This is a genomic window from Prescottella sp. R16 (genome assembly GCF_030656875.1).
In the GTDB taxonomy this organism is placed as follows: Bacteria; Actinomycetota; Actinomycetes; order Mycobacteriales; family Mycobacteriaceae; genus Prescottella.
In genome coordinates, this window is the sequence record NZ_CP130943.1 from 2,755,019 (window position 1) to 2,812,689 (window position 57,671).

Annotated in this window: 55 protein-coding genes, 1 tRNA gene and 1 other RNA gene (2 of these 57 running past the window's edge); 26 read left to right on the plus strand and 31 right to left on the minus strand. The window is 69.5% G+C overall.

The features are described 5' to 3' along the window. The 6 genes from Q5696_RS12910 to Q5696_RS12935 form a co-directional block, all read left to right on the plus strand. Positions 1 to 846: the 3' portion of a leucyl aminopeptidase gene (locus Q5696_RS12910; RefSeq protein ID WP_305091744.1), read on the plus strand. It extends 681 nt beyond the left edge of the window; only the last 846 of its 1,527 coding nucleotides appear in the window; its start codon lies beyond the left edge, outside the window; the stop codon is at positions 844 to 846. A gap of 275 nt (positions 847 to 1,121) precedes the next feature. After that, positions 1,122 to 2,855: a 2-oxoglutarate dehydrogenase, E2 component, dihydrolipoamide succinyltransferase gene (gene sucB, locus Q5696_RS12915; RefSeq protein WP_305091745.1), complete on the plus strand. Its 1,734-nt coding sequence runs from the start codon at positions 1,122 to 1,124 to the stop codon at positions 2,853 to 2,855. 83 nt (positions 2,856 to 2,938) lie between these two features. Next, complete coding sequence (locus Q5696_RS12920) at positions 2,939 to 3,829, plus strand: TIGR01777 family oxidoreductase (RefSeq protein WP_305091746.1); 891 nt, start codon at positions 2,939 to 2,941, stop codon at positions 3,827 to 3,829. Between the two features lie 35 nt (positions 3,830 to 3,864). Next, positions 3,865 to 4,644 (plus strand): lipoyl(octanoyl) transferase LipB, encoded by a 780-nt coding sequence (lipB, locus tag Q5696_RS12925; protein ID WP_305091747.1) that lies wholly within the window; start codon positions 3,865 to 3,867, stop codon positions 4,642 to 4,644. 52 nt (positions 4,645 to 4,696) lie between these two features. Beyond that, positions 4,697 to 5,710, plus strand: coding sequence for a lipoyl synthase (lipA, locus tag Q5696_RS12930; protein ID WP_305091748.1), 1,014 nt, complete (start codon positions 4,697 to 4,699; stop codon positions 5,708 to 5,710). 97 nt (positions 5,711 to 5,807) lie between these two features. Next, entirely contained in the window at positions 5,808 to 6,563 is a 756-nt protein-coding gene (locus Q5696_RS12935) for a DUF4191 domain-containing protein (protein ID WP_305091749.1), read from the plus strand. Between the two features lie 84 nt (positions 6,564 to 6,647). Here Q5696_RS12935 and Q5696_RS12940 read toward each other — a convergent pair whose 3' ends face one another. After that, positions 6,648 to 7,124 (minus strand): RDD family protein, encoded by a 477-nt coding sequence (locus tag Q5696_RS12940; protein ID WP_305091750.1) that lies wholly within the window; start codon positions 7,122 to 7,124, stop codon positions 6,648 to 6,650. Between the two features lie 235 nt (positions 7,125 to 7,359). Here Q5696_RS12940 and glnA (Q5696_RS12945) point away from each other — a divergent pair, with 235 nt between their 5' ends. Continuing rightward, a complete protein-coding gene (gene glnA, locus Q5696_RS12945; RefSeq protein ID WP_305091751.1) occupies positions 7,360 to 8,796 on the plus strand; it encodes a type I glutamate--ammonia ligase in 1,437 nt (478 codons plus the stop codon). 69 nt (positions 8,797 to 8,865) lie between these two features. On the opposite strand, the gene Q5696_RS12950 is transcribed toward glnA (Q5696_RS12945), so the two are convergent. The 3 genes from Q5696_RS12950 to Q5696_RS12960 form a co-directional block, all read right to left on the minus strand. Further along, the gene (locus tag Q5696_RS12950; protein WP_305091752.1) at positions 8,866 to 9,852 is read right to left on the minus strand and encodes an NADPH:quinone reductase; all 987 of its coding nucleotides are present in this window, start codon (positions 9,850 to 9,852) and stop codon (positions 8,866 to 8,868) included. A gap of 95 nt (positions 9,853 to 9,947) precedes the next feature. Beyond that, positions 9,948 to 10,451 (minus strand): C40 family peptidase, encoded by a 504-nt coding sequence (locus Q5696_RS12955; RefSeq protein WP_305091753.1) that lies wholly within the window; start codon positions 10,449 to 10,451, stop codon positions 9,948 to 9,950. A gap of 368 nt (positions 10,452 to 10,819) precedes the next feature. Further along, complete coding sequence (locus tag Q5696_RS12960; protein ID WP_305091754.1) at positions 10,820 to 11,941, minus strand: endonuclease/exonuclease/phosphatase family protein; 1,122 nt, start codon at positions 11,939 to 11,941, stop codon at positions 10,820 to 10,822. Between the two features lie 160 nt (positions 11,942 to 12,101). Between Q5696_RS12960 and Q5696_RS12965 the strand changes: the two genes are divergently transcribed. Further along, complete coding sequence (locus tag Q5696_RS12965; RefSeq protein WP_370654927.1) at positions 12,102 to 12,788, plus strand: GntR family transcriptional regulator; 687 nt, start codon at positions 12,102 to 12,104, stop codon at positions 12,786 to 12,788. A gap of 3 nt (positions 12,789 to 12,791) precedes the next feature. On the opposite strand, the gene Q5696_RS12970 is transcribed toward Q5696_RS12965, so the two are convergent. The 3 genes from Q5696_RS12970 to Q5696_RS12980 form a co-directional block, all read right to left on the minus strand. Continuing rightward, positions 12,792 to 15,863, minus strand: a complete 3,072-nt coding sequence (locus tag Q5696_RS12970; protein ID WP_305091756.1) for a bifunctional [glutamine synthetase] adenylyltransferase/[glutamine synthetase]-adenylyl-L-tyrosine phosphorylase — start codon at positions 15,861 to 15,863, stop codon at positions 12,792 to 12,794. Further along, positions 15,803 to 17,143 (minus strand): type I glutamate--ammonia ligase, encoded by a 1,341-nt coding sequence (gene glnA / locus Q5696_RS12975; protein ID WP_305091757.1) that lies wholly within the window; start codon positions 17,141 to 17,143, stop codon positions 15,803 to 15,805. Before glnA (Q5696_RS12975) ends, Q5696_RS12970 begins: the two co-directional genes overlap by 61 nt. Positions 17,144 to 17,211: 68 nt before the next feature. Next, a complete protein-coding gene (locus tag Q5696_RS12980) occupies positions 17,212 to 18,789 on the minus strand; it encodes an alpha/beta hydrolase (RefSeq protein ID WP_305091758.1) in 1,578 nt (525 codons plus the stop codon). Positions 18,790 to 18,936: 147 nt separating this feature from the next. Between Q5696_RS12980 and panB the strand changes: the two genes are divergently transcribed. The 4 genes from panB (at position 18,937) to Q5696_RS13000 (ending at position 22,222) form a co-directional block, all read left to right on the plus strand. Beyond that, the gene (gene panB / locus Q5696_RS12985; RefSeq protein ID WP_305091759.1) at positions 18,937 to 19,782 is read left to right on the plus strand and encodes a 3-methyl-2-oxobutanoate hydroxymethyltransferase; all 846 of its coding nucleotides are present in this window, start codon (positions 18,937 to 18,939) and stop codon (positions 19,780 to 19,782) included. Positions 19,783 to 19,861: 79 nt separating this feature from the next. Further along, the gene (locus Q5696_RS12990) at positions 19,862 to 20,314 is read left to right on the plus strand and encodes a hypothetical protein (protein WP_305091760.1); all 453 of its coding nucleotides are present in this window, start codon (positions 19,862 to 19,864) and stop codon (positions 20,312 to 20,314) included. A 2-nt stretch (positions 20,315 to 20,316) separates the two neighbouring features. Next, the gene (gene pip / locus Q5696_RS12995; protein ID WP_370654782.1) at positions 20,317 to 21,273 is read left to right on the plus strand and encodes a prolyl aminopeptidase; all 957 of its coding nucleotides are present in this window, start codon (positions 20,317 to 20,319) and stop codon (positions 21,271 to 21,273) included. 55 nt (positions 21,274 to 21,328) lie between these two features. After that, a complete protein-coding gene (locus tag Q5696_RS13000) occupies positions 21,329 to 22,222 on the plus strand; it encodes a CHAD domain-containing protein (RefSeq protein WP_305091761.1) in 894 nt (297 codons plus the stop codon). Positions 22,223 to 22,238: 16 nt separating this feature from the next. On the opposite strand, the gene Q5696_RS13005 is transcribed toward Q5696_RS13000, so the two are convergent. Then, positions 22,239 to 22,421 (minus strand): hypothetical protein, encoded by a 183-nt coding sequence (locus tag Q5696_RS13005; RefSeq protein ID WP_305091762.1) that lies wholly within the window; start codon positions 22,419 to 22,421, stop codon positions 22,239 to 22,241. A gap of 409 nt (positions 22,422 to 22,830) precedes the next feature. Continuing rightward, positions 22,831 to 23,246, minus strand: an RNA gene (rnpB, locus tag Q5696_RS13010) — RNase P RNA component class A. 77 nt (positions 23,247 to 23,323) lie between these two features. Here rnpB and Q5696_RS13015 point away from each other — a divergent pair. Beyond that, positions 23,324 to 23,851 carry a DUF1697 domain-containing protein gene (locus Q5696_RS13015; RefSeq protein ID WP_305091763.1) on the plus strand — a complete coding sequence of 176 codons (528 nt, stop codon included), beginning with the start codon at positions 23,324 to 23,326 and terminating at the stop codon, positions 23,849 to 23,851. A 70-nt stretch (positions 23,852 to 23,921) separates the two neighbouring features. Here the strand turns inward: Q5696_RS13015 and Q5696_RS13020 are convergent, their stop codons facing one another. The 5 genes from Q5696_RS13020 to cobC form a co-directional block, all read right to left on the minus strand. Continuing rightward, positions 23,922 to 25,304, minus strand: coding sequence for a dicarboxylate/amino acid:cation symporter (locus Q5696_RS13020; protein ID WP_305091764.1), 1,383 nt, complete (start codon positions 25,302 to 25,304; stop codon positions 23,922 to 23,924). A gap of 284 nt (positions 25,305 to 25,588) precedes the next feature. Further along, entirely contained in the window at positions 25,589 to 26,716 is a 1,128-nt protein-coding gene (locus Q5696_RS13025) for a bifunctional RNase H/acid phosphatase (RefSeq protein ID WP_305091765.1), read from the minus strand. Beyond that, on the minus strand, positions 26,713 to 27,450 hold the full coding sequence (locus tag Q5696_RS13030) for a zinc ribbon domain-containing protein (protein WP_305091766.1): 738 nt from the start codon (positions 27,448 to 27,450) through the stop codon (positions 26,713 to 26,715). The genes Q5696_RS13025 and Q5696_RS13030 overlap by 4 nt, the downstream gene beginning before the upstream one ends. 80 nt (positions 27,451 to 27,530) lie before the next feature. Continuing rightward, the gene (locus tag Q5696_RS13035; RefSeq protein ID WP_305091767.1) at positions 27,531 to 28,676 is read right to left on the minus strand and encodes a Nif3-like dinuclear metal center hexameric protein; all 1,146 of its coding nucleotides are present in this window, start codon (positions 28,674 to 28,676) and stop codon (positions 27,531 to 27,533) included. Continuing rightward, positions 28,673 to 29,707, minus strand: a complete 1,035-nt coding sequence (gene cobC / locus Q5696_RS13040; protein ID WP_370654783.1) for an Rv2231c family histidinol phosphate aminotransferase CobC — start codon at positions 29,705 to 29,707, stop codon at positions 28,673 to 28,675. The genes Q5696_RS13035 and cobC overlap by 4 nt, the downstream gene beginning before the upstream one ends. 43 nt (positions 29,708 to 29,750) lie before the next feature. On the opposite strand from cobC, the gene Q5696_RS13045 reads away from it, so the two are divergent. Continuing rightward, on the plus strand, positions 29,751 to 30,434 hold the full coding sequence (locus Q5696_RS13045) for an HAD hydrolase-like protein (protein ID WP_370654784.1): 684 nt from the start codon (positions 29,751 to 29,753) through the stop codon (positions 30,432 to 30,434). A gap of 28 nt (positions 30,435 to 30,462) precedes the next feature. Further along, a complete protein-coding gene (locus Q5696_RS13050) occupies positions 30,463 to 31,434 on the plus strand; it encodes an SURF1 family cytochrome oxidase biogenesis protein (RefSeq protein ID WP_305091770.1) in 972 nt (323 codons plus the stop codon). Here the strand turns inward: Q5696_RS13050 and Q5696_RS13055 are convergent. From Q5696_RS13055 to Q5696_RS13085, 7 genes are read right to left on the minus strand one after another with little or no spacing between them, the layout of a single operon-like run. Continuing rightward, the gene (locus Q5696_RS13055) at positions 31,419 to 32,408 is read right to left on the minus strand and encodes a cobalamin biosynthesis protein (protein WP_370654928.1); all 990 of its coding nucleotides are present in this window, start codon (positions 32,406 to 32,408) and stop codon (positions 31,419 to 31,421) included. The genes Q5696_RS13050 and Q5696_RS13055 overlap by 16 nt on opposite strands. Positions 32,409 to 32,437: 29 nt before the next feature. Then, on the minus strand, positions 32,438 to 33,991 hold the full coding sequence (locus tag Q5696_RS13060) for a polyamine aminopropyltransferase (protein ID WP_305091772.1): 1,554 nt from the start codon (positions 33,989 to 33,991) through the stop codon (positions 32,438 to 32,440). Continuing rightward, positions 33,988 to 34,458 (minus strand): DUF350 domain-containing protein, encoded by a 471-nt coding sequence (locus Q5696_RS13065; protein WP_305091773.1) that lies wholly within the window; start codon positions 34,456 to 34,458, stop codon positions 33,988 to 33,990. Before Q5696_RS13065 ends, Q5696_RS13060 begins: the two co-directional genes overlap by 4 nt. A gap of 32 nt (positions 34,459 to 34,490) precedes the next feature. Next, positions 34,491 to 34,898, minus strand: a complete 408-nt coding sequence (locus Q5696_RS13070; RefSeq protein WP_370654785.1) for a DUF4247 domain-containing protein — start codon at positions 34,896 to 34,898, stop codon at positions 34,491 to 34,493. After that, a complete protein-coding gene (locus Q5696_RS13075) occupies positions 34,886 to 35,389 on the minus strand; it encodes a DUF2617 family protein (RefSeq protein WP_305091774.1) in 504 nt (167 codons plus the stop codon). The genes Q5696_RS13070 and Q5696_RS13075 overlap by 13 nt, the downstream gene beginning before the upstream one ends. After that, the gene (locus Q5696_RS13080) at positions 35,386 to 35,985 is read right to left on the minus strand and encodes a DUF4178 domain-containing protein (protein WP_305091775.1); all 600 of its coding nucleotides are present in this window, start codon (positions 35,983 to 35,985) and stop codon (positions 35,386 to 35,388) included. The genes Q5696_RS13075 and Q5696_RS13080 overlap by 4 nt, the downstream gene beginning before the upstream one ends. A 46-nt stretch (positions 35,986 to 36,031) precedes the next feature. Further along, entirely contained in the window at positions 36,032 to 36,556 is a 525-nt protein-coding gene (locus tag Q5696_RS13085; RefSeq protein WP_305091776.1) for a protein-tyrosine phosphatase family protein, read from the minus strand. Between the two features lie 166 nt (positions 36,557 to 36,722). Here Q5696_RS13085 and Q5696_RS13090 point away from each other — a divergent pair, with 166 nt between their 5' ends. After that, positions 36,723 to 36,989, plus strand: a complete 267-nt coding sequence (locus Q5696_RS13090) for a type II toxin-antitoxin system Phd/YefM family antitoxin (protein ID WP_305091777.1) — start codon at positions 36,723 to 36,725, stop codon at positions 36,987 to 36,989. On the opposite strand, the gene Q5696_RS13095 is transcribed toward Q5696_RS13090, so the two are convergent. From Q5696_RS13095 to Q5696_RS13110, 4 genes are all read right to left on the minus strand, one after another. After that, positions 36,986 to 38,278 carry a threonine/serine exporter family protein gene (locus Q5696_RS13095; RefSeq protein ID WP_305091778.1) on the minus strand — a complete coding sequence of 431 codons (1,293 nt, stop codon included), beginning with the start codon at positions 38,276 to 38,278 and terminating at the stop codon, positions 36,986 to 36,988. The genes Q5696_RS13090 and Q5696_RS13095 overlap by 4 nt on opposite strands. An 18-nt stretch (positions 38,279 to 38,296) precedes the next feature. Beyond that, positions 38,297 to 38,368 (minus strand) — tRNA-Val (locus Q5696_RS13100). Between the two features lie 32 nt (positions 38,369 to 38,400). After that, positions 38,401 to 38,865, minus strand: a complete 465-nt coding sequence (locus Q5696_RS13105; RefSeq protein WP_305091779.1) for a peroxiredoxin — start codon at positions 38,863 to 38,865, stop codon at positions 38,401 to 38,403. 30 nt (positions 38,866 to 38,895) lie between these two features. Then, positions 38,896 to 39,318: a DUF3052 domain-containing protein gene (locus tag Q5696_RS13110; RefSeq protein WP_305095279.1), complete on the minus strand. Its 423-nt coding sequence runs from the start codon at positions 39,316 to 39,318 to the stop codon at positions 38,896 to 38,898. Between the two features lie 392 nt (positions 39,319 to 39,710). Between Q5696_RS13110 and aceE the strand changes: the two genes are divergently transcribed. The 7 genes from aceE (at position 39,711) to Q5696_RS13145 (ending at position 49,233) form a co-directional block, all read left to right on the plus strand. After that, positions 39,711 to 42,560: a pyruvate dehydrogenase (acetyl-transferring), homodimeric type gene (gene aceE, locus Q5696_RS13115; RefSeq protein ID WP_305091780.1), complete on the plus strand. Its 2,850-nt coding sequence runs from the start codon at positions 39,711 to 39,713 to the stop codon at positions 42,558 to 42,560. Between the two features lie 117 nt (positions 42,561 to 42,677). Beyond that, complete coding sequence (locus tag Q5696_RS13120; protein ID WP_370654786.1) at positions 42,678 to 44,039, plus strand: PucR family transcriptional regulator; 1,362 nt, start codon at positions 42,678 to 42,680, stop codon at positions 44,037 to 44,039. 128 nt (positions 44,040 to 44,167) lie between these two features. After that, entirely contained in the window at positions 44,168 to 45,076 is a 909-nt protein-coding gene (locus Q5696_RS13125) for an ACP S-malonyltransferase (RefSeq protein WP_305091781.1), read from the plus strand. 23 nt (positions 45,077 to 45,099) lie between these two features. Next, the gene (gene acpM, locus Q5696_RS13130) at positions 45,100 to 45,411 is read left to right on the plus strand and encodes a meromycolate extension acyl carrier protein AcpM (protein ID WP_305091782.1); all 312 of its coding nucleotides are present in this window, start codon (positions 45,100 to 45,102) and stop codon (positions 45,409 to 45,411) included. A 7-nt stretch (positions 45,412 to 45,418) separates the two neighbouring features. Next, positions 45,419 to 46,666 (plus strand): KasA/KasB family beta-ketoacyl-ACP synthase, encoded by a 1,248-nt coding sequence (locus Q5696_RS13135; RefSeq protein WP_305091783.1) that lies wholly within the window; start codon positions 45,419 to 45,421, stop codon positions 46,664 to 46,666. Positions 46,667 to 46,763: 97 nt separating this feature from the next. After that, positions 46,764 to 48,197: an acyl-CoA carboxylase subunit beta gene (locus tag Q5696_RS13140; protein ID WP_305091784.1), complete on the plus strand. Its 1,434-nt coding sequence runs from the start codon at positions 46,764 to 46,766 to the stop codon at positions 48,195 to 48,197. A gap of 142 nt (positions 48,198 to 48,339) precedes the next feature. After that, positions 48,340 to 49,233 (plus strand): tyrosine-protein phosphatase, encoded by an 894-nt coding sequence (locus Q5696_RS13145; protein WP_305091785.1) that lies wholly within the window; start codon positions 48,340 to 48,342, stop codon positions 49,231 to 49,233. A gap of 48 nt (positions 49,234 to 49,281) precedes the next feature. Here Q5696_RS13145 and Q5696_RS13150 read toward each other — a convergent pair whose 3' ends face one another. The 6 genes from Q5696_RS13150 to Q5696_RS13175 all read right to left on the minus strand — a co-directional run bounded on the left by Q5696_RS13150 (position 49,282) and on the right by Q5696_RS13175 (position 54,530). After that, complete coding sequence (locus Q5696_RS13150) at positions 49,282 to 49,791, minus strand: DUF3145 domain-containing protein (RefSeq protein WP_305091786.1); 510 nt, start codon at positions 49,789 to 49,791, stop codon at positions 49,282 to 49,284. Positions 49,792 to 49,948: 157 nt separating this feature from the next. After that, a complete protein-coding gene (locus tag Q5696_RS13155; protein WP_305091787.1) occupies positions 49,949 to 50,767 on the minus strand; it encodes a serine hydrolase domain-containing protein in 819 nt (272 codons plus the stop codon). Positions 50,768 to 50,801: 34 nt separating this feature from the next. Beyond that, a complete protein-coding gene (locus Q5696_RS13160) occupies positions 50,802 to 51,929 on the minus strand; it encodes an NDMA-dependent alcohol dehydrogenase (RefSeq protein ID WP_305091788.1) in 1,128 nt (375 codons plus the stop codon). A 310-nt stretch (positions 51,930 to 52,239) separates the two neighbouring features. After that, positions 52,240 to 52,509: a hypothetical protein gene (locus Q5696_RS13165; RefSeq protein ID WP_305091789.1), complete on the minus strand. Its 270-nt coding sequence runs from the start codon at positions 52,507 to 52,509 to the stop codon at positions 52,240 to 52,242. A gap of 30 nt (positions 52,510 to 52,539) precedes the next feature. Next, a complete protein-coding gene (locus tag Q5696_RS13170) occupies positions 52,540 to 53,184 on the minus strand; it encodes a response regulator transcription factor (protein WP_514131070.1) in 645 nt (214 codons plus the stop codon). A gap of 11 nt (positions 53,185 to 53,195) precedes the next feature. Then, positions 53,196 to 54,530 carry a sensor histidine kinase gene (locus Q5696_RS13175; protein WP_305091790.1) on the minus strand — a complete coding sequence of 445 codons (1,335 nt, stop codon included), beginning with the start codon at positions 54,528 to 54,530 and terminating at the stop codon, positions 53,196 to 53,198. Between the two features lie 132 nt (positions 54,531 to 54,662). Between Q5696_RS13175 and Q5696_RS13180 the strand changes: the two genes are divergently transcribed. The 3 genes in view from Q5696_RS13180 to Q5696_RS13190 are tightly spaced (each overlapping or abutting the next) and all read left to right on the plus strand, a layout consistent with a single transcriptional unit that may run on beyond the window. Continuing rightward, on the plus strand, positions 54,663 to 55,550 hold the full coding sequence (locus Q5696_RS13180; RefSeq protein ID WP_305091791.1) for an ABC transporter ATP-binding protein: 888 nt from the start codon (positions 54,663 to 54,665) through the stop codon (positions 55,548 to 55,550). Then, complete coding sequence (locus Q5696_RS13185) at positions 55,547 to 57,085, plus strand: hypothetical protein (protein ID WP_305091792.1); 1,539 nt, start codon at positions 55,547 to 55,549, stop codon at positions 57,083 to 57,085. The genes Q5696_RS13180 and Q5696_RS13185 overlap by 4 nt, the downstream gene beginning before the upstream one ends. Then, positions 57,072 to 57,671, plus strand: partial view of a hypothetical protein gene (locus tag Q5696_RS13190; protein ID WP_305091793.1) — the 5' portion only. Its footprint extends 42 nt past the window's final position; 600 of the gene's 642 nt are visible here — the first part of the coding sequence; it begins with the start codon at positions 57,072 to 57,074; its stop codon lies off the right edge, out of view. The genes Q5696_RS13185 and Q5696_RS13190 overlap by 14 nt, the downstream gene beginning before the upstream one ends.

The window sequence follows — 57,671 nt, forward strand, 5'->3', positions numbered from 1 at the left end:
AAAGCACTCGCGAAGGCCGGGTTCGGCGGCATCCTCGGTGTCGGACAGGGCTCGTCGCGTCCGCCGCGTCTGGTGCAGATGACCTACACGGCAGCCAAGCGTCGTGGTGTGAAGAAGGTCGCGCTCGTCGGTAAGGGTGTCACGTTCGACACCGGCGGCATCTCCATCAAGCCGGCCGCCGGCATGGAGAACATGACCTCCGACATGGGCGGCGCCGCCGCCGTCGTCGCGACCGTCGTACTCGCCGCGAAACTGCGTCTGCCCGTCGACGTCACCGCGTGGGTGCCGATGGCCGAGAACATGCCGTCGGCGACCGCGCAGCGTCCCGGTGACGTCCTCACCCAGTACGGCGGCACCACCGTCGAGGTCGTCAACACCGATGCCGAGGGCCGTCTCCTCCTCGCCGACGCCATCGCCCGCGCCTGCGAGGACCACCCCGACTACCTCATCGACACCGCCACCCTCACCGGCGCCCAGATGGTGGCCCTCGGCAACCGCACCGCCGGCATCATGGGCACCGACGAGTTCCGTGACCGGGTCGCCGCGATCTCGCAGGAGATCGGTGAGAACGGCTGGCCGATGCCGATGCCGGCCGAATTGCGTGCCGACCTCAACTCCCGCGTCGCCGACCTCGCGAACGTCACCCCGCACCGCTGGGGCGGCATGCTCGCCGCCGCGATCTTCCTGAAGGAGTTCGTCACCGACGACGTGCAGTGGGCGCACGTCGACGTGGCCGGTCCGGCGTTCAACACGGGCGGCCCGTTCGGCTACACCGGCAAGGGCGGCACCGGCGTCCCGGTCCGCACCATGATCTCCGTCATCGAGGACATCGCCGTCAACGGATAAGTGCTGTGCGCCTTTTTGGTAGTTGCTGCTACCGAAAAGGCGCACAGGCCGTCAAGGCCTTCCCGGGGACCTCGCACGACACGCCCAGGACATCAATGGAAGGATGGTGCGGGTGCGCCGCACGACGCGTCCGAAGCGCAGCACACCGCCTGTGTGAGGTGTTTCGGATCCGTCGTACAGCGTCACCGGAACCATGCTTGCCGAGCACTATGGTTTGCGACCACAAGTCGCTATAACTCAACAACCCGAACACAACCGTCGAGGAGTCGAAAGAAATGGCCTTCTCCGTCCAGATGCCAGCCCTGGGTGAATCCGTCACCGAGGGAACTGTCACGCGGTGGCTCAAGCAGGAAGGGGACACGGTCGCCGTCGACGAGCCGCTGCTCGAGGTCTCCACCGACAAAGTCGACACCGAGATCCCGTCCCCCGCTGCCGGTGTGCTGACGAAGATCGTGGCGCAGGAGGACGACGTCGTCGAGATCGGCGGCGAGCTGGCCGTGATCGGCGAGGCCGGCGAGGCTCCCGCCCCCGCCGCTGCTCCGGCTCCCGCCGCCGAGCCCGCACCTGCGCCTGCCGCCGAGGCTGCTCCGGCTCCGGCTGCTGCTCCGGCTCCGGCTGAGGCACCCGCCGCCGGTGCCGCGTCCGGCACCCCGGTCACGATGCCCGAGCTCGGCGAGTCCGTCACCGAGGGCACCGTCACCCGCTGGCTCAAGGCCGTCGGCGACGAGGTCGCCGTCGACGAGCCTCTGCTCGAGGTTTCCACCGACAAGGTCGACACCGAGATCCCGTCGCCCGTCGCCGGTGTGCTGCTCGAGATCAGCGCGCAGGAGGACGACGTCATCGAGATCGGCGGCCGGCTGGCCGTCATCGGCTCCGGCGCTCCCGCTGCTGCACCTGCAGCTCCGGCTCCGGCTCCGGCTCCGGCTCCCGAGCCCACTCCGGCTCCGGCTGCTCCGGCTCCGGCTGCTCCGGCTCCGGCAGCGTCCACTCCGGCCGCCCCGGCTCCGGCTGCTCCGGCTCCGGCAGCGTCCACTCCGGCCGCTCCCGCCGCCGCACCGTCCGGTGACGCCACCCCGTACGTGACCCCGCTGGTGCGCAAGCTCGCCACCGAGAACAACGTCGACCTGTCGACCGTCACGGGCACCGGTGTCGGTGGCCGCATCCGCAAGCAGGACGTGCTCGCTGCCGCCGAGGCCGCGAAGGCTCCCGCGGCCGCACCTGCTGCCGCCGCTGCGGCTCCCGCGGCCCCGGTCGCGACCGCCGGTGTGCGTCCCGAACTGGCGAACCTGCGCGGCACGACGCAGAAGGCCAACCGGATCCGTCAGATCACGGCGACCAAGACCCGCGAGTCCCTGCAGACCACGGCGCAGCTGACCCAGACCTTCGAGGTCGACGTCACCCGCATCGCGGCCCTGCGGGCGCAGGCCAAGGCCGACTTCGCCGAGCGTGAGGGCGTCAACCTGACGTTCCTGCCGTTCTTCGCGAAGGCCGTCGTCGAGGCGCTCAAGGTTCACCCGAACGTGAACGCGTCCTACAACGAGAGCACCAAGGAGATCACGTACCACGCTGCCGAGCACCTGGGCATCGCGGTCGACACCGAGCAGGGTCTACTCTCCCCCGTGATCCACAACGCCGGTGACCTGTCGCTGGCCGGACTGGCCCGCGCGATCGCCGACATCGCCAAGCGTGCCCGTACCGGTGGGCTCAAGCCGGACGAGCTGTCCGGTGGCACGTTCACCGTCACCAACATCGGCAGCCAGGGCGCCCTGTTCGACACCCCGATCCTGGTGCCGCCGCAGGCCGCGATGCTGGGCACGGGCGCGATCGTCAAGCGTCCGGTCGTGGTGCAGGACGAGAACGGCAACGAGTCCATCGGTGTCCGGTCGATGTGCTACCTGCCGCTCACCTACGATCACCGTCTGGTCGACGGCGCTGACGCGGGCCGCTTCCTGACCACGATCAAGCAGCGTCTCGAGGACGCCGCGTTCGAGGCCGACCTGGGCCTGTAGGGTCCCGTGTTCCATCCGCCGAGGGGCACCTTCTCCGTCCGGGGAGGGTGCCCTTCGGCGTTTCCGTCTCCGGGAGGAAAAACGTGCGCGTGTTCGTCGCCGGCTCGTCCGGCCTGATCGGTTCCGCGCTCGTGACGTCGCTGCGCGGCGGCGGCCACGACGTGACCCGTCTCGTCCGCCGCCGCGCGTCCGGGCCCGGCGAACTCGCCTGGGATCCCGAGCGCGGCACACTCGATGCCGTGTCGCTGCGGGGCGCCGACGCCGTCGTGAACCTGTGCGGTGCCGGTATCGGTGACAAACGCTGGTCCGGCGCCTACAAGCAGACGCTGCGAGACAGCCGGATCACCCCCACCGACGTCCTGGCGCGGGCCGTCGTCGACGCGGGTGTCCCCACGCTCGTCAACGCGAGCGCTGTCGGCTGGTACGGCGACACCGGGGACCGGGTCGTCGACGAACATGCCGCGCCGGGCGGCGGGTTCCTGGCCCGGTTGTGCCGGGACTGGGAGGCGGCGACCGCGACCGCGGCGGACGCCGGGGTGCGCACGGTGACGGTGCGGACCGCGACCGTCCTGTCCCCACACGGGGGGATGCTCGGGAAACTGTGCCGCCTGTACGCGCTCGGACTCGGTGGCCGACTCGGTAGCGGACGTCAGTACCTGTCGTGGATTTCGCTGGCCGACGAGGTCTCGGCCCTCGAATTCGTCCTCGCCCGCGACGACATCCGGGGGCCGGTGAACCTGTGCGCCCCGGAACCGGTCACCAACGCCCGGTTCACTGCCGCACTGGGCCGGGCACTGCACCGGCCCGCACCGTGGCGGATACCGGGCGTCGTGGTGTCGGCGCTGATCGGCGAGTTCGCCGACGAGGCCGTCCTGTGCGGCCAGCGTGCCGTCCCCGGGGTGCTCGCACAGGCCGGGTTCACGTTCCGTCGTCCCACGATCGACACGGCCCTCGCGGATGCGCTCGGGCGGTGACGAACCGTGTGGTCGGCGGGCGTAACGTCGTGCCCATGAGAAGCACCACCGCGTCCGCTCGATCCAGTTCTCAGCCGGTGTCCGTCGAACGTCTCGGCCGGATCGACTACATGGCGGCATGGGATCGGCAGAAGGTTCTGGCGACACGCCGAGCCGACGACGAGGGCCCCGACACGCTGCTGCTGCTCGAGCATCCGGCCGTCTACACCGCGGGCCGGCGCACCGCCCCCGAGGACCGTCCGGTGGACGGCACCCCGGTCATCGACGTCGACCGCGGCGGCAAGATCACCTGGCACGGTCCCGGCCAGCTCGTCGGGTACCCGATCGTCGGGCTCGCCGAACCCGTCGACGTCGTCGCCTACGTCCGGCGGCTCGAGGAAGCGCTCATCGAGGTGTGCACGGGCCTGGGTGTCGCATGTGGGCGCGTCGAGGGGCGTTCCGGGGTGTGGCTGCCGGCCGCGTCCGTCGACGGCCGATGGCTGCCCGAACGCAAGGTCGCCGCGATCGGGGTGCGGGTCCAGCGGGGCGTCACGATGCACGGGTTCGCCCTCAACTGCAATGCCGTCCTCGACGGGTTCGACAACATCGTTCCGTGCGGTATCCGCGACGCCGGTGTGACGACCCTGTCGCGGGAGCTCGGGCGGGACGTCACCGTCGACGATGTCATCGACGCGGTCACCACCGCCGTCCTCGCAGCCCTCGACGGGCAGCTTCCGGTGACGGTGCGTGATATCGAGCGCGTCGCAGCCCCCGAACAGGTTACCGGCGAGTTCGACCGTCGGACACCGGAGTTCACCACCGTCCGATTCGGCTGAGACACACCGGCCGGACCCGACAACGGGTTCGGTCACGCGTACCATCGCACAGGTGAGTGTCGCCCCAGAAGGACGGAAGCTGCTCCGCATCGAAGCTCGAAACGCGGAGACTCCGATCGAACGCAAGCCCAACTGGATCCGGACCCGCGCCAAGATGGGTCCGGAGTACACCGAGCTCAAGGGGCTGGTGAAGAACGAAGGCCTGCACACGGTGTGTGAGGAGGCGGGCTGCCCCAACATCTACGAATGCTGGGAAGACCGCGAGGCCACGTTCCTCATCGGTGGTGAACAGTGCACCCGACGCTGCGATTTCTGCCAGATCGACACCGGTAAGCCCACCGCCCTCGACCGGGACGAGCCGCGACGCGTCGCCGAATCCGTCCGGTCGATGGGCCTGCGGTATTCGACGATCACCGGTGTCGCCCGCGACGATCTGCCCGACGGCGGCGCGTGGCTGTACGCGGAAACCGTCCGGCAGATCCACGCCCTCAACCCGGGCACCGGCGTCGAGAACCTGATCCCAGACTTCAACGGCACCCCCGACCTGCTGGCCGAGGTGTTCGAGTCCCGCCCCGAGGTCCTCGCCCACAACCTGGAAACGGTGCCGCGGATCTTCAAGCGCATCCGGCCGGCGTTCCGCTACGAACGGTCCCTCGGTGTCCTCACCGCGGCCCGCGACTTCGGCCTGGTCACCAAGTCGAACCTCATCCTCGGCATGGGCGAGACCCCCGACGAGGTACAGCAGGCCATGGTCGACCTCCACGAGGCCGGCTGCGACATCATCACCATCACCCAGTACCTGCGCCCGTCACCGCGACACCACCCGGTCGAACGCTGGGTCAAGCCGGAGGAGTTCGTCGAACACTCCCAGGCTGCCGAGGAGATCGGATTCGCCGGCGTCATGGCCGGGCCCCTGGTCCGCTCCTCGTACCGGGCCGGACGCCTGTACGCGCAGGCCATGGCCCACCACGGCCGTCCCCTCCCCGACGGGCAGGCGCACCTCGCCGAGGGCGGCACCGCCGCACAGGAAGCCAGTTCGGTCCTCGACCGTCTCGCTCGCGCCTGACCGGGACGTCGTCCCTCACCGTGATCTCACGGTGACAGAGGTTCGTCACCTCACCGTGAACGCGATCGGGCACGGTGAGGGACGTATCCTGTGAGGTATGGCGAACGGCAGTAAGTCCGGAAAAGCGGGCAAACCCAGCAAGGAAGCGAAGGCGGCGGCGAAGGCGGCCCGCAAGCAGGCGTCGAAGGAACGTCGCACTCAGCTCTGGCAGGCGTTCCAGATGCAGCGCAAGGAAGACAAACTGCTGCTGCCACTGCTCATCGGGGCACTGGTCGTCAGCACCCTGGTGTTCTTCCTGATCGGCCTGATCTTCGGTATCCAGTGGTTCCTGCTGCCGATCGGTCTGCTCGTCGGCGTCATGCTCGCCTTCATCATCTTCGGCAAGCGTGTCCAGAAGACGGTGTACGGCAAAGCCGAAGGACAGGCCGGTGCCGCCGCCTGGGCCCTCGACAACATGCAGGGCGCGTGGCGCGTCAAGACCGCCGTCGCCGGCACCACCCAACTCGACGTGGTCCACCGCGTCGTCGGCCGCCCCGGCGTCATCCTCGTCGCCGAAGGCTCCCCGCAGCGCGTCAAGGGACTACTCGCGCAGGAGAAGAAGAAGACCGCCCGCCTCGTCGGCGACACCCCCATCTACGACTTCACCGTCGGCAACGGCGACGGCCTCGTCCCCCTGTCCCAGCTGGTCAAGCAGCTGAACAAGCTGCCCCGCAACATCGACACCAAGCGCATGGACTCCATCGAGGCCCGGCTCGCTGCCCTCGGCAACCGCGCCGGCGCCGCCATGCCGAAGGGCCCCCTGCCCCCCGGCGCCAAGATGAAGGGCATGCAGCGCACGATTCGTCGCCGCTGACGCTCTCTCCCGGCCCATCAGCTGAAGGGACCCTTTGTGCGCTACGAGCGCACAAAGGGTCCCTTCAGCTGTGAGGAGGAAGTGTCAGCGCACCCGCACGAGTGCGGTGCCGGTGGCGCGGTCGTGCATGCCGCGGCCGTCGACGTCGGTGATGACGGCGGGGACGATGAACACCATGAGGGCTTGGCGGCCGAGGGCGCGGAGGATGCCGACCTTGGTGGGGGCGTCGATCCGGGCGACCTGCAGGCCCATCATGTACTGGCCGGGGGTAAAGGAGAACAGGGTGACGCAGACGACGCCGACGACGAACCACAGCATCATGGTGTAGGTGCCGAGGCGGGGGTTCTCGAGGGGTGCGGATCCGATGAGGAGCAGGACGACGCCGGCGGAGGTGAGCCAGTCGATGGCGAGGGCTGCGACGCGGCGGCCGGTGGTGGCGAGGGATCCGGGGCCGTCGGCCGGCAGTCCGAGCAGTTCGCCGCGGTGGGCCTGGGGTTCGGTCTGATCCTTGGGCAGTGCCGCGGAGGGGCCGGAGAGCCAGGAGCCGATCATGCGTGCCATGCCGTCCAGGATAGGCGTCGACGTGCGGGAACCGTCCGGCCGGCAGGGAAGGGTGCGGCTCGTCACACCGCGGGCGTGGATCTGATCACAATTCACGCTGCGTCCATCGGTGAACACCGACGCGTAACACCGGTGAAACATAGGCTTGATTAGCGGGCAACACCGGCTCTCTACCGTCTTGCCTCGACGACACCGCCGCAACCCGACCGGCAGGTAACCGACTGAAGGAGCACACGTGGCTTTCTCCACGGCCGAAGAGGTCATCAAGTACATCGCCGACCAGGACATCGAGTACGTCGACATTCGCTTCAGTGACCTGCCCGGCGTCCAGCAGCACTTCTCGATCCCGGCGTCCGCCTTCAACCAGGACGTGTTCGACGACGGGCTCGCGTTCGACGGTTCCTCGGTGCGCGGCTTCCAGTCGATCCACGAGTCGGACATGATTCTGCTGCCCGATGTCTCGACGGCGCGGATCGACCAGTTCCGCAAGGCGCGCACGCTGAACATCGACTTCTTCGTCCACGATCCGTTCACGCGTGAGGCGTACAGCCGTGATCCGCGTAACGTCGCCCGCAAGGCGGAGGAGTACCTGAAGTCGACGGGTATCGCCGACACCGCGTTCTTCGGTGCCGAGGCCGAGTTCTACATCTTCGATTCGGTCCGCTACGACTCCGCCATGAACGGCGCCTTCTACGAGCTGGACTCGGTGTCCGGTGCCTGGAACACCGGCAACGAGGTCAACGCCGACGGCAGCCCGAACCTCGGCTACAAGGTGCGGGAGAAGGGCGGCTACTTCCCGGTCGCGCCGTACGACCACTACGTCGACCTGCGTGACGCGATCTCCACGAACCTGGCCAACGCCGGTTTCGAACTCGAGCGCGGCCACCACGAGGTGGGTACCGGCGGCCAGCAGGAGATCAACTACAAGTTCAACACGCTGCTCGCGGCGGCCGACGATCTGCAGCTGTTCAAGTACATCGTGAAGAACACGTGCTGGCAGTTCGGCAAGTCGGCGACGTTCATGCCGAAGCCGCTGTTCGGTGACAACGGTTCGGGCATGCACGTGCACCAGTCGCTGTGGAAGGACGGTAAGCCGCTGTTCCACGACGAGTCCGGTTACGCGGGCCTGTCGGACATCGCCCGCTGGTACATCGGCGGCATCCTGCACCATGCGCCGTCGCTGCTGGCGTTCACGAACCCGACGATCAACTCGTACCACCGCCTGGTGCCGGGCTACGAGGCCCCCATCAACCTGGTGTACAGCCAGCGCAACCGGTCGGCCGCGGTCCGTATCCCGATCACGGGCAACAACCCGAAGGCCAAGCGCATCGAGTTCCGCGCCCCCGACTCGTCGGGCAACCCGTACCTGAACTTCGCGGCACAGATGATGGCCGGCCTGGACGGCATCAAGAACAAGATCGAGCCGATGGCGCCGGTCGACAAGGACCTGTACGAGCTGCCCCCGGAGGAGGCCCTCGGTATCCCGCAGGCGCCGACCAGCCTGTCCGCGGTCATCGACCGGCTCGAGCAGGATCACGACTACCTCACCGAGGGCGGCGTGTTCACGTCCGATCTGATCGAAACCTGGATCTCGCTCAAGCGTGAGCAGGAGATCGCACCGGTCAACCTGCGTCCGCACCCCTACGAGTTCAACCTGTACTACGACTGCTGAGTCTCAGCACGATCCGGCGGGCCCGTCCACACCTCGTGTGTGGGCGGGCCCGTCCGTGTCGGGTCCGGGTCACACCATCACCACGATCCTTCCGGTCACGGTTCCCGATGCCATGGCCCGGTGGGCTGCGACTGCGTCGGACAGGCGATAGGTTGCGCCGATCCGGGGGCGCAGGATACCGGCGGCCGACAGCCGGGACACGCCGGTGGCGGCGTCGGCCAGGTCGGCGACGGACGCGTTGCTGATCGCGAATCCGTGCAGGCTCACGTCTCGGGTGTACATGTCGCCGACGGGCAGCACGGGTGCGGCACCGGAACCGAGTCCGGCGGTGACGAGGATCCGGCCGCCGCGCCGCATCAGGGGCAGGGTCGCGGCGAAGTCGTGGTGGCCGCTGTTGTCCCACCACACGTCGACGCCGTCGGGGGCGGCGTCGCGGATGCGGTCGTGCAGGTCGGCGCGGTGGTAGTCGAGGACGACGTCGGCGCCGCACGACCGGCACCAGGCGTCGCCGGACGGCGAGCAGGTCGCGATCACGCGGGCGCCGATCGTGGCCGCGAGCTGCACGGCGGCGCTGCCGACGCCGCCGCCCGCTCCCCCGACGACGACCGTCTCACCCGGCCGCACGGCACCCTCTCGGACGAGGCCGAGCCACGCGGTCGCGCCGGTGTGTGCGACCGCGACGGCGTCCTCGGCGGTGACGGCGTCCGGCAGCGGGTAGATGCGGTCGGCGGCGACCACCGCGTACTCGGCGAAGGCGCCCTGCCGGCCGTCGTGCCCGAGGCTGTTCGTCCACACCCGGTCCCCCACGGTCACCGAGCCGACGCCCTGGCCTGCCACGGCGACGGTGCCGACGAGATCGCGTCCGATGACGAACGGAAACGGGGTGCGGGTGCGGTAGGTACCCGAGCGGACGAACAGGTCGACGTGGTCGACGGCGGTCACGTCGGTGCGCACCAGGACGTCGGTGGGCCCGGGCTGCGGCACCGGGAGGTCTCCGATCTCGATAGGGCCGCCCGTCTCCCGGACGAACGCGGCCCGCATGGTCCCGGGAAACATCACCCCGTCTCCTCTCCGTAGGCCCCCGAGTGTGCCGGGAACGCGGAAGAGCCCGCCACTCGAAAGTGAGTGACGGGCTCGGGAAGGACGGGTGATCAGTAGCGGCTGGCACCTGCGAACGGCATCGAGTCGAGCGGCGACACCTTCACGACATCACCTTCGGTGGGGGCGTGGACGACGCGGCCGCCGCCGAGGTAGACGCCGACGTGCTCGGCGCCGTAGAAGGCGACGACGTCGCCGGGCTGCAGATTGCCCTTCGACACCGGGGTGCCGCCGCCGACCTGGTCGTAGCTGGTGCGCGGGACGTTGATGCCGGCCTGCTTGTAGGCCCACTGGACCAGTCCGGAGCAGTCGAACGAGCTGGGGCCGGTGGCACCCCACACGTACGGGGAGCCGACCTTGGACTGGGCGGCGTTCGCGACGGACTGTCCGTGCGACGCGACCTGGGTGGGTGCGATGTCGACGCTGCCGAAGGTGAACGGCTGCGCCATCGCGGGTACTGCGGGGATCATGAGGGCGCCGACCGTGACGGCTCCGAGCAGCAGCCCGCGGGCGGTGCGGGTCGGGCGGGTCGTCTTCTGGATGCGGTGGTTGGCCATTCGAGGTCCTCCGGGGGGTGTTGCGTGGTGGTCCGACATCATGTGGTATCGGTGTTCGGGCACCACCCAGAGTTCCGTCGTTATCGATCGGAAACATCCGTAGAACTACCCATGGGGGTACGTGAAACGGAATGCACGTATACGTGGCCGGGCAGGAACGGGGATACCTACACGCACACGAAAAACTCTCCTACCAGCTGAAACAGCAACCACGGGGGCGGACGGTGACGACCACTCGGTTCGTGACCATCGCCACCGTCACCCCGCCGCCGAGTCACGATCGGACCCCGATATCGGCGTCCACGACCGTTCGTGTCACAGCCCCGCAGCGATGATTGCGAGGCTGTGACCTTCCGGGCGTGTCGGGGTCAGGACGCCGATCCGGCGAGTGAGCCGAGCGAACCGAAGCCACCGGAGGCGGGAGCGCACCGGTAGACGGCGAGTACCGCCTTGTGGTCGGTGGGCCACGGTGTCGGGGACGCCACGAAGTTGTCCCGGCTGGTCTCGGTGACCCGTTCGCTGCGCACGATCGTCTCGCGCGGGCCGACGATGCCCGCGGACCGCAGTTCCAGTCGGGTGCCCGGTCCGGCGAAGACGTAGTCGATGCGGTCGCGTTCGTCGGACTCCGGCGCCCACGTCAGCTCCGATACCGCGACGTTCGGGTTGTCGGACGGCCACGTGAAACCCGGATGCGTCACCGGGTTCGGGTACGTCGCCCGGTAGGCGTCGACGAATCCGGCGTCCTCGAGCAGTCGCGTGGACTGCCACGGCACGACGGCACCGTGGTGGTCGAACAGCTCGCGGGTGTCGGCAGCCCAGTCGAGGTGGGACGGCTCGTTGAAGTCGCCACCCATGACCACCTGCCGACCCTTCTCCTGTTCGGCGGCCGCGTCCGCGAGGAACGCCTCGATCACCGCGGGACGTCCGGACGCCGCGTTGACCCGCAGCACGGTCTCGACGTCGGTGACCGGACCGGTGGGGATCTTGTTCCAGCCGAACTCCGCGAACTCTCCGCTCGGGATCCCGGCCCCGTAACCGCGGGGCAGGTACGTGGCGTACCAGCGGTACTCGAGGTGCGCGGCGTAGGTCGCGATCTCGAGGTCGTCGACGGCGACGACCGCCTTGACCATGTAGTCGAGCTTTCCGGTTTCCAGGATGGGGAACGCCGAGAGGATCCCCGTGTCCGACGAGGTTGCCGCCTCGAAGTGCAGGCCCTGGGCCGCCAGTCGGGTGGCGAGTTCGGTCGTGGTGTCCCCGGCTTCCGACAACAGTACGAGTTCGGCGCGGGTCGACCGGATCAGGTCGACGATCCGGTCGCCGCCGTTCGGAATCTTGGCGCCGCCGTGCCACGTGTTCAACGACAGCACCCGGATTTCGCGTCCGGGGCGGGCGCCGGCCGGTGCCGCGGTGGCGAGTGCACCGGCGCCGAGCGCGACCGTTCCTGCGGCCAGCGCCTTCATCGCCTGTCGCCGTGTCAGTACGTTCGTCACAGTTGTTCTCCTTTTGTCCCCTGCTCGGCCGATGCCATCAGGAGAAACTGAACGAACTGGCAATACGAGCCAAAAGGCACACAAACGTATCCGTACGTATGCGTGCGTGAGCGATGGCATAATCGGGAGGCTCCACGACAGAACCGACAGAGGGGACATGATGACGCGCGAGGACGACCCGGCGGATCTGGGTGTGCTGCTGCCTTCCGGCGCGTCCGGCCGATCCGATCAGACGTCGAAGCAGTACCTGCGGCTGCGCGCCGACATCCTCGACGGCACGTTCCCGCGCGGCGCCGCCCTGCACGAGACCCAGCTCAGCGAGACGTACGGCGCGTCACGCACCCCCATCCGGGAAGCCCTCAACTGGCTCGCACACGACGGCCTGCTCGAACGCGCGTCCCGCGGATTCCGGGTGCGGTCCGGCACCCCCGAGGACGTCATCGAGATCTACGCGGCCCGCGTCGCCCTCGAGGCGGAGGCCGCCGGATCCGCGGCGCTCCGGCACACCGAACTCGACATGGCCCGGCTAGAGCGGCTCCACGCCTCGTGCTGTCACACCGACGACGAGAGCACCGCCCAGGTCGACAACTTCCGTTTCCACGAGGCGCTGTGGCAGGCCGCCCACAACACCACCATCCTCACGCTGCTGGTGCGCCTGACCACCCAGCTGCGCATCTACGACAGCGGCCCGCCGTCCAACTACGGGGAACCGGAACTCCTCAACGCCGAGCACGAGCAGATCCTCGCCGCGCTGCGGGCCCGCGACGAGAAAGCGGCCCGCGAACACATGCGCAGTCACCTCGAGCGCAGCCGCGAACAGCGGATCCGCCTGTTCGCGGGCGGCTGAGCGTCACTCGCCGCCGAACACCCGCTGCACGACAGCCTTCGCCCGCCGGGTGACGCGCAGATAGTTGTCGAGGAACTCGTTCGCGTCACCGCCGGGCCAGCCGGCGACCTGGGCGACCGCGCCGAGTACCTTGCCCGGCCCGGGCAGCTGGTCGCTGGGCTTGCCGCGCACCAGGACCAGGGCGTTGCGGGCCTGGGTGGCGGTCAGCCAGGCGTCGCGCAGCAGTTCGACGTCGGTTTCGCTGAGCAGTTCGGCCGCGCCGATCGCGTCGAGCGTCTCGAGTGTCGACGTGTTGTGCAGCGACGGGACGTCGTGGGCGTGCCGCAACTGGATCAGCTGCACGGTCCATTCGATGTCCGCGAGCCCGCCCCGTCCGAGTTTGGTGTGGGTGGACGGGTCGGCGCCGCGCGGCAGCCGCTCCGAGTCGACGCGGGCCTTGATCCGCCGGATCTCGAGAACCGCCTGCTCCGACACGCCACCGGCCGGATAGCGGGTCTTGTCGATCATGTGCAGGAATCGCAGGCCCAGGTCGGCGTCACCGGCGACGGCGTGCGCCCGCAGCAGTGCCTGCACTTCCCATGCCTGCGCCCACTGCGCGTAGTACGCCTCGTACGACGCCAGGGTCCGCACGAGCGGGCCGCTGCGGCCCTCGGGCCGCAGCCCGATGTCGACCTCGAGCGGCGGGTCGGTGCTCGGCGCCCCGAGCAGGGACCGCACCCGGTCGCCGATCGTGTTGGCCCACTTGACGGCCCGCGTCTCGTCGGCACCCTCGCGCGGTTCGCACACGAACAGGACGTCGGCGTCGGAGCCGTACCCGAGTTCGCCACCGCCGAGGCGGCCCATGCCGATCACCGCGAACGTCGCGGGCGCCGGCTCCGCGGATTCGACCTCGCTCGCCCGGATCACCGCCGCCAGTGCGGCATTGAGGACGGCCGACCACACCGACGACAGCGCCCGGCACACCTGGGGGACGTCGAGCATGCCGAGGACGTCGGCGCTCGCGACGCGCGCCAGTTCGTAGCGGCGCAACGAGCGGGCGGCGGCGACGGCACGCACCGGGTCGACGTGGCGGGCCGACGACGACAGGATGCCGCGGGCGACGTCCGTCGGCTGCGGTTCGAGGAGCCGGGGGCCGGACGGGCCGTCGGCGAACAGCCGGATGACGTCGGGCGCCTTGATCAGCAGGTCCGGCAGGTAGGCCGACGAGCCGAGAACCGTCATGAGTCGCTGCGCCACCGACGCCTCGTCCCGCAGCAGCCGCAGGAACCAGGTGGCGTCGACGAGGGCGTCGGACAGCCGCCGGTAGGCGAGCAGGCCGGCGTCGGGATCCGGTGTGTCCCCGAGCCATTCGAGCAACGTGGGTAGCAGGAGCGCCTGGATGCGGCCCTTGCGGGACGCACCGGCGGTCAGTGCGGTGAGATGCCCGAGTGCGTTCTCCGGCGCCGAGTAGCCGAGTGCCGCGAGCTGCCGGACGGCGGCGTCCGGGCTGAGCCGCAACGCGTCCTTGTCGAGCCGGGCGACCGACTCGAGCAGGGGCCGGTAGAACAGTTTGGCGTGCAGGCGGCGGACCCGGTGGGCGTTGCGTTTGATCTCGGCGCGTAGCACTCCGAGGGCGTCGTTGCGGCCGTCGGGACGCATGTGGGCGGCGCGCGCGAGCCAGCGCAACGATTCCTCGTCGTCGGCGGGCGGCAGCGTGTGGGTGCGCCGGAGTTTCTGCAACTGCAGCCGATGTTCGAGCAGCCGCAGGAACTCGTACGACGCCGTCAGGTTCGCGGCGTCGTCACGGCCGATGTAGCCGCCGGCGGTGAGCGCGGTCAGCGCGTCGATCGTGCTCGCGACCCGCAGCGATGTGTCGACCCTTCCGTGCACCAATTGCAGGAGCTGGACGGCGAATTCGACGTCGCGCAGGCCGCCGCGGCCGAGTTTGAGTTCCCGTTCCCGCAGTTCCGGCGGCACCGAGTCCTCGACCCGGCGGCGCATGGCCTGCACCTCGGGGACGAAGTCGTCACGTTCGGACGCCACCCACACCATCGGTGCGACGGCCTCGGTGTACTGCCGGCCGAGGTCGAGGTCGCCGGTCATCGGCCGGGCCTTGAGCAGGGCCTGGAATTCCCACGTCTTGGCCCACCGCTGGTAGTACGCGATGTGCGAGTCGAGGGTGCGGACCAGTTCTCCGCGCTTGCCTTCGGGCCGCAGGGCGGCGTCGACGTCGAAGAACGCCGACGAACCGATCCGCATCATCTCCCCGGCGATCCGGCTCGAGATCGCGTCGGCCGGTTCGGCGACGAACACGACGTCGACGTCGCTGACGTAGTTCAGTTCCCGCGCACCGCATTTGCCCATCGCGATGACGGCGATCCGGGCGGGGCACGGCCTGTCGGGGCACACCGTCGCGACCGCCACCGCGAGAGCGGCGGTGAGGGCGGCGTCGGCCATGTCGGAGAGGTGCCGCCCGACCGTCACGTAGGGCACGACGGGTTCGTTCTCGACGGTGGCGGCCAGGTCGGCCGCGGCCAGGATCATCATCTGGTCGCGGTAGCAGGTACGCAGCGCCGCAACGGCGTCCGGACCGGTGACCGCAGCCCGGTGGAGCAGTTCCGACGCGTGCGGCCCGGTCTCGGGGGCGGCGTCGACGCACGCGAGCAGGGTCCGCGTCATCTCCGCCTTGGTGGGCAGCCGCATGTCGCCGGCGAGCAGCCGCCACGACTCCGGGACGGCCACCAGGTGGTCACCGAACGCAGTGGACGCACCGATCAGCCCGAACAGCCTGCCCCGCAAACCCTTGTCGACGCGCAGCGCGGCATCGAGCTCGTCCCACGACTCCCCCATCGCCTCCTGCAGACGCGCCAGGGTGCGCAGCGCGAGATCGGCGTTGGCGGCCCGCGACAGCGCCCACAACAGTTCGACACCCTCGAGGTTCGACCAGCCGAGCGCGGCGAGCTCGGCCGGGGCCGTGGGTTCGATCAGACCGAGCCGTCCCGCACCGGGAACGGCCGAACGTGCGTGCGGTGGCCTCACAGTCCGAGGTAGGCCTTCAACTCGAACGGCGTCACCTGATTGCGGTAGTCCTCCCATTCGCGCCGCTTGTTGCGGAGGAAGAAGTCGAAGACATGCTCGCCGAGCGCCTCCGCGACCAGCTCCGAGCGCTCCATCTCCCGCAGCGCCTCGGCCAGGCTGCCCGGCAGTGGCCGGTAGCCCATCGTGCGCCGCTCGGCGTCGGTGAGCGACCACACGTCGTCCTCCGCCTCCGGCGGCAGCTCGTACCCCTTCTCGATGCCGCGCAGGCCGGCCGCGAGCAGCACCGCGAACGTCAGGTACGGGTTGCACGCCGAATCGGGGCTGCGGATCTCGACGCGACGCGACGACGCCTTGTTCGGCGTGTACATCGGAAGCCGGATCAGCGCGGACCGGTTGGCGGCACCCCACGTCGCCGCGGTCGGTGCCTCACCGCCGTGGATGAGCCGCTTGTACGAGTTCACCCACTGGTTGGTGACGGCACTGATCTCGTTGGCGTGCTCGAGGATGCCGGCGATGAACGCCTTCCCGGTCGCCGACAGCTGCATCGGGTCGTCCGGGTTGTGGAACGCGTTGGTGTCGCCCTCGAACAGGCTCATGTGGGTGTGCATCGCCGAACCGGCATGCTCGCTGAACGGTTTCGGCATGAACGACGCGCGCACCCCCTCCCGCAACGCCACCTCCTTGACGAGGTACCGGAACGTCATCACGTTGTCGGCCATCGACAGGGCGTCCGCGTACCGCAGATCGATCTCCTGCTGGCCGGGCGCGGTCTCGTGGTGGGAGAACTCCACCGAGATCCCCATCGACTCGAGGGCGTCGATCGCGTGCCGCCGGAAGTTCGGGGCACTGTCGTGCACGGCCTGATCGAAGTAGCCGCCGTTGTCCGCGGGAATCGGCGGGGTGCCGTCCATGGGCCCGTTCTCGAGCAGGAAGAACTCGATCTCCGGATGCACGTAGCACGAGAACCCGAGATCACCGGCCTTGCCGAGCTGACGTCGCAGCACGTGCCGCGGATCCGCCCACGACGGCGTGCCGTCGGGCATCGCGATGTCGCAGAACATGCGGGCCGAATGCTGGGCACCGTCGTTGTGCGCCCACGGCAGGATCTGGAACGTCGATGCGTCCGGCTTGGCCACCGTGTCGGCCTCCGACACCCGGGAGAATCCCTCGATCGCCGAACCGTCGAATCCGATGCCCTCCTCGAACGCGCCCTCGAGTTCCGCGGGCGCGATCGCCACCGATTTGAGGTAGCCGAGCACATCGGTGAACCACAACCGGACGAACCGAATATCGCGCTCTTCGAGGGTGCGGAGCACGAATTCCTTTTGGCGATCCATACGCGCGAGCGTAGGCACACCGCGTTAAATCTGTGTTACTTCGTGAAATTCGTCTCGGGTCGATCCGCTCAACAGGTGAGATCCGGCGCCGGCGGTGTCAGGTCGACGAGATACTCCGTCACCGCCTCGTCGACGCAGTCGTGGCCGTCGAACGTCGCGGTGTGCTGCGCCCCCCGGAACGTGACGAGCGCGCCCCCGAGCTGCTTCGCCAGATCGACCCCGGCCTGGTACGGCGTCGCCGGATCCTGCGTCGTCGACACCACCACGACCGGCGGCAGCCCGTCGGCCGAGACCGTGTGCGGCGCACCGGTGTTCGGGACCGGCCAGAACGCGCACACGTCGAGCGGGGCGTTGCCCGTGCCGCGTCCGTCGTCGAGGAACGGTGCCGCCTGCCGGTAGCGCATGTCGGCCTCCCCCACGACGACCCGGTCGGTCACCGGCGGATCGTCCACACACCGGATCGCGTTGAACGCGTCGTCGAGGTTCGAGTAGCTGCCGTCGTCGAGGCGTCCCGCATACAGGTCGGCGAGCAGCAGCAGCGTGTCGCCGCGGCCGGACGCCAACTGGTTCAGCCCGCCGCGCAGCGAACTCCACAGGTTCGGCGAGTACAGCGCCTGCTGCACCCCGGTGATCGCGTCGCCGTAGCTCAGGCCCCGAGGATCCGTCGTCGCGGCCGGACGGTCGACGAGCGGGTCGACGAGCGCCCGGAACCGTGCGTTCGCGGCCGCCGGATCCGTCCCCACCGGACAGTCCGTGCTGCGCGCGCACTCGGCGGCGAACGCGTCGAACGCGGCCTGGAAACCGCCGCCCTGCAGCACCACCTCCTCGACCGGGTCCTGCTCCGGATCGAGGGCGCCGTCGAGGACCATCGCCCGCACGTTCCCCGGGAACGTCTCCGCGTACTCGGTGCCGATCCGGGTGCCGTACGACATACCCAGGTAGCTGAGCTTCGGGTCGCCGAGCACCGACCGGATCACGTCCAGGTCCCGCACCACCTCACGCGTTCCGACGTGCGCGAGCAGCGGCAGCCCCGACCGTTCGGCGCACAGCGCCGCATACGCACGGTTGCGGTCCTCGCTGTGTGCGATCCCCGCCGGGCTCATGTCGACCTCGGGGTCGGCGCGACGGTCGTCGGCCTCCTGCGGGGTCAGACACCGCACCTGCGGCGTCGACGCCCCCACCCCGCGCGGATCGAACCCGATCACGTCGAACCGGTCCGCGATGTCGGTGCCGTCCGCGATCGACGCGAGCGCCAGCCCCGACGCCCCCGGCCCGCCCGGATTGACCAGCAGCGACCCGATCCGTGCGCCCCGCGCCCTCGACCGTGAGATCGCCAGTTCGACGGTGTCGCCTCCGGGGTTCGCGTAGTCGAGGGGAACGGTCACCCGCGCGCAGTCGAGGTCGGGGCCCAGATCCTCGCCGTCGGTCGCGAAGTCGTCGCACGATCCCCAGTCGATCTGCTGCGTGTAGAACGCGTCCAGGCCCGCCGGGATCTCCCCCGCACCCGCGGCCGGCGGCTCTCCCACCGGCGTGCCGGCCACGTTCTGCGACGTGTCGGTCCCGCACCCGGCCACCAGCACGGTCACCGCCGCGATCGCCGTGACCAGGACGGTGCGCGGGCGCAGCGGGCGCAGTCGAAGAGCCATGCCGACGATCGTGCCACGGGCACACGGTGTGACGAACCGCACCGACAGCGCCCTTCGCGGCACCCGGGTCCGGTGGCAGACTGTGGGCGTCAGCACCCCCAACCCGGGGACCCGCAGCGCGGGCCTCGAGGCCAGAAAGGGACAACGATGTCCGACAACGCTGTCTACGGCGGTTCCGCCCCCACTTCCGACGCCCCCAAGCGCAAGACCCGGATCCATCACCTGCAGGCGATGAAGACCGAGGGCGTCCGATGGGCGGAACTGACCGCATACGACTACTCCAGCGCCCGCCTCTTCGAGGAGGCCGGCATTCCTGTGCTGCTCGTCGGCGATTCCGCCGCGAACGTGGTGTACGGCTACGACACCACCGTTCCGGTCACGATCGACGAGATGCTGCCGCTGGTCCGTGGCGTGGTCCGCGGCGCCCCGAACGCCCTGGTGATCGCCGATCTGCCGTTCGGCAGCTACGAGGCGTCGCCGCAGCAGGCACTCGAGACGGCCTTCCGGTTCATGAAGGAAGGCCAGGCGCACGCCGTGAAGCTCGAGGGCGGTGAGCGGGTGGCCCCGCAGATCGCAGCCCTGACCGCCGCCGGCATCCCGGTGCAGGCGCACATCGGTTTCACCCCGCAGTCCGTCAACGGCCTGGGCGGCTTCCGGGTCCAGGGCCGCGGTGACGGTGCCGAGCAGCTCGTCGCCGACGCCATCGCCGTGCAGGAGGCCGGCGCCTTCTCCGTCGTCATGGAGATGGTGCCCGCAGACATCGCCGGCCAGGTGACCCGCAAGCTCACCATCCCCACCGTCGGCATCGGCGCCGGCAACGAATGCGACGCCCAGGTACTGGTGTGGCAGGACATGGCCGGCTACACCAGCGGCAAGACCGCCAAGTTCGTCAAACGGTTCGGAGAGGTGGGTGCATCGCTGCGCGACGCCGCCGCCGCGTACGCCGCCGAGGTCCGCTCCGGCGCCTTCCCCGGCCCCGAACACAGTTTCTAGGCAGCGGAGCCTACTGTGCGCCTTTCCGGTGGTACCCACCACCGGAAAGGCGCACAGCACCTATTTCGAGGAGCATCAGATGACCGGACGCCGTCTCGCGGGCACGATCGCGACCACCGCTGCCCTGGCTGCAGTGGTCACCGGATGTTCGACCGGTGGTGACACTCCGGCACCCGGCACCGCCGCACATGCCACCGCATCCCGGGAACAGCCGACGTCCGCGTCCGCACCGGCGTCGGCGCCGTCTCCGGGGAACACGCTCGGGGTGTCCGACGATCAGGTCGCGCAGTTGTGCAGCGACATCGACGGCCAGCTGCAGAGCTGGCGCACGTACACGCCGACAATCGGCAAGGGCGGGCTCAACACGGCGGTGATCGGGTGGGCGACGTCGAACGGGGTGGATCTGTTGAAGCTTGCGGGTGACCGCGGACAGATCGACACGATCACCTCGGCGCAGTGCCCACAGGTGCGCGACGGCGCCCTGTACGCGCTCGAGATTCCGTCGCTGGCGTCGGCGCTGATCGGGTTCTGAGCGTGCGGACGCTGTATCCGCCGGTGTCACCGCACGAGACGGGGTTCCTGCCGGTCGGTGACGATCAGCGGATCTACTGGGAGGTGAGCGGGAATCCGTCGGGCAAGCCGGTGGTGTTCCTGCACGGCGGTCCCGGTGGCGGCACCGATCCGGCGCATCGCCGGTTCTTCGATCCGGACGCGTACCGGATCGTGTTGTTCGATCAGCGTGGGTGCGGCCGGTCGACACCGCACGTCGCCGACGGCGCGGACCTGTCGGTGAACACCACCGACCACCTCGTCGCCGACATCGAGGCGCTCCGAACGCTTCTCGGGGTGGAGCGCTGGCAGGTGTTCGGCGGCTCGTGGGGGTCGACGCTGGCGCTCGCGTACGCGCAGCGGTTCCCCGACCGGGTCACCGAACTGGTGCTGCGCGGCATCTTCCTGCTGCGCCGCAGCGAGGTCGACTGGTACTACAACGGCGGGGCCGGGCGCCTGTTCCCGGAGCGGTGGGAGCAGTTCCTCGCCCCCGTCCCGCCGGTGGAGCGCACCGGCGATCTCGTCGAGGCCTACCACCGGCTGCTGCACGCCGACGATCCCGACGTCGCGTTGCGGGCGGCGATCGCGTGGTCGGCCTGGGAGGGCGCGACGAGCACTCTGTTGCCGCACCCGGAGCGGGTCGAGGAGACCTCCGACCCGCGATTCGCGTTGGCGTTCGCGCGGATCGAGAACCACTACTTCCGGAACGCCGGTTTCCTCGACGAGGGTCAGCTGCTGCGGGACGCCCCCGCACTGGCGTCGATTCCGGGGGTGATCGTGCAGGGCCGCTACGACGTGGTCTGCCCGGCGACGAGCGCGTGGGAGTTGCATCGGGCGTGGCCGGGGTCGCAGCTGCACATCGTCGACGATGCGGGTCATGCGGCGGCGGAGCCGGGGATCACGCATCACCTGATCGAGGCGACGGACCGCTTCCGCGAGTGACGATTCCGGTCGCGCCGGTCGACGGGGTGACCACGCCGCTGGTAGACCTGGAGTCGTGGCAGCACGGACGACGGTCGCCGCGGTGCTCGTGCCGGCGACGCGCGGACACTACGAGCGGCTGCTGTCGCTCGTGGCCGAGGTGCGGGCCGACGCCCCCGACGCGGTGCATCGTATGCGGGTGGCGACTCGGCGGCTGCGCAGTCTGCTCGGCACCTTCTCCGACGCTTTCCCGCCGGCCGCAACGGTGACGGTGCGCGCCGAGTTGCGCTGGCTCGGCGGGGTTCTCGGGGCCGCCCGTGACGCGGAGGTCCTGGCGGAGCGGTTCGGGGATCTGATCGACGCGCAGCCGACGGATCTGCTGCTCGGGTCGGTGCACCAGCGTCTGGTGGGCACGCAGGAGGATCTGTACCGGGCGGCGCACGCCCGTGTCGTCGACGTGCTCGACGGGCCCCGGTTCGCGGCGCTGTGCGCGCTGCTCGACGAGGTCACCTCCGGCGGTCACGCCGTTCCCACCGAGACGACGGTGCGGGGCGGTCTGGACGCGGCCTACCGGAAGCTCGAGAGGGCCCGCCGGACGGCCCGGAAGACGACCCGGCGGACGGCCTCGGACTCATCGGGCGCCGATGCGGCGTGGCATCGGGTTCGCAAGCGTGCCAAGAGGTTGCGCTACGCGGCGGAGACGGTGGCTGCGCGGGACGCATCCGCGGCGGCCCTGGCGGCGGCCGCGGAGTCCGTGCAGACACTGCTCGGGGAACGCCAGGACGGAGTGCTGGCCCGTGCCCGGATCCTCGACGCCGCCCGGCAGGCCCGGGACGACGACGAGGACACCTTCGCGTACGGCGTCCTGTACGCCGTCGAGCGCGAGCACGCGGACCGAGCCCCGGACGAACTCGCCGACCGGTTGCGGTCGGTCCGGAAGGCCTACCGGGGTCTCGATTTTCGCGGCTGACACCGTTTCCGATCGGTCAGTTGTTCCAGTCCTCGTCGGCGTCGTCGGCCGCTTTGGTGCGCTCCGCCGCGATCTGCAACGCCCGTTCGGCGCTCGCGCGGTCGGGGTAGGGGCCCATCCGGGTGAACACGTCCGACTTCTTGCCCTGCGACACGGAGCCGTCGGACAGGTCGAAATACCACTGATCGTCGTCGCTCATGCCCCTCAGTGTGCCCCGTGCCGGGTCGCATCGGGGGACATCCGCACCGGCGACACGCCCGTTTTGCGAATATCGAACGCTACCGGTACGTACATCTGTGACAAAGCGCTCGAGACTGCTACTCTCTGCGCGTACGGCGCGCTCGCGTCGACGCATTCGCGTCACCGAAGCAGCGGTGCACCCTGTCAGTCATGTACCGACGCGCCCGCGTCACAGATCGGAGTCTCGCATGTCCTACATCATCTTCGATGCCCTGCTCCCGCACCTCGGCAAGACCGGAGCCGAGTACTGGGCCAAGCTCCTCATGATCAACCCGATCGGCGGCTTCTTCCCGCAGTAGGACGCGAACCCTGTAGAGACCACGAACGGCCCCCGGAGATTTCTCCGGGGGCCGTCGTCGTGGACGGGGCGGACGAGTCGGCGTGTAAGCCGGATCCTGTCCCCGGCACCGAAGCGCCGGGTGGCGACCATCCATCTGGGCACACCGTCGCCGGGTACCTCGAGCGGTTCACCCGCAGGCTCGGGCGAGCAGCCCTCGAACACCTGCGCAGCCGCACCGTCACCGGTGCGGCCTTCAACCTTGCTCCGGGCGGGGTTTACCGAGCCACCCCAGTCACCTGGGGTGCTGGTGCGCTCTTACCGCACCTTTTCACCCTTACCGGCGCTTGCACGCCGGCGGTCTGTTCTCTGTGGCACTGTCCCGCGAGTCACCTCGGGTTGCCGTTAGCAACCGCCCTGCTCTGTGGAGTCCGGACTTTCCTCGGCGTCGGGCCTGGTATCTCGATCGATACCGGTTCCCGCTGCCGCGGCCGCCCGGCCAACTCGTCCGCACCGGAAACAATACTGGGTGTGTGCTCCGGTTCCGAACCCGCGGTGTCGGTACCGGACACTATCGTCGGCGCATGACCCGTTACGTGGCACTGTTGCGCGGCATCAACGTCGGCGGTATCCGGATCGCGATGGCCGATCTGCGGCGCGTGTTCACCGATCTCGGTTTCGGTGACGTGAAGACGGTCCTGGCGACCGGCAACGTACTGTTCGACGCCGATACGGCCGACACGGCCGCGTTGAAGTCGACGATCGAGTCCGCCCTGCGGTCGGAGTTCGGCTACGAGGCGTGGGTGATCGTCCTCGATGTCGGCACGGTGCGACGCATCGTCGAGGCGTACCCGTTCGATCCGGACCGGGACGGTCGGCACCCGTACGTGCTGTTCACCACCGATCCCGGCGTGGCGGCCGGTCTGCTCGCGGGCCAGCCGGACCTCGACCCGGAGATCGAGCGCGTGCAGGGCGGCGAGAACGTCGTGTACTGGGAGGTCGAACGCGGGCGGACCCTCGACAGCCCGTTCGGGAAGAGCACGGGAAAACCGAAGCTGAAGGCCTTCACCACGACCCGCAATCTGCGCACCCTGGTGAAGCTGCTGGCCTGATTCCGGCGCCGGGCACGACGAACGGCCCGAACTCGGTACCCACCGGGTTCGGGCCGTTCGGACGCTCCGCTCAGCGGGCGGCGGCGAGGTCCTCGTCGGCGAACGGATCACCCTGGCGCGGTGCGTTGTACAGCGTCTCGTCGAGAATCTTCTCGCGCTTGGCGACGATCGTCGGCACGAGCGCCTGTCCGGTGACGTTGACGGCGGTGCGGCCCATGTCGATGATCGGTTCGACGGCGAGCAGCAGGCCGACGCCGGCGAGCGGCAGGCCCAGCGTGGACAGGGTCAGGGTGAGCATGACGGTCGCGCCGGTGGTGCCGGCGGTGGCGGCGGACCCGATCACGGAGACCACGACGATGAGCAGATAGTCGGTCAGGCTCAGGTTCACACCGTAGAACTCGGCGACGAAGATCGCGGCGATCGCCGGGTAGACAGCGGCGCAGCCGTCCATCTTGGTGGTCGCGCCGAGCGGCACCGCGAACGACGCGTATTCGCGCGGCACCCCGAGATTGCGTTCGGTGACCCGCTCGGTGAGCGGCAGGGTGCCGATCGAGGAACGCGACACGAAACCGAGCTGCGTCGCCGGCCATACACCGGAGAAGAAGTTCTTCACCGACAGTCCGTGGATACGGACGATGGCCGGGTACACGCCGAAGAACACGATCGCGAGACCGATGTAGACGGCGAGAGTGAACATGCCCAGCTGGCCGATCGCGTCCCAGCCGTACGTGGCGACGGCCTTCGCGATGAGGGCGGCGGTGCCGATCGGTGCGAGGCGGATGATCCACCACAGCACCTTCTGCACGATCGCGAGCAGGGAGGCGTTGAAGTTCAGGAACGGCTCGGCCTTCTCGCCGACCTTGAGGGCGGCGATGCCGATCGCGATCGCGACGACGAGCAACTGCAGGACGTTGAAGCTCAGCGACGTGGTCGCGCTCAGGGCACCCGACGCGCTTTCGGTGACGGTCGTCTTGGCGCCCAGGCCGAGGAAGTTCTGTGGAACGAGGCCGGTGAGGAACGCCCACCACGAGCCGCTGCTCTTCGGCTCGGTCGCCTTGGCGGCGTCCACGGTGGAGTTGGCGCCGGGCTGGGTGATCAGGCCGACCGCGATACCGATCAGCACCGCGACGAACGCGGTGATCGCGAACCACAGCAGCGTCTGCACGGCCAGACGCGCGGCGTTGGCGACGTTGCGCAGGTTCGCGATGGAGGAGACGACGGCGGTGAAGATCAGCGGGATGACCGACACGGTCAACAGCCCGACATAGCTCGAGCCGATGGTGGTGACGGTACCGACGAGCCAGTTCGGGTTGCCGTCGGCGGCGTCGGGCATGGCGCGGGCGACGAGGCCGAGGACGATACCGAGGATCAGACCGGCGACGATCTGGGGTCCGAACGACGTTGCCCACGTGGGCAGTGCGCGCCGGGGCGCGCCGAGGGTGGGGGCCGACATGAGGGCCTTTCGCGATGAAGACGGTGGAGCGGCGGCGCACGATCGGTGCGCGTTCTCCGACAGGGACGCAGGGACACACGGGGCACCGGGACATCACCGGGGATGTCCGGGCCTACCCGGACGCGAGTGGTCGGGGCGTGGTCAGGAGCGACAGACGGCACTCGACTGCAGACAGTTGTCGACCCAGCGTCGACAGGTCAGCAGAGTGTTCACAGCGGACACACTACGCCCGCCGTCGCCACCGAATCCAATCGACTGTTCGTTCGGCTACCGATCCGGCCCGGTCACAGGTGCGACGTGTCGTTGACCAGCCGCACCGACGACCCGCCGTCCGGATAGAACTCGGCGATGCTCAGCGACGCCAGATCCAGGTGCAGCCGGTACAGCAGCGACGGCCCCACCCCGAGGGCGAGCTGCAGCAGCGTCTTGATCGGGGTGACGTGCGTGACGACGAGGATGTTGCTGCCCGCGTACGTCGCGGTCAGGTCGTCGCGCACGGTCTCGATCCGGGTCCGTACCTGGTCGAAGCTCTCCCCGCCGGGGGGCCGCACCGACGTGTCCGACAGCCAGCGGCCGTGCACGTCGGGGTCGCGTTCGGACGCCTCGAGGAAGGTGAGCCCCTCCCAGGCACCGAAGTCGGTTTCGATCAGCCCGTCGTGCACCGTGACCGGCAGTCCGAGGGCACCGGCGGCCGCCTCCGCGGTCTCGCGGGCCCGGCCCAGCGGCGACGACACGACCGCCGCGATCGCACCCTTCGCGGCGATCCGTCCGGCCGCGGCCCGCGCCTGCCCGCGACCGAGGGCGGTGAGCGGCGGATTGCCGCGGCCCGAGTAGCGGCGCTCGACGGACAGTTCCGTCTGCCCGTGCCGCAGCAGCAGCATCCGGGTGGGGGCGCCGACCGCGCCGGTCCAGCCGGGTGCCGGCGTCGCCGACTCCTCGACCACATCGGTGCCGGAGTCGACGCCCTCCTCCTCGAATCCCTCGGAGAATCCGGACGTGATCGCGTCGTCGCCGTCCATCGCCTCGTTGGCGAGGCGGTCGGCGTGACCGTTCTCGCTGCGCGGAATCCACGTGTAGGTGACCCGGTCGAACGCCGACGCGACCTCCCGGGCCCGCTGCGCGAGCGGGATCATGTCGGGGTGCTTGACCTTCCAGCGTCCCGACATCTGCTCGACGACGAGCTTGGAGTCCATGCGGACGTCGACCTCGCGGGCGCCGCCGTCGCGGGCCGCGGTCAGGCCCGCGATCAGACCGCGATACTCGGCGACGTTGTTGGTGGCGACGCCGAGGAACTCGCGCCGCTCCGCGAGCACCCGGCCGTGGGCGGCGTCGAACACGACCGCGCCGTAGCCGGCCGGGCCGGGATTACCGCGCGACCCCCCGTCCGCCTCGACGACGACGCGGTCGGTCACAGACCGGATTCCTTGGTGCGCACCATGATTGCACCGCATTCGGGGCAGCGGACGACGACGTCGGCGGGGGTTCCGGCGATACGGGCGATCTCGCCGCGGTCGATCTCGATGCGGCATGCACCGCAGCGGCGGGCCTGCAGCAGTGCCGCCCCCACACCCCGCTGTTCCCGCTGCTTCTCGTAGATCGCGAGCAGCTCGTCAGGGAACAGGCCGATCAGCGCGGCCCGGTCCGCGTCGCACCGCTCCTGCGCCTTCTGCAGGTCGGCGAGGGCGTCGTCGCGGCGACGTTCGGCGTCGATCATCTCGTCCTCGACCTGCGTCAGCCGGGCACCGGCGTGGTCGTGGTCGGCCTGCGACGCCTCCCGACGCTCCATCACCTCGAGCAGTTCGTCCTCGAGCACGGACTGGCGGCGTTCCAGGCTGCCGAGTTCGTGCTGCAGTTCGGTGAGCTGCTTGGGCGCCAGGGTGCCACCCTCGAGGAGCTTCCGGTCCCGCATCTCCCGCTGACGGACGGCGTCGACCTCACCCTCGAGCTTCCGGATGTCGCGGTCGAGGTCGTCGAGCACGATCTCCACGGCCACCGCCGCATCCTTGCGGCCGACCCGCTCGGCCTCGAGCCGCTCGACTTCCTGCTGCTCCGGCAGGGTGCTGCGACGGTGCGCGAGCCGCGTCGACTCGGTGTCCACACCGGCGAGCTGGAGAAGCTTGGACTGCACTGAAGGGTCGACGTTCACGCGTGAAAGCTCCTGCTGTGTTCTTGTACATCGGGGCGCTCGGGTGACCCGAGATCGAGTGTCAACCGTACCCGGCCCGGTCAGTGACAGGCGACGGTCCACGGATCGGTCCGCAGGTCCGTCACCCGCACGTCCCAGCCGTCGACACCGGAGAACCGGGCGTCGAGGACATCCTTCGCCTGCGCGCACCACGGCTGCTCGCTGGCCCAGTGCGCGACGTCGACGAGGGCGGGCCCGCCGGTGCGCAGGTGCTCGTCGGCCGGATGGTGCCGCAGGTCGGCGGTCACGTACGCGTCGGCGCCGAGCCGGGACACGGTCGCGAGGAGGGAATCCCCGGACCCGCCGCACACCGCGACGGTCTGGACGATCCGGTCCGGGTCACCGGCCGCCCGCACCCCCCACTCGGTGCGGGGCAACGCGTCGGCGACGCGGGCGGTGAACGCACGCAACGTCGTCGGCTGCGGCAGCGTCCCGATGCGGCCGAGACCGCGGCGTCCGGGGAAGTCGACGGTCTCGAACACGTCGAAGGCCGGCTCCTCGTACGGGTGCGCGGCACGCAGCGCGGACAGGAGCCGGGTCCGCGCCGTTCGCGGAGCGATCACCTCGACACGGTCCTCACGAACGTGCTCGACGGCACCGACCGAACCGAGGGCGGGGTTCGCACCGGGCATCGGACGGAACTGTCCGTCACCGGTGACGGTCCAGCTGCAGTCGCGGTAGTCGCCGAGTTCCCCGGCACCCGCCGCGAAGAGTGCCTCGCGGACCCGGACGGTGTCGGTGGCCGGCACCGTCACCACCCACTTGTCGGTGGCCCGGTCGGGGATCGGGACGAGCGGGCGGGTGTCGACGAGGCCGAGAGCGGCGGCGAGGGCGTCGGACACACCCGGATCGGCGCGGTCGGCGTTGGTGTGCGCGCTGTACAGGGCGCATCCGCCGCGGATCAGCCGGTGCAGCAGCGCCCCCTTCGGGGTGTGGGCGCCGACGGTGTCGACGCCGCGCAGCAGCAGCGGATGGTGCACCAGCAGTAGCTGGGCGCCGGTTGCGAGGGCCTCGTCGACGACGGCCTCGGTGGCGTCGACGGCGACGACCACCTTCCGCACCTCGTCGGCCGGGTCACCGGCGACGAGTCCGACGGAATCCCACGATTCGGCGAGGGCCGGCGGGTAGGCGGCCTCGAGGGCGGCGATCACGTCGTCCAGGGTCGGAACGGTTTTCGGCGTGGTCACGGGATCTCCTCCAAGACGGCGATCAGTCGTTCGGTCATCGCCTGCGGGCGCACCGCGATCCGCAGGACGTCCGGCCCCAGTCCGGGGAACGTGTCACAGCGACGGACGGCGATGCCGTGCTCCCGCAGCGCGGTCCGCACCCGGTCACCGCCGGGCACGCGCAGCAGCAGGAACGGTGCCGACGCCGGGGTGTGCACGTCGATCCCCGCGGCCCGCAGCAGGTCGACGGCGACGTCCCGGTCGGCGGCGATCCGGCGGGCCTGTCCGGCGGCCTCGGCGACCGCGTGCGGTTCGCTGCACGCGGTGATCGCCTCGAGCTGCAGGCTGCCGACGGGCCAGTGCGCACGCCCCCGGGTGAGGCGCGCCAGTACGTCGGGGTGTCCGAGCGCATAGCCGCAGCGCAGTCCGGCGAGCGCCCACGTCTTGGTGAGGCTGCGCAGCACCAGCACGTCGGGCAGAGACAGGCCGGCCACCGACTGCGGTTCCCCGGGCACGGCGTCCATGAACGCCTCGTCGACGACGACGATCCGGCCGGGCCGGCGCAGCGCGAGCACGTCGGCGGCCGGGTGCAGCACCGACGTCGGGTTGGTGGGGTTGCCGAGCACGACGAGGTCGGCGGAGTCGGGGACGGCGGCCGGGTCGAGCCGGTAGGGCGCGTCGAGGACGACGTGGGTGACCGGGACCGCGGCCTCGCGCAGCGCGAGTTCCGGTTCGGTGAACGACGGGTGGATCAGGGCGGCCTCGCGGGGGGCGAGCCGCGGCAGCATCGCGAATCCCTCGGCGCCGCCGGCCAGCGGCAACACCTCGTCCGGGGTACGGCCGTGACGGGCCGCGACCTGTCCGCGGGCCCGGCGGTCGGCATCGGCGCTCGGATACCTGCCGAGGGCTCCGACCGCGGCGGCGAGCCGGGCCCGCAGCCATTCCGGTGGCCCGTCACCCTGCACGTTGACCGCGAAATCGAGGAGGCCCGGACCGGTCTCGGCGTCGCCGTGGTGCCGCAGTGGCGCGAGCGTGTCCGATCCGAGGTCCATGACCGCCCACCCTACGACGCGGGCCGACCGGGACAATGGCACGGTGACTGATGCGGTGACCGATATCTCGACCCCCCTCGCTCCGGTGCTGTTGTTCGACCTCGACGGCACCCTCACCGATTCCGCGCTCGGCATCCACAACGGGTTCCGACACGCCCTGTCCACGATCGGCCGTCCCGAGCCGACCGCGGCGATGCTGGCGACGGTGATCGGGCCGCCGCTGATCGAGTCGATGCACGCGATGGGCCTCGACGAGCGCGACACCGCCGCCGCCCTGGCCGCGTACTTCGAGCGGTACGACGCCGTCGGCTGGTCGGAGAACGCCGTGTACGACGGTGTCGAGGAGGCGCTGATCGCGGCGCAGGCGTCGGGCGCCCGGCTGGCGGTGGCGACGTCGAAGACGGAGACGTTCGCGATCCGGATCCTCGAGCACTTCGGGCTCGCCGGCTACTTCGAGACGATCGGCGGGGCGAGCCCGGACGGGTCCCGGCGCGCCAAGGCCGACGTCATCGGGCACGTGCTGGGCGGGCTGGGCCTGACCGCGGTCCCGGGCGGCACTCCCGACGTGGTGATGATCGGGGACCGCGAGCACGATGTGCACGGGGCCGCGCACTGGGGCATTCCGACGGTGTTCGTCGAATGGGGGTACGGCTCCCCCGCCGAGGCTGCCGGTGCACGCTGGACGGCCGCGTCGACCGCCGAGCTGACGCGGGTGCTGGCGAGGTGACCTGCAGCGAACCAGTACCGTGGAGGCCGTGGGCAGGCTGAAATTTCTGTTGCGACCGGGATGGTTGGCGTTGGCGGCCGTCGTCGCCGGGTTCGCCTTCATGTGTTTCACGGTGCTGGCACCGTGGCAGCTGGGCAAGAACACCCGGACGTCCGAGCGCAACACCCTGCTCGAGGAGTCGATCGACGCCGACGCGGTCCCGATCGACTCGCTGATCGGCGGTACCGGTCCGGCCCCGCAGGACGAGTGGCGCAAGGTTCTCGCGACCGGAACGTACGTCCCGGACACCGACGTCCTGGTCCGGTTGCGGTCCGTCGGGGATGCACCCGCCTACGAGGTGCTCACGCCGCTGACGTTGACGGACGGGCAGACGATGCTCGTCAATCGTGGTTACGTGCGGCCCGTCCAGGGCACGCAGGCCCCGCCGATTCCGCCGGCCCCGTCCGGGCCGGTGACGGTCGAGGGCCGGATCCGCATGTCGGAGGGCACCGTTCCCGGGAAGGATCCGATCACCGAGTCGGGCACCCGGCAGGTCTACTTCATCGATTCCGGGCAGGTCGGCGCGTTCATCGGCACCGACCTGGTGAACGGGTATCTACAGCTCGACGACGGTCAGCCGGGTGGCCTGGGCACGATCCCGCTGCCGCAGATGGACTCCGGACCGTACCTGTCGTACGGGTTGCAGTGGCTGGCGTTCGGCATCATGGCGCCGTTGGGTCTCGCGTACTTCGTCCGCGCCGAACTCCGGGAACGTCGCAAGGCCCGCGAGAATGCCGTCGGCGGTGCGGCGGCGACGCCGGAGACCGCACCCGACGACATCCCGGCCGTATCCGACATCCCGGCCGTACCCGACGTGCCGGCTGTGGTCGACGGGACGACCCCCGACGACGAGTTCCGGCTGCCGACCAAGCGCACGCTGCGCAGGAAGAAGTCCGACGCCCCCGCCGCACCGCTCAGCGCGTCGGAGGCGAAGCTCGCGGACCGCTACGGCAAACGGTGACGTGACCGCCGCGCGCCCAGCGCGAGGACTGCCGCGACCGCCGCGGCACCGGTCTGGACTGCGGTGGACAGTCTCGCGGCCCGGCCCAGGTCCGCGACGACCGGTGCCGGCCCCGTCCCGAGGGTGGGACGCATCTCCACGCCGTGCGGGTATTCGGTGCGGCCCCCGAGCTGCACACCGAGTGCCCCGGCCGCGGACGCTTCCGCGACTCCGGCGTTGGGGCTGGGATGGTTCGCGGCGTCGCGGCGCCACGCCCGCCACGCGCCGCGCGGGGAGCCGCCGACGACGGGCGCCGCGGCCACGGTGAGGACGCCGGCGAGCCGGGCCGGGGCCAGGTTGACGACGTCGTCCCAGCGGGCCGCAGCCCACCCGAAGTGGCGGTAGCGGTCGTTGCGGTAGCCGATCATGGCGTCGAGGGTGTTGGACGCCCGGTAGCCGAGCAGTCCGGGCACACCCGCGACCGCGCCCCAGAAGAGTGCACCGACGGTGGCGTCGGAGGTGTTCTCGGCGACCGATTCGAGGCTGGCGCGGGCGATCCCGTCGGCACCCAGGACGCTCGGGTCGCGTCCGCACAGCGACGGCAGCAGATTCCGCGCGGCATCCAGGTCACCGCGGTCGAGGTGGCCGGCCATGGCCCGCCCGGTCCCGGCGAGCGACGTGCCACCGAGGACCGTCCAGGTGGCGGCGGCGGTCACGGCCGTCTCCCCCACCCAGCCGAACCGGGCCGCGGCGCGTTCCGCGAGTATCCCACCGGCGACGGTCGCCCCGACGAGGACGGCGGTGTGCACGGCCCCGGCGGGTCGGCTGTCGGCGTACGTCAGTGTCTCGAACGAGGCTGCGGCCCGGCCGAATCCGGCGACCGGATGGAACCGGCGAGGATCGCCGAACACCCGATCGGCGACGTAGCCGAGGAGCAGTCCCGCCGCCCGGGCCGTGGGATGGGGGCGAGGGGCCGGTCGGTGGGTGGGGCGCAGCACGCGCCCAGTTGTACCACCGGTTCCGGTCAGCGTTCGAATCCGCGGCGCATGTCGTCGACGATGTGCGGGCGGTCGAGCGTCGACGGTGCGAGCAGGCGACGCTGCCGGTCCAGCGGGAATCCGCCGGCCGCGGCGAGGGTGGCCTCGTCGAGGAATCGGCGGGGCGCGGCATGCGGTGACAGCGACAGCCCCGGGGCGGGCCCGACCTGGGCCAGCGCATACCCCCAGTCCCCGAAACTCGGTACCAGCACGTGGTACGGCGTCACCCCCAGTCCGACGGATTCGACGGTGCCGACGGTCCGCCAGAACGCGTCCGGCGTCGAGTACGGGCTGCCCGCCTGCACCACCATCAGCCCGCCCGGCGCGAGCACGGTCGACGCGACACCGTAGAACTCGGTCGAGTACAGCCGCCCCAGCGTCGGGGTGTCCGGGTCGGGCAGGTCGACGATCACCGCGTCGAACTCACCGTGCGTGCCGTCGCGCAGCCAGCGGAACGCGTCGTCGACGACGACGGTGACCCGGGGATCCTCGAGCGCACCGCCGTTGAGGCCGCGCAGCCGGGTGTTCGCGACGTCCAGGACGGCCGGGTCGAGTTCCACCTGCACGATCTCCCGGACGCTGTCGTGGCGCAGTATCTCGCGGGCGGCGAGCCCGTCGCCGCCGCCGAGGATCAGCACCCGCTGCGGGTCCCGGGCCAGCGCCGGGTACACGAGGGACTCGGTGTAGCGGTGCTCGTCACGGCTCGAGAACTGCAGATCGCCGTCGAGGTAGAGGCGCACGTCGCCGGCGCGTTCGGTGACGACGATCTCCTGGTACTGCGACCGCTGCGCGTACACGACGGGGTCGGGGTAGAGCCGCTGCCGGGACGTGGTCTCGATGTCGGACGAGCGGGCCAGGAGGACGGCGAGCAGGGCGGCGGCCAGCAGCAGGGCGAGCACGGCGACGGCCCGGACGGCCGGACGCAGGTGCCCGCGCAGCAGGAACAGTGCGGCGATCGCGGCGGCCGCCAGGTTCACCATGCCGGTGAGGGCGGTGCCGCGGATCAGGCCCGCCGCCGGCAGCAGCAGGAACGGCCATGCCAGCCCGCCGACGAGGGCGCCCGCGTAGTCGGCGGCGTTGAGGTTGGCGAGGACCTTGCCGGTGTCGGCGGCGTCACCGCCGCGTCCGGTCTGCAGCAGCGTCATGAGCAGCGGCACCTCGGCGCCGACGAGCATGCCGATCGCGGCGGTCGCGAGGACCAGCACCCAGGTCGACGAGCCGAGGAACGTGAACGACACGTACAGGGCGGCGGCGCTGACGCCACCGACGAGCCCGAGCACCACCTCGACGCCGACGAACGCCGGGCCGGCGTGCCGCAGCAGCGGTTTCGCGGCGAGCGCACCGAGGCCGAGCGCGGCGACGTAGCCGGCAACGATCAGCGACGTCTCGGTGATGCCGCCGCCGGTGAGGCTCGCCGACAGGGTCAGCAGCGCCAATTCGTAGACGAGGCCGCACGCCGCGCAGGCCGCGACCGCGGCGAGCAGCACCACCCGGGCGCGGCGGCCGAGCGCCCGCGGGACGGCCGGGGCGGCCGGGATCACGACAGTGCTGCGGCGTTGACCAGGCCCACCGAGAACAGGGTGATCGCGACGGCCCAGGCCGCACCGCACATCCGCGGCTCGCCGACGAGGGTGACGAGCCGGCCGGGCAGCAGCACGTTCATGATCGCGAGTGCCGCAGCCTGCAGTACGACACCGACGACGCCGTACACGAGCGAGTCGACGATGCCCTGTGCGAAGCCGTCGGAGCTGGTGAGGATCGCGGTGATCACGACGATCGCGAGCGCGAGATGGTTGGCGCCCAACAGGATCGCCGCGTTGGGGTTCTTCTCGACGTACACCTGTCGGCGCAGGTTGCCCGGGGTGAGGGCGTCGAGCATCGCGAAGCCGGCGGTGAGCACGGCGATACCGACGGCGAAGAACGCGAGGGTCGCGGCGACCCCGCCGACCATCGGCCCCACGTGGACGGATCCCATCTCGGTGGTCACGGCGAGGTTCGTGACGGTCATGTGTGTGCTCCCGGAAAACTGTGTGGGGGTGATCATTTCGCGGATCCCGATCCGCCGGAGACGTTGCCGGCGGCGGGCGAGCCGGGACTGAACCCGGGTCCGAGGTAGGTGAAGTGCCCGCCGTTGTAGCGGCCCAGGTCCTCGACGGTGACGGTGCTGCCGCCGCCTGCGGCCGGTCCGACGGTGACGATGTCGTCGGGGTAGCGCAGGTATTCGTTGTTGCCGTCGGCGCGGCGGGCGGACGGTTCGTCGTCCGCCACGATGCGGGAAACGGTGGTGCCCACCGGATCCTTCGAGTGGTAGGTGACGACGCTGCCCGACGTCGAACGGTGCTCGAACCGGTCGCCGAGGTGCTCGCGGACGCTGCCGCCGCAGCCGGCCAGCACAGCGGCCACGACCACCAGCATCGATGCGAGGGCCGCGCGCCTCACGGCCGCCACCTGCTCTCGGTCGTGACGACGGTGCCGCTGTCGCCCCCGGGATACAGGTGCCAGGTGCGCCAACGCCATTCGCCGGAGTACGCGGTCGCGGTGAGGACGGTCAGGGCGTCCGGGTGGCCGGGGAAGCCCGCGCACACCCAGTCCGCTGCGGTGGCCCGGTCACGCAGGTCACGGGCCCGTTTCCGCAGTTCGGTCCCGCTCACCCGTTCGACACGGGACGAGAACCGATAGCCGTGCCGCTCTTCGGTTTCCGGCAGTGCGCGGCCCCCGGACCGGACGGCGTCGCACGACACCTGTTCGGTGAACCGGGTGCCGTCGGCGTCGGCGACGACGACGTGCGAGGCCCCGAGCACCCCGAGGACGACGGTCCCGGCGACCGGATCCGACAGCCGCAGGTCGGCGAGGGTGTCGGGGGCCGGGGCGTCCAGCAGCAGCCCGAGCGCATCGGCGGAGATGTCGGTGGGCACCACGTCGAGTACGTGGACGCTCACTGCACGGGACCGGAGTGGATGACGTTCAGTTCACCACGGGTGACGGCGCGGCCGGTGGAGACCTCCCACGACGACGACCGCGTCCACCGCTCGAAGCCGAGCAGTCCGGTGCCGTCGGCGGTCGCGTAGTCGACATAGTCCATCGATCCGGTCGGGGCGGTACCCGTCGTGCCCTCGGCGGTGAACCGGGCCGAACCGGACTCGATCTTCCGGTAGACGCGGTCGTCGAGGACGACGTCGCCGCCGGGCTCGAGGCCGGTGCCCTCACGCCGCATCCACAGCGTCAGTTCGAGTTCGCCCTCGTCGTCCTCGACGGTGAGCCAGCGCCGCCCGGTGGACCCGTCGAGGAGGTGTTCGTGCCACCGGTAGCCCTCGTCGTCGAGGACGATGGTGCCGCGCACGACATGGTCGATACCGGCGTACGTGACGATGTCGCCGACACCGATCCGGTGCGGGTCGTACACCTCCGGGTAGTCGGCGAGCGGGTCGACGCGGCGGGGCCTCCGGGAGGCGGCAGCGGACCGCTCGGCGCGGACGATCACCACCGCGACCACCACGAGCACCAACAGGACGAGTAGAGCGATCACGACGAGCATGCGAACAGGCTTCCCCCATATTCGTGACTTTCGGAACGCTCCGACCCTACTGGTCGTCGTCCACCTGCTCCGACAGCAGCCACGCCTCGAACGTCTCGTTGCACAGGCAGGCCGGGGATCGCCGCAGCCGCAGCAGTGCGATCGCCCCCGCCGGGTCCGCCTCCCCCGACAGCACCATCGCCCGGGCCGCGACCAGGCTCGACCGGTTGAGCCCGACCTGGCAGTGCACCAGCACCGGCCCGGTCTCCCGGCACACGTTGACCCACGAGGCGAGCGCGTCGACCTGCTCGAATCCCTGCTCCACGCTGTCGTACATGCGCACGTACACCTCGGAGTCGACGGCGTGCCGGATGTCGTACTGCTCCCACGGATACAGGGAGACCAGATGGGTGACGAAACTCGGCAGGATCAGCCCGTCCCGGCAACCGCCCTGCCACAGGTTGTGTGCGATCTCGCTGACCACGGGAACGTCGAACGGCAGGTGCCCGTGCGCGGTGATACCGACCAGATGCCGCCGCATCGGGTCGAGGTCGATGTCGATCGCCGTCGGATCGACGTACTCGTCGTTCACGCGGGACGTCCGTTCGTTGCGGGGACGGGACTCCAGTATCGCCGCGAACGGTGGCGGCGCGGCAGTTTTCTCCCTCGCCTGCCACCCGGATCGGCGCCGCGGGTGCGAGGATGCCCGAGGACAGCACTACGAGGTGTGGTTTCCACGACGAAGGGAGTCGCCGGAAGTGCCGACGACGACGGTGAAGAACGCACGCAAACGGTTGGGCTCCCTCGTCCGCGCGGTCAACGACGACACCGTTGCGGTCGAGATCGTCGGCAGACGCGGCGCGGCGGTCCTGATCTCCAGTGAGCGGTACGCCGCACTACAGGAGGCGAGCTTCCTGCTCCGCTCCCCCGAACTGATGGACAGCCTGCGACGCGAGATGGCCCGCACCCGCCCCGCAGCGACGAACCACGGGAAACGCAGTAAACGCAAGGACGCCGCCGTCTAGGGTGTGGCGGCGGGCCCGGCCTGTGGCCGGCGGGGGCGCACGACGACCTCTGCGGCCAGCGCACCGATCTTGGTACCGATACACAGGCTGACGAATGTTGCCGGAGTGCTGTGCAGGGCGGCGGCGTCGAACGCGGCGAGTGCCACGAGACCGACGGTGCCGGGCACCAGCAGCAGGAACGCCGGCTGGAACGAGACCGTGGCCGGGACGGCAACGGTCAGGTTCTCGAGGATCCGGGCGGTGACGAACAGGACACCGGCGGCCAGTCCGGTCGCGGCGACGCCGCCGATCAGTGGGGTGGCCCCGACGAGGACCGCGTAGGTTCCCGTCATGACGGCCACGCCCAGCAGGGTGAGCCGGAGGCCTGCACCGAACGCGACACCGATCCCGAGTGCGAGCACCACGACACCGACCCAGGACATCCACAGCGGCGGCAACGCGAGCCAGCCGCCGGTGCCGTCGACCGACCCGATCTCGCCGAGCAGGGCAGCGGAGTCCGGGTCGATCCGCAGACCCGTCACCTGCGCGCCGGCGGTGATCCCGGCCGTCATGAACCCGAGCATGATCAGGCCGTAGAGCAGTCGCGAGGATCCGGTCACGATGTCGGTGGACGTCAACTCCAGCAGCGCGTTGGTGATCACCGCACCCGGCACCAGGATCGCGACGGGCGCGCACACCGCGAACAGGGGCACCGGCCCCAGGTCGAGGACGGTGCCCACGACACCGACGAGCACGGTGGACAGGAATGCGGAGACGAACGGCACGATCGCGACACCGTCCCGCGCCCGGTCCAGGATCGAGGTGACCACGCCGACGAGCGCACCGACCGCGGCCGCGGCGAGGATCGACCACCACGGGCACCGGAACACCAGGGCCAGTCCTCCGGCGATGAGTGCACTGCCCACCGCCCAGGACGTCAACGGGTACGGACGGGTCATCGCCCGCACCTGCGCGATGCGCGCGGGCAACTGCGACAGCGGGACCGCCGCCGCGACGATGTGGTGGAGCAGCCTGCTGGCGTGCGCGGCCTGACGGAACGACAGCCCGGCCCCGCCGGAACGCAGCATCGTCACCGCCCCGGTGTCGTCGGTGACGATGACCGAATCGGGCAGAACGGCGAACGCCAGGTCACCGCCGCCACGCCGGCCCGCGGCCGGCACCGATTCCAGGGAGGCGCGGACATCGGTGACCGACAGTCCGGCGTCGAGCAACAGGACACCCAACTCGCCGAGTTGCCGGGCAGTGGTGGGATCGCTGCCGGGACCGGCTCCGCGGGTCGGACTGTGCACCGGGGAAGGGTACGTGGGTGGGCGCGGAGGGTTTCGAACCCCCGACCGCTGGTGTGTAAAACCAGAGCTCTACCACTGAGCTACACGCCCGAATTCCGGCGGCGGACGCCGCCGGAATCGCCTCAGGACTGTAGCGCGGTGAGCGCGTTCTCCCAAGCTCCCTGGTCACGGGGCTCGCCGGGGCCGTTCATCTCCGCGAACCGGATGATGCCGTCCTTGTCGATCGCGAACGTGCCGCGGTTGGCGAAGCCGAAGTCGTCGTTGAAGACGCCGTACGCCTGCGCGACGGCACCGTGCGGCCAGAAGTCGGACAGCAGCGGGAACGTGTACCCCTGTTCGGCCGCCCAGATCTTGTGGGTGGGCGACGGGCCGACGGAGATCGCGAGGATTTCGGCGTCGTCGTTCTGGAACTTGGGGAGTTCGTCGCGTACCCGGCACAGTTCGCCCTGGCACACGCCGGTGAAGGCGAGCGGGTAGAAGACCAGCAGCACGTTCTTCTTGCCGCGGAAGTCGGACAGCGTGACTTCCTGGTTGTTCTGATCCTTGAGGGTGAAATCGGGCGCGGTGGCGCCCACTTCGAGAGGCATGTGTCGTCCTGACGATCGGGGGATGGAGGATCAGCGCTTGGGTGCGCGGGCCTTGGGCTGGACCAGGCGGCTGCCGCTCCAGGCCCCCAGGTTCGCGGCCGAGGTCTGCGTGAGGCCGGCGGTCGGCGCCGACTCGGCGATCTCGCTCGGCTCGACGTGCCCGGGCTGACCTGTCTTGGGGGTGAGGACCCACACGAAACCGTCGTCGGACAGCGGACCGATCGCGTCCATCAGTGCGTCGACCAGGTCGCCGTCGCCGTCGCGCCACCACAGCAGCACGACGTCCACGACCTCGTCGGAATCCTCGTCGACCATCTCTCCACCGATGGCCTCTTCGACAACGGCGCGTAGCGCGTCGTCGGTGTCGTCGTCCCACCCCAGTTCCTGAACCACCATGTCGTGGATGATGCCGAGCTTCTGGGCGTAGTTCTGGGCGTCGGCCGCGGCGACCACGGTGGTGTCCTCCTCGAGTTCGTGGTGCTCGTGTCCGTCCGGCACGTCGTCCGGTCGTCGTCGCGCATCCCGGTCGGGATCGAGCGTGCGTCGATCAATAGTGGAAAGCGAACATGGTCGGAGCCGTTCATGCAAGCCGACGACCGTGAAAATTTCGAGAAAGCCGAACCGAGACCGAGCAAACCCTGCTGATCAGGACAAATGCGGACGCCCGATCAGGGTTTCGACGCGCCGGGAAGGGAAGCCGGGAGCCGGGGTGCCCCGGCACTGCGGATGGGGGAAGATGAGGGCTGCGCCATATTCGTATGGAAACCGGGCCGGCCCCGACCAAGGACCGTCCGGATGGAGTGGATGCGACAACCGAGCGTCCCCACCACAATGAGGAGCACACCTTGTCAGACCTGATCCAAGGGCCCGCGTCTTCACCGAACGCCGACACCACAGGCGTCACCGGAGGGTCCACGTCACCCGCAGCTCCCGGCACCGACGGCCGGGTTCGCGTCATTCGCGAGGGGGTGGCGTCCTATCTGCCGGACATCGATCCGGACGAGACCAGCGAATGGCTCGAATCGTTCGACGGTCTGCTCGACCGGGCCGGAGACTCCCGTGCCCGCTACCTGATGCTGCGTCTGCTCGAACGCGCCGGTGAGCGGCACGTGTCGATTCCCGCCCTCACCTCCACCGACTACGTCAACACGATCCCCACCGAGAACGAGCCGTGGTTCCCCGGTGACGAGGAGGTCGAGCGCCGCTACCGCGCGTGGATCCGCTGGAACGCCGCGATCATGGTGCATCGCGCGCAGCGTCCCGGAGTCGGCGTCGGCGGCCACATCTCGACGTACGCGTCGTCCGCCGCCCTGTACGAGGTGGGCTTCAACCACTTCTTCCGCGGCAAGGATCATCCGGGCGGCGGCGACCACATCTTCGTGCAGGGTCACGCATCGCCGGGCATCTACGCCCGTGCGTTCCTCGAGGGCCGGATCGGCCCCGACCAGCTCGACGGTTTCCGGCAGGAGGCCAGCCACGCGAAGAAGGGCGGCGGCCTGCCGTCGTACCCGCATCCGCGTCTGCTCCCCGACTTCTGGGAGTTCCCGACGGTGTCGATGGGCCTCGGCCCGATGAACGCCATCTACCAGGCCCGTTTCAACCACTACCTGCACGACCGCGGCCTCAAGGACACGTCGCAGCAGCACGTGTGGGCGTTCCTCGGCGACGGCGAGATGGACGAGCCGGAGTCGCGGGGTCTCGCGCACGTCGCGGCCACCGAGGGCCTCGACAACCTGACGTTCGTCGTCAACTGCAACCTGCAGCGTCTCGACGGCCCGGTCCGCGGCAACGGCAAGATCATCCAGGAACTGGAGTCGTTCTTCCGGGGCGCCGGCTGGAACGTCATCAAGGTCGTGTGGGGCCGCGAGTGGGACGCCCTGCTGCACGCCGACAAGGACGGCGCGCTCGTCAACCTGATGAACGCGACGCCGGACGGCGACTACCAGACGTACAAGGCCAACGACGGCGCGTTCGTGCGCGAGCACTTCTTCGGCCGCGACCCGCGGACCAAGGCTCTGGTCGCCGACATGACCGACCAGGAGATCTGGAACCTCAAGCGCGGCGGCCACGACTACCGCAAGGTGCATGCCGCGTACGCGGCCGCGATGGCGCACAAGGGCCAGCCGACGGTGATCCTCGCGAAGACCATCAAGGGCTACACCCTGGGCAAGCACTTCGAGGGCCGCAACGCGACCCACCAGATGAAGAAGCTCACCCTCGACGATCTCAAGCGGTTCCGCGACATCCAGCGCATCCCGATCTCCGACGCGGAGCTCGAGAAGGATCCGTACCTGCCCCCGTACTACCACCCGGGCCCGGACGCGCCGGAGATCCGGTACATGCTCGACCGCCGTACGGCCCTCGGCGGGTTCCTGCCGTCGCGCAACACCGACGCCGCCCCGCTGACCGTGCCGGACGACAAGGTGTACGCCCCGGTCCTCAAGGGGTCCGGCAAGCAGGAGGTCGCCACCACGATGGCGACGGTCCGCGTACTCAAGGAACTGTTGCGGGACAAGGAGGTCGGCCCGCACATCGTGCCGATCATTCCCGACGAGGCCCGCACGTTCGGCATGGACTCGTGGTTCCCGTCGCTGAAGATCTACAACCGCAACGGTCAGCTGTACACGTCGGTCGACGCCGAACTGATGCTCGCCTACAAGGAGAGCGAAGTCGGCCAGATCCTGCACGAGGGCATCAACGAGGCCGGTTCGGCGGCGTCGTTCACCGCGGTCGGCACGTCGTACGCGACGCACGGCCTGCCGATGATCCCGGTGTACATCTTCTACTCGATGTTCGGGTTCCAGCGGACCGGCGACAGCCTGTGGGCGGCCGCCGACCAGATGACCCGCGGATTCGTGCTCGGTGCGACCGCCGGCCGCACCACCCTCACCGGTGAGGGCCTGCAGCACGCCGACGGTCATTCGCTGCTGCTGGCGTCGACGAACCCGGCGGCCGTCACCTACGATCCGGCGTTCTCGTACGAGATCGCGCACATCTTCAAGGACGGCCTGCGCCGCATGTTCGGCGGCACCCCCGGCGAGGCCGGGTTCGGTGGCGAGAACGTCTTCTACTACCTCACCATCTACAACGAGCCGTACGTGCAGCCCGCGCAGCCGGAGGACCTGGACGTCGAGGGCCTGCTCAAGGGCATCTACCTGTACAAGCGGGCCGAGAACACCGGGCCGAAGGCGCAGATCCTGGCGTCGGGTGTCACCATGCCCGCCGCGGTGAACGCGCAGGAGATGCTCGCCGCCGAGTGGGGCGTCGCCGCGGACGTGTGGTCGGTGACGTCGTGGGGCGAACTGCGCCGCGACGGCGTCGAGTGCGAGCGGCTCGCCCTGCACAAGCCCGGCGAGGACGCGCCGCAGCCGTACATCGCGCAGGCGCTGGCCGGCACCGAGGGCCCGTTCGTCGCCGCGTCCGACTGGATGCGGGCCGTCCCGGACCAGATCCGGCAGTGGGTGCCCGGCACCTACACGACGCTCGGCACCGACGGTTTCGGTTTCTCCGACACCCGTCCGGCGGCCCGCCGGTTCTTCAACGTCGACGCCGAGTCGATCGTGGTCGCGGTCCTGTCCGGGCTCGCGAAGGACGGCAAGCTCGACCGGTCGGTTGCCGCCGAGGCGGCGGCCCGCTACCGGATCGACGACGTCGACGCCGCCCCCGAGCAGACCTCGGATCCCGGTGTCGCGTAACCGGTAGGCAGCGCACCCGGTAGACGGAGCGTTCCTCGGACGCCCGTCGTCGGCACGGTCCACGGACCGTCGTGCCGACGGCGGGCGTCCGTCCGTCTGCGGCGTATGTTCCTCTCCATGTCCACCGAACAGCCGGATCCCCCGGATCCGACGCCCGGCCCGGCGCCCGCTCCGACCTCCACGCCGGCGCCCGCTCCCCGGCGGATGCGCTATCAGCCGCCGCCCCCGAACGTCTCGGGGCGTCCGAGCCGGGACTCACTGCCCGATGCCCTGCTGCGCCGGGTCAAGCAGTTCTCGGGTCGGCTGTCCACCGAGGCGATCGCCTCGATGCAGGACGAGTTGCCGTTCTTCGCCGACCTCGATGCCGAGCAGCGGGCCAGCGTGCAGATGATCGTGCAGCGGTCGGTGGTGAGCTTCCTCGAATGGCTGACCGATTCGGATGCCGACATCCGGTTCAGCATCGACGCGTTCCAGGTGATCCCGCAGGATCTGGCGCGCCGGCTGACGTTGCGGCAGACCGTCGACATGGTGCGGGTGGCGATGGAGTTCTTCGAGCAGCGGTTGCCCGCGCTCGCCCGCAACGACCGCCAGCTCGTGGCCCTGACCGAGTCCATCCTGCGGTACGGCCGCGAGCTGGGGTTCGCGGCGGCGGCGGTGTACGCGAGTGCCGCCGAGTCCCGCGGCGCGTGGGACACCCGGCTCGAGGCACTGGTCGTCGACGCCGTGGTGCGCGGCGACACCGGCACCGATCTGCAGTCCCGGGCCGCCACACTGAACTGGAACGCGGCGGCTCCCGCGACGGTGATCGTCGGCACTCCCCCACCCGAGGAGAGCGTCGCGGTGATCGGCACCGTGCACACGACGGCGCGCCGGCACGATCGGGCGGCGCTGGCGGTGGTCCAGGGCGAGCGACTGGTGCTGGTGGTCAGCGGCGAACTCGTCGGCAGTAGGCAGGCCCACGAGTTCATGACCGAGCTGACGGCGAGTTTCTCCGACGGACCGGTCGTGATCGGGCCGACGACACCGAGCCTGCGTGCGGCGCACTCGAGCGCGGTGGAGGCGCTGGCGGGGATGGACGCCGTCGCGGGGTGGCGGGGCGCGCCGCGCCCGGTGTTCGCGGTGGATCTGCTACCCGAGCGGGCCCTGCTCGGGGACGCTGCCGCCGTCGAGGCCCTGAACGAACGCTTGATTCGTCCGCTGTCGCTGTCCGGCACGGCTCTCGCCGAGACCCTCGACACGTATCTGGACTCCGGCGGGGCCATCGAGTCGTGCGCTCGTCAGCTGTTTGTTCATCCAAATACGGTCCGGTACCGGCTGAAGCGAATTTCGGAAATCACCGGACGTGATCCGACCGACCCGCGCGACGCGTATGTGTTGCGCGTCGCAGCGACCGTCAGCCGACTTGCCCAAACGCACGTTCAAAGACCGACTTCCGACACATCTGTAACTAAATTCGCATTTCGGAACATTGAACCGTAACGCGGAGGTGCCCGACTTCGATGCCGTCCTCCGACGTGGAATTTTGTAGAAAACCTACAAAACACGTGTCCAGGTTTCATGAGTGACAACATCTCCGGCACGGGCGGCGACGGTGTTCCCTGGAGGGCGTGATTTCGTTGCTCGCCCCGGGTCAGGGCTCACAAACTCCCGGCATGCTCAGCCCCTGGCTGGACCTGCCGGGCGCACACGATCGCGTCGCACTGTGGTCGAAGGCCGCCGGCCTCGACCTCGTGCGTCTGGGCACCACCGCCACGGCCGAGGAGATCACGGACACCGCCGTGACCCAGCCGCTCGTGGTGGCGTCCGCTCTCCTCGCCTACGAGGAGCTCGAGCGCCGGGGACTCGTCCCCGCCGACACCATCGTCGCCGGCCATTCGGTCGGTGAACTCGCGGCCGCAGCCGTGGCCGGGGTCCTCTCGGCCGACGACGCGGTGCGGCTCGCCGCGATCCGCGGCAGTGAGATGGCGAAGGCGTGTGCGCTCGAACCCACCGGTATGTCCGCGGTCCTCGGGGGCGACGAGGATGCCGTCCTCGCCCGGCTCGAGGAGCTCGATCTCACCCCGGCCAACCGCAACGCGGCCGGTCAGATCGTCGCGGCCGGACGGCTCGACGCGCTCGAGCAGCTCGCCGCGGCCCCACCGGAGAAGGCCCGCGTGCGGGCGCTTCCGGTGGCGGGGGCATTCCACACCCGGTTCATGGCACCGGCCCAGGACGCGGTCGCCGAGGCCGCGTCCCGGATCACGCCCCGGAATCCGATCCGACCGCTACTCTCCAACTCGGACGGCGCGCCGGTGACCTCCGGCGCGGACGCCCTGTCCAAGCTGGCCGCACAGGTGACCCGACCTGTGCGCTGGGACCTGTGTACCGCGAGCCTGCGGGACGCACAGGTCACGGCAATCGCGGAGCTCCCTCCCGCCGGCACCCTGATCGGGATCGCCAAGCGCGAGATGCGCGGCACACCGACCGTCGCGCTCAAGGAATCCGACCATCTTTCCGCACTGACGGAATTCATCTGAGAAGGAAGAAGGGGAACCACCCAGTGGCAACCAACCAGGAAGACATCATCTCCGGCCTCGCCGAGATCATCGAAGAGGTCACCGGCATCGAGCCGTCCGAGGTGACGATCGACAAGTCGTTCGTCGACGACCTGGACATCGACTCGCTGTCGATGGTCGAGATCGCGGTGCAGACCGAGGACAAGTACGGCGTGAAGATCCCGGACGAGGACCTGGCCGGGCTGCGCACCGTCGGCGATGCGGTCTCCTACATCCAGAAGCTCGAGGCCGAGGGCGGCGACGCCGCCGAAGCTGCCAAGGCCAAGCTCGACGCCGCGAAGAACGACAACGAGTAGGCCACCCGTGACTTCCGCTTCTACCCGAGGGAGGATTCCCAACATCGTCGTCACCGGCCTCGCGGCCACGACGTCGGTCGCTGGAGATGTGGATGGCACGTGGAAGGGCCTGCTGGCCGGCGAGAGCGGTATCGACGTTCTCCACGGCTCGTTCGTCGAGGAGTTCGATCTGCCGGTGCGTTTCGGTGGCCAATTGAAGGTCCCGTTCGACGACGCACTGAGCCGGGTCGAGATCCGCCGGATGAGTTTCGTGGAGCGACTCGCTCTCGTGATGGGTCGGCAGGTCTGGCAGAACGCCGGCAACCCCGAGGTCGACAAGGATCGTCTCGGGGTTGTCATCGGCACCGGAATCGGCGGCGGTGAGGCTCTCATCGACGCGTCGAAGAAGCTCGAGGAGGGCGGTTACCGCAAGGTGTCGCCGTTCGCGGTCCAGATGGTGATGCCGAACGGTCCGTCGGCCACCGTGGGACTCGAGCTCGGCGCCCGCGCCGGTGTCATCACGCCGGTATCGGCGTGTTCGTCCGGGTCGGAGGCCATCGCGCATGCGTACCGCATGATCGCGTTGGGCGACGCGGACATCGTCGTCACGGGCGGCGTCGAAGGAAACATCGGCGCCATTCCGATCGCGAGCTTCGCCATGATGCGCGCGCTCAGTACCCGCAACGACGACCCGAAGGCGGCCTCGCGCCCCTTCGACAAGGACCGGGACGGATTCGTCTTCGGTGAGGCCGGTGCCCTCATGGTTCTCGAAACCGAGGAGCATGCCAAGGCGCGTGGGGCGACGATCCACGCCCGCCTGCTGGGCGCCGGGATCACCTCGGACGGTTTCCACATCGTGGCGCCAGACCCGGAGGGGACCGGGGCGGGGCGCGCCATGACCCGGGCCATCGAGACCGCAGGTCTCACCAAGTCCGACATCAAGCACATCAACGCGCATGCGACGGCGACCCCGATCGGCGACCTCGCCGAGGCCGCAGCCATCAAGGCCGCGGTCGGTACGCATCCCGCGGTGTATGCGCCGAAGTCGGCACTGGGCCACTCGATCGGTGCCGTCGGCGCCCTCGAGGCTGTGCTCACGGTCCTGAGTGTGCGTGAGGGTGTCATTCCCCCCACGCTCAATCTCGACAATCAGGATCCGGAGATCGATCTGGACGTCGTGAAGGGTCAACCCCGTTACGGCGACATCGATTTCGCGATCAACAATTCGTTCGGTTTCGGTGGGCACAACGTCGCGCTCGCCTTCGGTCGCGCATAACCGGCCCGACCCATTCGATCGTCGGGTGGGGGCTCCGCACCCGGAGTCCCCACCCCGAAATCTCGCCCCGCGCGGGCCCTCGTTCAAGGAGAACACGATGACCGTCACGGCTCCCGCGACGCCTTCCGAAGCAACCAGCGATCCGCGTGATCCGCTCACCCGGCTCGCGAATCTGTTCGACGCCGGCACCGTCACCCTGCTGCACGAGCGTGACAAGTCCGGTGTCCTCGCCGCCACCGGCGAGATCGACGGTGTCCGCACCGTCGCCTACTGCTCCGACGCCACCGTCATGGGCGGCGCGATGGGCGTCGACGGCTGCAAGCACATCGTCACCGCCATCGACACCGCCATCGCCGAGGAAGCCCCGGTCGTCGGCCTGTGGCATTCCGGCGGCGCCCGGCTCGCCGAGGGCGTCGAGGCCCTGCACGCCGTCGGACTGGTCTTCGAGGCCATGGTCCGCGCCTCCGGTCTCGTCCCCCAGATCTCCGTCGTCCTCGGGTTCGCCGCCGGCGGCGCCGCCTACGGTCCCGCCCTCACCGACGTCGTGATCATGGCGCCCGAGGGGCGCGTGTTCGTCACCGGCCCCGACGTGGTCAAGTCCGTCACCGGTGAGCAGGTCGACATGGCCACCCTCGGTGGCCCCGATACGCACGGCAAGAAGTCCGGTGTCGCGCACGTCATCGCCCGCGACGAGGACGACGCCTACCACCGCGCCCGCCGCCTGGTGTCGATGTTCAGCGAGCAGGGCACGTTCGATCAGGCCGCCGCCGAGCACGGCGACACCGATCTGCGGGCCCTGATGCCCGCGTCGGCCAAGCGCGCCTACGACGTCCGCCCGATCGTCCACGAGTTCCTCGACAACGTCGAGGGCGAGTCGAGCTTCGAAGAGTTCCAGGCCGGCTGGGCCCGCAGCATCGTGACCGGGTTGGGCCGTCTCGGTGGCCGCACCGTCGGTGTCATCGCCAACAATCCGCTGCGTCTGGGTGGCTGCCTCAACTCGGAGAGCGCCGAGAAGTCGGCCCGGTTCGTGCGCCTGTGCGACGCGTTCGGTATTCCGCTGGTCGTCATCGTCGACGTTCCCGGCTACCTGCCGGGTGTCAGCATGGAGTGGGAGGGTGTCGTCCGCCGCGGCGCGAAGCTGCTGCACGCGTTCGCCGAGGCCACGGTCCCCCGCGTCACGCTCGTGACCCGCAAGATCTACGGCGGCGCCTACATCGCGATGAACTCGCGGGCGCTCGGTGCCACCGCCGTGTACGCGTGGCCCGACTCGGAGGTCGCGGTCATGGGCGCCAAGGCTGCCGTCGGCATCCTCCACAAGCGGACTCTCGCGGCCGCCCCGGAGGAGGAGCGCGAGGCCCTGCACGAGCAGCTCGCCGCCGAGCACGAGGCCATCGCCGGTGGTGTCGGACGGGCCATCTCGATCGGTGTCGTCGACGAGACGATCGATCCGGCGAAGACCCGCAGCGTCATCACCGCCGCCCTCGCGGCAGCGCCCGCGAATCGCGGACGGCACAAGAACATTCCGCTGTAACGGTCCCTGTTCTCCGGACCCCGAGGGCTCACTCCACCGCCCGGTGGAGTGAGCCCTCGTCCGTTCACCGCCCCGACACGTTTCCGTCAGTTCCTTCGTCCACGATCCCCTGACCCCGTTGTGATCGCTCGAAGGAGTTTTCGTGAACCCTCGCCTCGCCGTCGTCGGTGTCGCTGCCGCCCTGACCGTCGTCCTCACCGGATGCAGCCGGTCGACGGCCGACGTCCCGGACACTCCGGCGGTGTCCGCCACGACGACGGCATACGCGGCCGCACCCACGCCCCGGCTCGCCTCGATCGACAACTTCCGCGATCTCGCCGGACCGGACGGCGGCTACACCACGGCCGACGGACATCGCGTCCGTGCGGGCGTGTTCTACCGGTCCAATGCGCTGACCACCGATGATGCGGACGCCGCCGTGCTGGACACGCTCGGTATCGCCCGGGTATTCGATCTGCGGACCACCGCGGAGATCGAGAAGGACCCGGATCGGGTTCCGGCCGGCGCCGAGTACACGAACGTCGATATCGTGGGGGACACCTCCAGTGGTGCGGTCGCCGCGTCCGTCGATCTGTCCACACCCGAGAGTGCTGCGGCAGTGCTCGTCGACGCCAACCGGCAGTTCGTGACGAATCCGGCGATGCGCGACCGATTCGGTGCGTTGCTGACGGAGATGGCGGCCACCGACGGCCCGCAGTTGTTCCACTGCACCGCCGGTAAGGATCGGGCGGGCTGGACGAGTGCGATGCTCCTGACGATCGCCGGGGTCGACCGGGACACCGTGATGGAGAACTACCTGTCGACGAACGAGTACTCGAAGGCGTCGATCGATGCGAAGGCCGCCGCAGTCACGGCCGCGAAGGGCGAGCAGGCCGGTGCGGCGATGCGGGTCCTGATGGGCGTCTCCCCCGAGTTCCTCACCGCCGGCTTCGATGCGATCGACGCCCAGTTCGGGAGCGTCGACCGCTACCTCACCGACGGGCTCGGCCTGTCCGACGCGACACTCGAGACGCTTCGGGCGAAGCTGATGGTCTGATCCCCGGCTCCCGGCCCCGAGGGTCCGGCCCCCGGCGCCGGGGGCCGTTCAGCCGACGTCGCGGCGCAGCCAGGTCACGGCGGCTCCGCTGCCGCAGCGCAACGGTTCGAGGACGTCGTCCCATGCAGTGCCGAGTGCGTGTTCGAGGGCTGCCGTGACGCTGTCGGTGCCCCGCGCGAGGAGCGCACGCAACCGCATCTCCCCCACGACGACGTCGCCGTTGGCGCTCGTGTTCCCCCGCCACATGCCCAGCCCGGGGGCGTGACTGAAGCGTTCGCCGTCGACACCGGTGCTGGCGTCCTCGGTGACCTCGAAGTACAGCAGCGGCCAGGCCCGCAGGGCTTCGGCGATCCGGGCGCCGGTACCGACAGCGTCCTCCCAGTCGAGTGTTGCTCGCAGTGTGCCACCGGCGGCCGGTTGCGCAGACCAGCGCCAACCGGGGCGGGCGCCGAGGATCGACGTCAGCGCCCAGTCGATGTGCGGGCACAGGGCCGCGGGCGACGAGTGGACGTAGATCACTCCGGTCGTCACATCCGCGAACTGGTTCAACGAACGCACTACAGCACCTCCGGCTTCGACGAGGGACGTCTTCCCCAACGACCTCGTGCGGAGCACGGACCGATGCGCGCCGTGTGATGTACAACACTGCAACACACCGATGATCAGTGTGCCTGTGTTACCCCTGTTACGCCAGTGGTAGAGCGAAAGTGGCCGGTCAGGGACGGCGGAGTTCGTCGAGTACACCGTCGCCGAGCTCGGTCCACAGTGGTTTCGCCCAGTCCCCGAAGTCGCGGTCGGTGAGGACGATGCAGGCCGCGTCCACCTGCGGATCCACCCACAGGAACGTCCCGGACTGGCCGAAGTGCCCGTAGGTGGCCGGGGAGTTGCCGGCGCCGGTCCAGTGCGGGTGTTTGCCGTCGCGGATCTCGAAGCCGAGACCCCAGTCGTTGGGGCGTTGCGTGCCGTAGCCGGGGAGCAGGCCCGCCAGCCCCGGGAACTGGACTCGGGTGGCCTCGGCGTGGGTCTGCGGTGAGATCAGGGTGGGCCGGAGCAGTTCGGCGGCGAATGCGGCGAGGTCGTCGAGACTTGCCTGCGCGCCGTGCCCGGCCGGTCCGACGAGGGCGGCGTCGCGCATGCCGAGCGGCACGAAGACGGCGTCGGCGAGGTAGTCGGCGAACACGATTCCGGTCTCGTCGGCGATGAGGTCGGCGAGGATCTCGAATCCGGCGCTCGAGTAGATGCGCTTGACGCCGGGGGCCGTCTGCACGCCGCGGTCACCGAAGGCGACGCCCGACGCGTGCGCCAGCAGGTGTCGCACCGTGGCGCCGGGAGGTCCGGCGGGCTGATCGAGATCGATCGCCCCTTCCTCGACGGCGACGAGCGCGGCGTAGGCGCACAGCGGTTTCGTCACCGACGCCAGCGGATACACCCGCCGACTGTCCCCGGCACGAGCAATGCCTCGGCCGCCGTCGTAGACGACGGCGGCCGAGGCATTGTCCACCGGCCATTGCCCGATCCGATCGAGAGTCTGCACCCGATCAGACTAGGCGGGGTCCGTTCGGGTCGATCTACCAGTCGGCTTCGGTGTAGCGGATGACGCCGCGCAGGTTCTTGCCGTCGAGCATGTCCTGGTAGCCCTCGTTGACCTGTTCGAGCGAGTAGGTGCGGGTGACCATGTCCTCGAGGTTGAGCAGGCCCGCCCGGTACAGGTTGAGCAGGTTCGGGATGTCGACGCGGGCGTTGCAGCCACCGAAGATGTTGCCCTGCAGGTCCTTCTGGAGCATCGCGAACAGGAACGAGTTGAGCTTGACGTCCATGTCGGCCATGTGGCCCATCGCGGTGACGACGCAGCGCCCGTTCTTCGCGGTGAGCGTCAGTGCGGGGTCGATGTACTCGCCGCGCATCTCACCGACGGTGATGATCGTCGTCTGGCACATGCGGCCCCACGTGATCTCCATGATCGGGACGATCGCCTCCTCCATCGAGGCGAAGGCGTGGGTGGCGCCGAACTTGAGGGCCTGCTCACGCTTGAACGGCACCGGGTCGATCGCGAATACGTGGCGGGCACCGGACGCGACCGCACCCTGCAGGGCACTCAGGCCGACGCCACCGACACCGATGATCGCGACCGAGTCCCCGGTCTTGATGTCGGCGACATGAGTGGCCGAGCCCCACCCGGTCGGGACACCGCAGCCGACGAGGGCCGCGAGCTCGAACGGGATGTCCTTGTCGATCTTGACGACGGACGACTCGTGGACCGTCATGTACGGCGAGAACGTGCCGAGCAGGCACATCGGGATGACGTTCTCCCCGCGGGCCTGGATGCGGTAGGTGCCGTCGGAGATGGCCTGCCCCTGCAGCAGCCCCATGCCGAGATCACACAGGTTGGAGTGGCCCTCGGCACAGGACGGACAGCGACCGCAGGCCGGGATGAACGACAGCACGACGTGGTCGCCGACCTCGAGGCCCGTGACGCCCGCACCGACCTTGGTGATGACGCCGGAGCCCTCGTGTCCACCCATGACCGGGTAGGACGGCATCGGCGTCGCACCGGTGACGATGTGGTGGTCGGAGTGGCACATGCCCGCAGCTTCCATGCGGATCTGCACCTCGCCGGCGACCGGATCACCGAGTTCGATCTCCTCGACCGACCACTTCTCGTTCACGCCCCACAGCAACGCGCCCTTGGTCTTCATGACAACCGCCCTTCCCTGGCTTACTTCCGGTTGGCTGTGACGATAACCACAAACCGGCAAAATTGGAACCTGTTCTAGGCGTCGAGTAATCAGGCGACCCACTCAGCGGGAGATTTACACAGGTCGGAGCGATGTAACGCGCCGAAAATCGGTTCGGCAGTCGAGCGTTCACGACGGCGACGACACCCCCACCCTGCTGGACACTTGTCCGACAGGGGTGTCCTCCCACCCCGTCGGCCTCCGGATGCCGCCGGCGGAAGAAGCGGTGCGGACGTGGGTGTTTCAGATCGGAAACAGGGAAGAGCGGTGGTCACCATCCGGCGACTGCGGTCCCGTCCCAGGCCGGATCGGTGAGCAGTTCGGGAGCGGGGCCGGTGAAGGCGCGGGCGGCGACGGTGGACCGGTGCTCTTGTTGCGCAGCGTTCACCGTCGCGGGTACCGCGGCGAGTGCCGGTGCCGCCGTTGTTGCCGGAACCGCGATCACGGCCGCGAGCAGCTGCGCCCGGATTGCGGACGCATGGTTACCGGCACGCTCGTTGATGCGTTCCTGTCGCAGACGCGCGCCGTGCACATCATGCACATCGCGGACGGTTCGGGCATCGGATGTGCCTCAGTCGAGCTCGTCCCGACGCAGATACGCAAGCACGGCCAGCACCCGACGGTTCGTGTCGTCGGTCGGTGGCAGCACCAGTTTGTTGAAGATGTTGCCGACGTGTTTGCCCACCGCCGATTCGGTGATGAACAGCTGCGCGGCGATCGCCGCATTCGAATGCCCCTCTGCGATCGCGGCGAGCACCTCGCGTTCGCGCGGCGACAACTGCGCCAAGGGATCCCGCCGTCGGCGGAACAACTGCTGTACGACCATCGGGTCGATCACGGTGCCGCCGGCAACCACTTGGCGCAGGGTGGAGGCGAAGTCCTCCACATCGACGATGCGATCCTTCAACAGATAACCGACCCGCCCGCCTTCCGCGCCCAGGAGTTCGTCGGCGTAACTCAACTCGACATACTGGCTCAGCGCGACCACGGCAAGCCCCGGGTAGATTCGTCGCAGCGTCACTGCTGCGCGCAGACCCTCGTCGGTGAAACCGGGCGGCATCCGCACGTCGGTCACGACCAGATCCGGATGATGCTCGGCGACAGCAGATTCCAACGTCACGGCATCGGGGACCGCGGCCACGACCTCGAACCCGAATCGTTCGAGCATCGCGGCGAGGCTTTCGCGCAGCAGTGCACCGTCCTCGGCAAGGACCACTCGCACGGCAGTCAGTTCTCGATCCACGGCAACTCCACACGGACAACGGTGGGCCCGCCGGGCGGGCTGGACAGCAGCATTCTGCCGTCGATCGCCGCGACCCGGTCGGCCAGGCCGGTCAGGCCGCTCCCCCGTTGCGGATCCGCACCGCCGCAGCCGTCGTCCACGACCTCGACGACCAGCAGGTCCCCGGTGCGGCGGACAGCCACATCGACGGCCGTCGCATCCGCATGTTTGGCGACGTTGTTGAGCGCCTCGACCACCACGAAGTACGCCGCGACCTCGACATCCGGGGCCGGGCGGGACGGGAGGTCCGCGGTGACGCCGACCGGGGCCACGAAGTCTTCGGTCAACGCACGCAACGCGTCGGGCAGGCCACGGTCGGTGAGGACCCTGGGGTGGATTCCCCGAATGAGTTGCCGCAGTTCCGCCATCAACTGCTTGGCCTGGTCATGCGCCTGCGACACGCTTTTCGCGGCTGCAGAGTCCGGCGGGAGGTCGAGTTTGGCCATACCCAACTGCAAGGTGAGGTTGACGAGCAGCGACTGTGCACCGTCGTGTAGATCCCGCTCGATCCTGCGACGTTCCGCCTCGAAGGAATCGACCAGGCGGGCCCGGGACCGGGACACCTCCACAAGTCGTGCGCGAAGCGCGTCCGGGTCGTCGCCGCACAACAACGATCGGGCGAACGCACCGTGCAGTCCCGCGATCAGTGCAATTGCGTACGGGATCGACGGCAACAGAAGCAGACCTGCGATCGCGTACGGGACGGCCTGGTCGACCGACGTGATCTGGCTGAAACCGAGCGCCACTGCCTCGTCGCCGGCACCCACCATCAGGGGGCTCACCACCATCACCACGATGAGCCCGACGATCACCGCACCTGAGAGCCACACGGCGGGCACCAGCGTGAGCATCAGGAATGTGTAGCCGAGCTCCCTCCATGTCGCGACCTCGGTGTAGCGGGTGCGCACCCACGCCCACAGGCCCGCTGCCGGAGGGGCACGATGAGCCGAGGGCGCCCGGTCGCGGCTCACCAGGCGCAGGCGCGTTCGTTCCAGGGCGGCCAGCGGTATCGCCACCAACGGGCCGAGCCCGAACACCAGCACTGCGCCGAGGACACCGAGGAACAACACTCTGCCGAGCGGTTGCGGATACATGCCGTCGACGGCCCATACGGCCAGCACGAGCCACGGGACGCAGAACGCTGCGAAGGGCAACGCCACCACGCACACCACCGGGACGGTGGTCAGCACATGGCCCAGCGACCGCCACGGCCAGCCGGTCAGCAGGAAGTGCCGCCGTGTGATCGCGGTGAGCACCGTGGTCGGTTCATCGGAGGGCACCGAGTGAGCCTATCGACGCGGCCGCTGCTTCAGGATGAGGCGGAGTGCAGCCGAAAGGTGGTGCTGGCACCACCTTCGATCCACCGTGTGGACCCAGTGACCGCACCACCGGTCGAATGGTCGGCTGAAGTCATGCAACTGGAGCTGAACAACGTCACCAAAACCTATCGGGGGAAACAGGCCGTCACCGACGTCAGCCTGCGGATCGGGCCCGGGGTTCTCGGACTCCTCGGCCCCAACGGAGCCGGTAAGTCGTCGCTGATGCGCATTCTCGCCACGATCACCCGCCCCACCACCGGTACGGTCGTGTGGAACGGTATCGACGTCGTCGCTCGGCCGGAGCCGCTCCGACGCGTCCTCGGTTACCTTCCGCAGGATTTCGGTGTCTACCCGAATCTCGGTGCCGGAGAGTTCCTCCGGTATCTCGCCGCAGTCAAAGGTCTGACTGCGCGGTCGGCCAGGGATCGGGTCGACGAGCTGCTCGAGCTCGTCAACCTGACGGACGCCAGATCGCGACCGGTGGGGACGTTCTCCGGTGGCATGCGCCAGCGTGTCGGTATCGCCCAGGCGCTCCTGGGCGACCCCGAGCTTCTCGTCGTCGACGAACCGACGGTCGGACTGGACCCCGAGGAACGCATGCGGTTCCGCAACCTGCTCGGGGATCTGGCGAACGACCGGATCGTCATCCTGTCCACCCACATCGTGTCGGACATCGAAGCGATCGCCGACGACATCGCGATCCTCACCGCCGGCGAACTCCGTCGGCGTGGCACGCCCGAGGACCTTCTCCGTTCCGCGGACGGTCGGGTGTGGGAAGCGACGGTCCCGGTCGATGCCGTGGCCGAGATCCGGCACCGAGCGACGATTACCCGCACGGTCCGAACGGCACAGGGTGTGCGTGTCCGTGCGGTCGCTCATACACCTCCGATGTCGGGGGCTCGTCCTGTCGAGCCCGATCTCGAAGACGCGTACGTCGACGCGGTCCACAGCCCGACGGCACCGGCCGGGGTGACCCGATGACCGGCGCCGTCGCTGCCGTCGCGATGGCCGACTTCCGGGATCGTTCGCGGCGTCCCGCGTTCCTGGTGACGGTGCTCGGCGCTGTCGCACTCGGCTATGTTGCCGTCCCGCCGGTATCGGCGACGTACGCGATGGTCAAGGTCGGATCGTTCCGGGGACTGTACGACAGCGCGTACATCGGCATGTTGCTCGCCATGATCGGCAGCCTGTGGTTGCCGCTGTTCGGCTTCTACGTCGTCCGCAGCAGTATCGCGCGCGACATCTCCACCGGCGTAGGCGAAGTGCTTTCCGCCTCCCCGTTGCGCATGCCGATGTATCTGCTGGGCAAGTATCTGAGCAACGTGGCGGTGCTCGCGGCGATGGCTGCCGCACTCGCTCTGATCGCACCCGTGATGCAGCTTCTCCGCGGGGAATCCTCGAGCCTCGACATGACGGCGCTCTGGCTTCCGATCGTGCTGTTCTGTCTTCCTGTCCTGACCGTGGCCGCAGCAGCCGCCGTCGTCTTCGAAACGGTCCCGTTCCTGCGAGGTGGTGCGGGAAACATACTGTGGTTCTTCGTGTATCCGTCGATGTTCCTCGCCGGGATTCCGCTGGTCTACGGATCAATTACCGCAGGGTTCCAGGCAGACCTGGCAACGCAGCACCCCGGCATGGATGACGAGATCTCGATCGGGCTCACCGCGGAGTCGGGCGCGCTCGGGCAGTTCACGTGGTCCGGGATGGACATCGACACGACTCTCGTCGCCGGGAGTGTGGGGTTGATTGCCGCCTCGACGATCGTCGCCGTCCTTCCCTCCCTCTGGTTCGGCCGGTTCGACCCCGCACGGTGGCAACGCACTCCTTCGCATATGTCTGCCGCACCTGCAACCGCGGCCCCCGTTGCACCGGCGTTCGCACAGAGTCCGCGAACGCTGTCGCCGGCCGAGCGTGGACAGTCGTTCCCGGGGTTGCTGCTCGGTGAGGTGCGCATTCATCTCGGAAGCGTGTCGCGGTGGTGGTGGCTCACGCTCGCGATCGTGACGATCGCAGCCCTCGTCGTCCCCGCTGATCGCGTCGGCACCGCACTGCTCTTCGCGTGGTTGTTGCCGGTGCTGGTGTGGTCACGTCTCGGGACACTCACCTACGAACAGGGCGTCGCTCCCCTTGTGCAGTGCGGTGTCTCGTCTCGCATCAGACTCGTCGCCGAGTGGGGTGCAGGCGTGCTCATCGCGGTCATCGCGGGTGTCGGTCCGCTCGTGAAAATGCTGCTTGCAGCGGACGCGACCGGCGTCGCCGCGTGGGTTGCGGGCGCGACGGTGATTCCTGCCCTTGCGCTGCTGATCGGTTCGATCGGCCGGAGCGCACGCGCGTTCCAAGCTGTCTACCTGGTGATCTGGTACGCCGTGCTCAACGGGGTCGCTGCGGTCGACGTCATGGGCGCGCTCCGCACCGATGAGTCGCTCGCCGGCCCGTCCCCACTGTTGTCCTTCGGCGTCGGCGCCGCGCTGATCGCCGCCACCGCACTCGTTCAGGAGATTCGCCATGCCCGTCGTTGAAACCGCACCCCGGAAGTTCCGCCTCCCCGTCAGCGTTGCGGCACTGGCACTCTCGTCCGTGGCGCTCGCCGGCTGCACTGCCGATTCCACGAGTCACGAACAGCGGAACGACAGCTACAGCGGCGCCACGGCCGTCACACTCGATTTCGATGATGCGGGTGCCAAACAGTTCGGTGTGACCACCGCGGCCCTGAGCGCTCAGGTGATCGGCTCCGACCGCGACGACATCGAGATCCGGCGCTCATTCGAGTTCACCGACGGCGACAAGCCCGATGAACGCATCGACACCAACGGGTCCGGTCTGACGATCAGCGCGAGTTGCCCCGACAGATTCGCCGTCGGCCGCCCCACCTGCGTCGCCCTGTACGAGATCGCCGTCCCGTACGGGACCGTCGTTCGAGGGAGTTCGCAATTCGGCGATCTGACGGTGACCGACACCCGGGCCGCCGTCGACCTGAACTCCCGCTACGGTGACGTCACGCTGGTCACGGGCCCGGGCGGTTATGCGGTGGACGCCGTGTCGGCGACGGGCCCGAGCACCGTCGAGGTGCCGCAAGATCGCGCCGGCATCCCGGTGCGCCTACGG

Coding starts and splice junctions, on each gene's coding strand:
- Q5696_RS12940 (WP_305091750.1), bottom strand. CDS start 7,124: ATGGCACGCATGATCGGCTCCTGGCTCTCCGGCCCCTCCGCGGCACTG.
- Q5696_RS12935 (WP_305091749.1), top strand. CDS start 5,808: ATGGCGAACGGCAGTAAGTCCGGAAAAGCGGGCAAACCCAGCAAGGAA.
- Q5696_RS13005 (WP_305091762.1), bottom strand. CDS start 22,421: ATGAGCGACGACGATCAGTGGTATTTCGACCTGTCCGACGGCTCCGTG.
- Q5696_RS13185 (WP_305091792.1), top strand. CDS start 55,547: ATGACCGGCGCCGTCGCTGCCGTCGCGATGGCCGACTTCCGGGATCGT.
- panB (WP_305091759.1), top strand. CDS start 18,937: ATGTCCGACAACGCTGTCTACGGCGGTTCCGCCCCCACTTCCGACGCC.
- Q5696_RS12980 (WP_305091758.1), bottom strand. CDS start 18,789: ATGGCTCTTCGACTGCGCCCGCTGCGCCCGCGCACCGTCCTGGTCACG.
- glnA (WP_305091757.1), bottom strand. CDS start 17,143: ATGGATCGCCAAAAGGAATTCGTGCTCCGCACCCTCGAAGAGCGCGAT.
- Q5696_RS12970 (WP_305091756.1), bottom strand. CDS start 15,863: ATGGGAGGACTACCGCAATCAGGTGACGCCGTTCGAGTTGAAGGCCTA.
- Q5696_RS12950 (WP_305091752.1), bottom strand. CDS start 9,852: ATGTTTCCCGGGACCATGCGGGCCGCGTTCGTCCGGGAGACGGGCGGC.
- lipB (WP_305091747.1), top strand. CDS start 3,865: ATGAGAAGCACCACCGCGTCCGCTCGATCCAGTTCTCAGCCGGTGTCC.
- Q5696_RS13140 (WP_305091784.1), top strand. CDS start 46,764: ATGACCGTCACGGCTCCCGCGACGCCTTCCGAAGCAACCAGCGATCCG.
- Q5696_RS12965 (WP_370654927.1), top strand. CDS start 12,102: ATGACGCGCGAGGACGACCCGGCGGATCTGGGTGTGCTGCTGCCTTCC.
- Q5696_RS13105 (WP_305091779.1), bottom strand. CDS start 38,865: ATGCCTCTCGAAGTGGGCGCCACCGCGCCCGATTTCACCCTCAAGGAT.
- Q5696_RS13160 (WP_305091788.1), bottom strand. CDS start 51,929: ATGAAGACCAAGGGCGCGTTGCTGTGGGGCGTGAACGAGAAGTGGTCG.
- cobC (WP_370654783.1), bottom strand. CDS start 29,707: ATGGACCTCGGATCGGACACGCTCGCGCCACTGCGGCACCACGGCGAC.
- Q5696_RS13080 (WP_305091775.1), bottom strand. CDS start 35,985: ATGCTCGTCGTGATCGCTCTACTCGTCCTGTTGGTGCTCGTGGTGGTC.
- Q5696_RS13065 (WP_305091773.1), bottom strand. CDS start 34,458: ATGACCGTCACGAACCTCGCCGTGACCACCGAGATGGGATCCGTCCAC.
- Q5696_RS13020 (WP_305091764.1), bottom strand. CDS start 25,304: ATGTCGGCCCCCACCCTCGGCGCGCCCCGGCGCGCACTGCCCACGTGG.
- Q5696_RS12955 (WP_305091753.1), bottom strand. CDS start 10,451: ATGGCCAACCACCGCATCCAGAAGACGACCCGCCCGACCCGCACCGCC.
- sucB (WP_305091745.1), top strand. CDS start 1,122: ATGGCCTTCTCCGTCCAGATGCCAGCCCTGGGTGAATCCGTCACCGAG.
- Q5696_RS13180 (WP_305091791.1), top strand. CDS start 54,663: ATGCAACTGGAGCTGAACAACGTCACCAAAACCTATCGGGGGAAACAG.
- Q5696_RS13120 (WP_370654786.1), top strand. CDS start 42,678: ATGTCCACCGAACAGCCGGATCCCCCGGATCCGACGCCCGGCCCGGCG.
- Q5696_RS13015 (WP_305091763.1), top strand. CDS start 23,324: ATGACCCGTTACGTGGCACTGTTGCGCGGCATCAACGTCGGCGGTATC.
- Q5696_RS12990 (WP_305091760.1), top strand. CDS start 19,862: ATGACCGGACGCCGTCTCGCGGGCACGATCGCGACCACCGCTGCCCTG.